The organism is Coleofasciculus sp. G2-EDA-02, assembly GCF_040226375.1.
GTDB lineage: Bacteria > Cyanobacteriota > Cyanobacteriia > Cyanobacteriales > Coleofasciculaceae > Coleofasciculus.
Genome location: NZ_JAVKEW010000133.1, coordinates 1 through 50,131 on the forward strand (window position 1 = coordinate 1; position 50,131 = coordinate 50,131).

Genomic DNA, 50,131 nt, shown 5'->3' on the forward strand with positions numbered 1-50,131 from the left:
TGACTTGACTACAGCAAAAGGGAAACTGCAAAGCATCAACTGGAAGTATTTCGAGCCAATCTGGAAAGCTGACGGTTATACTTATGTCCACAAAGGAAAGAAATGTCCATTGATTTAACGATTAGAGGAATAGCGATCGCGACTTGGGTGGCTAATTGCTGTAATAGCTCGATTTCTTCAGATTGCCAGTGTCGTTGACTACGACAGTGATGGACGATTAATAACCCCCAAACTTTTTCACCTAAGAGAATCGGCACGACTAAGTTGGCGATGACTTGGAAGGGTTTAAGTAACTGGAGATGACAAGGATGTAAACCTGCGGTATATATATTAGCGATCGCACTAACTCGACCTTGCTGATAGAGTTGAGCGTAGTCTTTGCCAAAACAGGGATCATGTAGGGTTGTATTCAAAACGCCTCTCCAGGGTTCCCCCACTGACTCGACAAGAATCTGCCCACTCCAGTCTGGATTGAAGCGGTAAATCAACACTCGGTCTGTTTCTAGGAATTGTCGCACCTCGGTGACGGTGGTGTCGAGAATTTCATTGAGTTCTAAGGATTTGTGAATCCGTAAGGCAATTGAGCCGAATAACCGTTCCCGTTGTTGCGCCGCGACGCGATCGCTGATATCTAGTAGAGTACCGAATAGTTTATACACCTGACCTTGGGTATTGAAAATCGGTTCTCCTTGGGCGAAAAGATGGCGGATAAACCCATCAGGGTGCAGGATACGAAACTCTAGTTGGCACGATTTCCCCCGAATAAGCTGGTGAACTGTTTTTTTCCAAGCCTTTCTATCTTTGACATGAATCGTTTGCCAATGTTCTCTTATGGTGGGTGTGGGTTGTCCTGGAGAGAGTCCATAAATGCGGAAGGTTTCATCGGACCAAGTGATGTCTTGGCTGGCTAAATCGAATTCCCAACTGCCCACATGGGCAACGTTTTGAGCTTGAGCTAGGTGGGTTTTCTCCTGCAAGAGTGCAGCTTGGGCTTTTTGACGTTCCTTGATTTCGGCTTCGAGTTGGGCTGTGCTGGGGATTGTCAGGGCTTGGGGAAGTAGTCGGACAAGTTCCCCGGCGGTGACTACGGAAATCAGAGCAGTCACGGCTTTTATCCAACCGGATACCCAGTAATTCGGATGCCAAAGCGTCCAGATTGCCATAATATGGGTCGTACCACAGGCAATGATGAACCCACTAAATAACAGGAAAATCCAGTTAAACGGGACATCGCTTCTCTTGGTGACAAAATAGGTTAGGGTTAGGGGAATGGAGTAATATGCCAATGCGGTGAGAAAATCAGAGATTAGGTGTAACCCAACTAATTCCGGCTTCCATAGGTAGCAATGTCCGTGGGGAATGAAAAATTCTGCCAATACCATGGTGGTGATAAAAAATTATTAAGAAAGATTATTAAAGTAGTAGATTCAAGGATTATGCCGTTATTTATACTCTACTCTTTCTCTATCCGGCAAACGGGACAAATCATTACTGTTAAGACTTCCCTATTCCCTGTTCCTTTTCCTCACCCTCATACTTATTCAGCAAGCCCTACTTCTTAAACGGCAAACGATAGGGGAAAAAATAACCGTAGATAAGCTGACAGAATAGCTTCTCCCCAAAAAACTGTCAATCCTGCACCTAAAGCTAGAAAAGGTCCAAAGGGCATCGGTTGTCGCCGATTCAGCCAACCCATCGCCATCGCACCGCCCCCAGCAAACGCCCCGACTGCACAGGCTAAAAACCCAGCTAATAGTAAATACTTCCATCCTAACCAAGCCCCCATCATTGCGGCTAGTTTGGCATCTCCTCCCCCCATGGCGGTTTGCCTAAAGATGATAGAACCGACTAGGGTGATGATGTCAAATAACCAAATTCCTAGAACAGCCCCGCCAATTCCGGTCATAAGTTGAGCCGATATATCTGAAAGTTGAGCCGTCTGGAAAAAAGCGAATCCGCCTTGAAAGACTATACCCACAACTAAGCCCGACTGGGTGAGCGAGTTGGGGAGTGTCATTGTATCTATATCAATTAAGGATAGGGCTAATAACCAGCTTAAAAATGTCCAATATCCTAGGGTTTCTATGCCCAAACTATATCGCCAAAATACCAATAAAAATAATAGTCCTGTGATTGCTTCGATTAGGGGATAACGCCAAGAAATGCGACTATGACAATGACGACAGCGCCCTTTTAACCACAGCCAACCCAGGATAGGGATATTCTCCCGCTTCCCTAGTTTATGTAAGCAATGAGGGCAACGTGAGGGGGGGAAAAGAATGGATAAATTGGCAGGTAGACGATAAACCACTACGTTAAGAAAGCTACCAATTGATGCGCCGAGGGTAAATACGATTAAAGAGGTTACGATGATAATTAAAGTATCCATATTTATTTCATTTTAATTTTTGACGATAGCGCAACCACGAACATGGCTATTCAGCTCTCCATAACCAGGATTTTGAATGGGGTTCTTCTGTTAATTTATGATTGGCTTGAATTCCTTGTTTCAAGGTTTCAGTGGGTCGATAAACAAATATGGGGAAAAATGTATCTGGAATTTCTGGAATACCAGGAGGTAAAACCATCTGGAGATGAACGTCTGGATTGAGGGAATGACTCAGAGAAAACATGATTCCCGGAATTTGATCACTAACTACTAGGGGATTTTTGGTTTGATTGACAATTTCAGCTACTTGAGGATTATATCGACTTTTACTATGACTTTTGTGCCACCACACCGGAAATTGGGCGCTGACGATACAGGAGAGAATACCACAAAACAAGAGTGCGATCGCACCCTGTTGCCAGCGCTTCAGATGCCTTGTCTTGCCGTTGATTGCGGTAGTTTTGGCTGCCATCAAATAAGCGACTGCTATCTGAATCCCTAAATAACTGGGAATGGCGTATCGGGTAATACTAGAACGACGCCCTCCTAAAATGACATCGGGTCCAATTAGGGCAATTCCGGTAACGCCAATTAAGGTGATAATAAACACCCAAGCGTTGAGGGGGGCTTTGCGATAAAGATAATAAAGCCCATAGCCGGCTAATAAAGCACTGAGGTAATGCAGTGGACTAAATGGACTGGTTCCTTGATTCACATCAAAGAAAATTCGACTCAAGTTTAATCCCCAAAATAAGGGTAAAAATCCTTCTCGATTCAAGTTAACTGAGGCGGTATTATCCACAAATTTGGAAAAATGGCTAATCACAATCCCTAGCCATGGTAAAAATAGGAGTAACCCGAATAGGGACGATAATAAATACTTCGTCAGCCGCCGACTCCAGCGTAACCCTTCAGTGACTAACATATAAATGCCATGTCCAATCGAAACGAATGCGGAGAAGGGATGAGTATAAAGTCCCAGCGCTACACTCACTCCGTAAATTCCCCAACTTAGTAAGGTTTTCAATCGCATTGCTCGCAATAACGCCGCACTTGATAATAAAATTGTTACCGTCCATAAACTATATTCCCTTGCTTCTTGAGCGTACAAGACATGGAACGGGGAAATCGCTAGAATAGCAACACCAACCCAATTTACTGTAGATAACCCAAAGAGTTCCCAACATAACCAGTACATACAAGGAAATGCTAGGAAACTGATTAATACGGATAAGCTGCGAATTGTGACAATTGAATCCGGAAAGATTTGCAACCAGAACCGTGCCATTAGATAATAAAGGGGGGAATGTTCTGGATTTCCGGCTAAGGCGTTAATCGTGTCATTGAGATTTTTTTCCGGTGTGGGATACTGATACTGCTCTAAGAAGGCTTTAACCGAAATCACCTCACCGTCGAAAGTCTGCTGGATGATTTCGGTTTGGGTATATCCAGAGATTCGCATCGAGGTCATCGTCTCATCGTACCAGTAAACCTTGCGATCGAGGTTGTATAAGCGGAAAAATATCCCTAGTACGATTAAGGCGATTGCTAAATTTCGCCATCCGGTTGGACTTAATGGTAATTTTTTTAACATCATTCATCAATCTCACCCACGCGCTTTATTATAGGATTAATTAGGCGTACCGTTTTAATTCAAGTCTGAAATCATTTCCTCACACCCTAACCTTAATTGGCATAATTCATTCAAAGAAAAACTTTATCAGATGTTTGATAACACTGATTTCGCTGAGTAAGCAGGAACGGTAGTGGTGGGGATTTGGCAGGTTATTCTCACTGATTTCACAGAGGTGTTAGTTCTCAATGGGGCTAAGGATGACAAGATGATTGCCCCCGGGTAAAAAAATGATTAGCTTATGGGAGGACTATTTCGTCGTCTGTGTCAATCTGTGTGCTTCACTATTTACTGTTCTATCTGTGCTATTCCGTCTGTGCAATCTGTGTTTTTGTCAAGTCTTGGTTATGATTTTTATCGAAACTTCGTAGATTATTCGGGAAAAGGGGTCAAAAATGAGCAATTATGACGTTTTGTTGAGACGAGACTCTGATTGGAAAATTTAAATATTTTTGGGAGGAAGGAATAGTATAAATTATCAAAACTTGACAATTTGAGCCAAAACGACATTGAGTCAAGCTACAGATATGTCAGTAGCGAAGGAGAAAGAGTAACGGGGTATGCTGTGAATCGTGGTTATTGCGATCGCGCTTAAATTTATTTGAAATTCGATTGAATTTAATGATTCATCAAAGCATATAATGTTCACGCTAACCTGCTGGCGTTAGGTTACTCTCCGAGAAGGCGAGAGCCTACGTCCCAAAGACCCAACCTACTTGCGTTGACATGCACCCGTTCCCCTATTCCCTGTTAAACAGTTCCCTGTTGCCTGAAAAATGGAAATTGAACGTTTTAAACTCTCAAAATCAGCTAAAGACCAACTCACTAAACTCAAACGCTATACTAAAATTGATCAGTGGAATATTCTTTGCCGTTGGGCGTTTTGCCGTTCTTTGGCGGAACCGACTCAACCTTCACCTGTCCCGATTCCGGCTGACTCGAATGTGGAAATGACGTGGCGGGTGTTTGGGGGTGAATTGGCTGATATTTTGTTAATTGCTCTAAAGCAACGCTGTCATAATGATGGTTTAGGGTGTGATAAGGATACTCTGACTAATCAATTTCGCCTTCATCTCCATCGGGGTATTGGGTATTTAGCGGGTGATCTAAGTATTAAGAAAATTGAAGATTTTATAGAAGTTGCTTTAACTCAAGGTAATTCTGAGCTGTAATTTCAGGGAGAAGGATTCTGGAACTTAAGCCTCAGCCAAATACTATCCGGAAACATAAAAACAAGTTTTCTTTCAAGGGACAGCGCGAGGCTTCTCGCCGAGAGAGCTAAGGCGGTTTAACTTAATGGTTTGTAGTAAGTGATGCGAAGGTTTATGGCGAAGGCAGCGCAACTACGAACAAGGTTATCTCTATTTATAGGGGTTTATAGGAGCGCACATTTTCCCATGATGAAATAGTACCTGAAATGACAGAAAAAGTCAAGGGGTTAGCCTTCATCTTGAATTCGCCTTGAAGAAAGGATAAGTGGGTGGGTTAAGAGGGATATATCTGCTTGATTAATTGAGTACCGTCTAACCCAATCTACAGGCGTAATCTAGCTAATTTGGTGGATTATATTTTGCTTGTAGTAAGGGATGCGAACGCTATCTTTTGTTGGGTTTCCTTGCGTTAACCCAACCTACAACCTATTCCACAATTTTAGTTGGGTCTACGCCACTACAGGTTAACCGGAGGTATCTCACTGTCGAGAAAAACAGGCGTGGACGAGGGAGAGACTGTTTATCCATAAGCACAAGTTAAAGTTACTATAAACTTATAGGCAATCGCTATTGTGGTTGTTTAGAATATCGGTTGACTAGATTATCGGTGAGTAGAGAATTCTCGCTGAGACTAGCGCGATCGCTCGCTCCTAATTCTAGCGGAGAAATTCGTTCATCGAGTCTTGATTCCAGGCTAGATGTTCGAGTTACGGTGAAATGATTTATTCTTTGAACCAAGAAATAAGGCTGATAAGGGAACCGCATCTCCTCAACAGGTATAAGACGTATCTACCGCAAAAATCCGGACAGGTATCACAGGTTTGGGTAAGTAATAGCGTATCACTGTCAATGGCACGATATGTCTATTTCAGTTTTCAGCATTTTAGTTTAACCATCACAAAACCTGTCACCAAAGAATTATCAAGTTTAGGGGAATCTACAACGGTGATGACAGCTTACCGTTCAATTTATAGCGCTTTAACAAAAGCGTAGTAGTCAGCAGTAAACCGCAACCGGAATGTCCTCTTTTCAGGACTTCGCTCACCCCCCTATAGAGATACCTATGACACAAAAATCATTGCTAGAAATCTTTGAGTATATTTTCTTAGCGGGTTCCGCTGTCGGAACTGTTGTAGCGACGACATCTCAGCAGGTTGCTTATGCAGCAACGCCTTTAACAGTAGCGTTGGCTCTGAACCTGGTTAACCGACGCAATATGGTACAGCAGACACAGGATAACACCAGAAGTGCGATCGCAGAAACGTATCAAATTATTCAATCGCTCCATCAGCAAGTCCAAGTTATCCCCACTCTTAATACTCAACTCAACAGCTTAGACCAACAATTTAATGCTCGACCAGAGAAAACGGCGATTGAGGATCTAAAAGCCTCGCTGACTGAGCTAACAGAGCAATTTAAGCAACTTACCCAACACTTTAATACTCGTCCCGAACTGCAAACCATTGAGCAGTTGCAAACCAGAGTCGCTCAATTCACAGAACAGTTTAATACCCTCAGCACCAACTTTGCTCAGCTATCGACTGAGCCAGAGGTAGACTTGAGTCGTATTGAACAAGCCATTTTTGAGCTGACGGAGCAATTTAGCCAACTCTATCAACAATTCCATAGTCGTCCGGAACTTGAGGATATTGAGCAATCTCAGATTGCTGTGGCTCGACTCAATGAACAACTCAATAGGATTAATATTCGCCTTGAACAGTTACCGGCTGCATCTGAGGTAGACTGGAGTCATCTTGAAGGCGCGATCGCACAAATTACTACTCAAGTTGAAACCTTAACCACTCAAGTTAACACCCAACCCACCGCAACAACTGATCTCACCGGGGTAGAAGCCGCACTCTCAGAACTTACTGAAGAATTTAGCCAACTCCAGCAACAATTCCAGACTCGTCCCGAACTGCAAATTATTGCACAACTGACGGAGGAACTCGAAACCCTCAGCCATCGCCTGGATCAGCTTCCCACAGCACCAACCGCCAACTTAAACGGTTTTGAACCCGTTATTGCACAGATTACCAGTCAGATCGAAACCTTAACCGCACGAATTAATACCCTCCCCCTCTCCGGTGAAATTGACTTCACCGACATAGAAGAAGCGATCGTGCAAATCCACGGTCAGATTAATACAATCCAGCAACAATTCCAGAATCGACCCGAACTGCTAATTATAGAGCAATCCCAAGCCACGATCGCGGACGTGAGTGAGGAACTCGAAACCATTCGCCATCGCCTGGATCAGCTTCCCACAGCACCAGCCGCTGAGTCAAGTGCGATCGCGGATATCACCGAGCAACTGGAACTCTTAACGACTCAAGTGAACACCCTATCCCCAATTTCCGACGGGGATTTACAGGGGGTAGAAAATGCGATCGCGGATATCACCGAGCAACTGGAGAGATTAAGCACCAGAGTTGATCAGCTTCCCTTAACCTCAGCCGCCGAAGCCACAGACTTCAGTGAAATCGAAGCCGCCATTATTGATATTAATCAACAACTGAGCCAACTTGATCAACAATTTAACACCAGACCCGAACTAGAAACCATCGAGCGATCGCAAACTGAAATTACCCAGCTTGCTGAAGAATTTGCCATCCTCAATAGTCGCCTTAACCAACTCCCGACTCCTTCACAGGAGGGGGTAGAACAGGTGATTGGGGAAATTAGGGTGCAAATTGAAACCCTAAACCAACGGCTGGATCAACTTTCCCTCCCCTCCCCAACCGATGTCAGTCACTTAGAACAAGCCATAATTGACATTACCGAACAAATCGACAGCTTAACCAGCCAAGTCAACACCCTATCTGCGGTTTCAGACACTGAGGTATTTGACGCAGAAGACACCCTGTCTCAAATCCAAAGTCAGATAAACACACTCAATCGACAGTTCCAGAATCGACCGGAACTTCCAGAACTTGAGCAGACTCAAAGTGCGATCGCGCAACTGAGTGAGGAACTTCAAACCCTGAGCATCCGCCTGGATCAGCTATCAGCAGCGCCAGAGGGTGATGGTAGTGTCACTGAACAAACCCTTGTTGAGATTACAGGTCAAATCGACACCTTAACCGAACGGGTAAATACCCTCTCCACTCCCACAGAAACGGATTTGAGTGGGGTAGAAACCGCGCTTTTTGAACTCACTGAACAAGTTAGCCAGCTTCAGCAACAGTTCCAGAATCGTCCGGAACTCCAAGAAATCGACCAATCTCAACGTGCGATCGCGCAACTGAGTGATCAACTCGAAACCCTCAGCACCCGCTTGGATCAATTACCTATTGTCCCAGAGGTAGACGTAAGTGCGACAGCACAAACCCTTGCTGAGATTACCGATCAAATCGACACCTTAACCGAACAGGTGAATAGCTTATCCACTCCCACAGAAACAGATTTGAGTGGTGTCGAAGCCGCACTTTTTGAACTCACTGAGCAATTTAGCCAACTCCAGCAACAGTTCCAGAATCGTCCTGAACTCCAAGAAATCGACCAATCTCAACGGGCGATCGCTCACTTGAGTGAACAACTGGATACTCTGAGCATCCGCCTAACTGAGTCACCCACTGTCCCAGAAGTAGACTTGAGTGGGATTGAACAAACCATTATTGAGATTGCTGAGCAGATCGAAACCTTAACCGAACGAGTGGATACAATCAGCACTCGCCTGGATCACTTACCCACTGTCCCAGAGATAGACTTGAGTGGGATTGAACAAACCATTGCTGAGATTGCTGAGCAGATTGAAACCTTAAGCGAACGAGTGAATACCCTATCCACTCCAAGAGAAACAGATTTGAGTGGGGTAGAAGAATCACTTTTTGAGCTCGCTGAAGAATTTAGCCAACTCCAGCAACAGTTCCAGAATCGTCCTGAACTCCAAGAAATCGACCAATCTCAACGGGCGATCGCTCACTTGAGTGAACAACTGGATACTCTGAGCATCCGTTTGGATCAATTACCGACTGTACCAGAGGTAGACTTAAGTGCGACAGAACAAACCCTTGCTGAGATTACCAGTCAAATTGAAACTTTAACCGAACGGGTGAATACCCTATCCACTCCCACAGAAACAGATTTGAGTGGGGTAGAAGAATCACTTTTTGAACTCGCTGAACAATTTAGCCAACTCCAGCAACAGTTCCAGAATCGTCCTGAACTCCAAGAAATCGACCAATCTCAAACCGTTATTGCTCGTCTGAGTAAACAACTGGATACCCTCAGCACTCGTTTGGATCAATTACCCACTATACCAGAGGTAGACTTAAGCGCGACAGAACAAACCCTTGCTGAGATTACCGGTCAAATTGACACCTTAACCGAACGGGTGAATACTTTATCCACTCCCACAGAAACGGATTTGAGTGGTGTCGAAGCCGCACTTTCGGAACTCGCTGAAGAATTTAGCCAACTCCAGCAACAGTTCCAGAATCGTCCTGAACTTCAGGATATGGAGCAATCGCAAATCGTAATTGCTCAACTAGCTGAACAACTGGAGACGCTGAATAGCCAGCTTAACGAAATTTCAGCCGCGCCAGAAGTAAACATGATGGAGATCGGATCAGCGATTATCGATGTTCACAATCGCCTCGATGAGCTAACGGCGCGTTTCGAGGAACTTCCGGGGATACCCGACATTGAACCCAATCAGGTAGCACCCACCCTCTTCGATTTAGTAGAAGAGGAGATCGTTTCACCGCCACCCCCCATACCTACAATTCCTGCGGTAGAACAAATTGAGCAACTTCCAGAAAATGAAGCCATAGCACCGCTTACGGATAAGCTTAAATCCCTGAACCAACAGTTCCACAATCAGCCAGCTACCCAAGCCGTTGAGGGATTAAAGATGATGCTGATCCAGTTAACGGATCAGATCAATATCATCACATCTCGTTTAGGTGGTTTGCCAACGACACCAGAGATTGATCTGAGTCAGTTAGAAACAGCGATTACAGAGGTTCATGTTCAACTCGACGCCTTCAGTCAACAGCTCAATGATCGACCAGAAGTCCAAGCCATTGAGCAATTACAAGAGGCGATAAATCAGCTTGGCGAGCAGATTTGTACTACCTTGGTGCAGTTAAATGAGAAATCAATGTCTGCTAAGGAAAAAGACGACGCTCTCAAGGACATAGATTTTCAGTTGGATGCAATGGAGTTGTGTCTAGAGAATTTACCAATGCTGGCTGAGTTAGAGTTCAGTGGGGTTGAAGCCGCGATCGTCGCGATCGAGGAACAGCTTGATAGTTTAACCCAAACCATCGCCGAGAATCAAGCGATGCTCTTTGAAGTTGATCTCAGCGGTGGAGAGGAGGCGATCGAAGATATTAATCGTCAGATTGAGGCGCTCAATCAAAAAATCAGTTCCCAATTGGATAAAGCAACGATTAAACAATTAGAAGGCGCGATCGTTCAGCTCAAAAAACAGCTTGAGGCGGTAACGTTTAAGCTAGAAACTTTGCCCGTGGCTGCGGATGATATTGACTTCGGTGCTGAAGAACCAGACATCTCTGATTTCCAGTGGTGATTGGTGATTGGTGATTGGTGATTGGTGATTGGTGATTGGGCGAAGATTGGGCGAAGCATTCGCGTTTAAATTTGAATAGAAAACCGATAGATCTGGGCGCGAATGCTTCGCCCCTACGCTGTCACCACCTGGGTAATAAATGTCTCCACTAATGGGACTTGGAACCGATAACAAGGAATACCTAATTTATACCAAATCCGGGTTGATTACCCCCTCTATAATCCAGTCCGCGCAGGCGGACGAAAGTTTGTGTAGCTGCGACTTCCAGTCGCCCAGGCAAAAAGTGGTGAGTCGGGGCGGGTTTAGTCACATCCATTGTGCAACCGAAAAGATAGTAGTGAAACCCGCCCCGACACAGGCGCCATGTCCAACTAGCGAAGCGGAGGATCAATGTCGTGAAACGTCAGATTTGCCTGGGTATCTTAAAGGAAGAAACGGAAAAATTCAGTCTAGTTTAAACGGTTCTAATAAATGAATTCCATCTAATACTCGCACCAGCCAAGAATTAAATTGTACAATATTCTTGACCCCTAGCCAGTAAACGACAAACCCCGCTTTAACTAACTCATAACTGAGCTTATCGACTTGGTAGTGAGGGGCTTCACCGTAGAGAATAAATCCGGGCTGAACACCCCAGATCAGGGCTAGGGTTTTGGCTTGGTCAAAATCTAGGGCTTCGTAGTGACTCGGTAATAGAATATGTTTGCCGTTTAAGAGCAAACCCACTCGACCATCGTACTGCACACGAATCCATTGGTCTTTTGGAGGAATCCATTGGAAAAATTCCTCAATAGCCCACTCGTCTAGAAGGGTAGAGTTTGTGTAAGACATTGGACTAGATGTATCGCTTTGTAGCTTAGATCACTATTGTATTGCGGTCATCCGAAAAATGTATTACACCTTGACAATCGGTAACACAGGTAACAGCCAAAAAAGAAGTTTTATGGCTAGCGCCATGTCGCCTCTGTAAAATAAGCTGGGTTCGTAGTAGGCACTAAGCGTGCCAGAAGCGCTTGAGCACTTGCGACAAACCTAGGTAAGAGTACTTATGGCATTACCTCACCGCATCCTAATCGGTGAGCTCTCTAAGTGTCAACTTTGATCGCCCCCCTGTCGCCAGCTAGCTGGAGAATAGCCAAAGCCGCGCGATCGCACACGCCTACGTCCCCCAATAGCTCACGCATTTGTTGATAATTTGTCAGGGTTTGTTGACGTTTTTGGGGATCGAACAAAAGTTCCATAGCTTCTCGAACCAGATTTGCTGGGGTAGCATCCTCTTGCAATAACTCTGGCACAATTGAACGCATCACCACTAAGTTTGGGGGTGACATGAAGGGAATGGAAAACTTGAGGAAAGTACGGGCAATCCAGTAAGTCAACGGACTCACACGATAAAATACCACCTGGGGAACATTCATAAGCGCCAGTTCCAAATTCACTGTACCTGATTTGGTAATCGCTAAATCGGCTGCTGCTAATACCTGGTGAGTTTGCTCACTCACCAAGGTAGCCTGAAGCCCATAGTCTTGTATCGCGGCTTCAATCGGTTTTCGATAGGCTTCTAGAGATAAGGGAATCCAAAAGATCGGGGATTTGTCATTCGTCCTTTGCTCTCCAGCTCCCTCTGCTCCCCCTAGAAGGGCGGGTTTAGTCAAGTTATCGGTTTGGCGCAAAATGTTATCCGTCAAACCCGCCCCTACACCCCCGGCTTTCTGTGCTCCCCCAGCTCCCCCGGCTCCCCCGGCTCCCCCAGATCCCTCTGCTCCCCCAGCTCCCCCAGCTCCCTCTGCTCCCCCTGCTCCCCCTACACCCCCAGCTCCCCCTGCTCCCCCTACACCCCCAGCTCCCCCCAATAACTTCCCTTGAAGCTGCTGGGCGGCGGAAAAGATAATGGGCATCATGTATTTGATTTCTTGATGTCTGGAGGCGGGTAAAAGCGCGATCGCAGTTTGGTTGGGTTGAATCCCTAGCGCCGCCCGTGCTTGCTCACGACTCGGATAAGATTGGATGCGATCGACCAGGGGATGACCCACCCAATGGACAGATGCGCCTTTTTTTTCAAAATAACGGGCTTCTTCGGGAAATATCGCCAAGAGTTTGTCGGTCATTTCCACAATTGTGGCTGTATTACGGGGAGAGAGTGACCAAACCCATTCTTGAGGGGCGATGTAATACACCACAGGAACTTGGGAAAGCTGACGCTGAATAAATTTGCCAATACCGAGATTGGGTCCCATATAGTCAATGAGTACCACCAAATCTGGGGGATTGTGTTGAAGATACTGTTTAGCGCGACGCTGGATGGTTAAGGTTGGCAGAAAAAATGGCAAAGATTCTAATAGTCCGACTGAGCCAATCCCTGTAGTATTTCCTAATAATGTGGCACCGGAAAGCGCCATTTTTTCGCCCCCTAATGCCACAATGTTTAAATCCAATCCTTGGTGCGTGGCTTGACGTTTCAGGGCGTCAATTAGCATTGCCCCTTGCAAATCACCAGAGACTTCACCCGTACTGATAAAAATTGTTTTTTTAGTCATTCGTCATTTGTCATTTGTTATACCAAATCTCAGTTAGCCATCCCCGTTATAATTTAGTCCTTGTCAAGCGGACTTTGTTTGTGTAGCAGCGATTTTAATCGCCATGGCTTCACCTGGGTTGGGGCGGGTTTAGTTGCATCCCTTGTGAGGCGAGAAACGATAATAGTAAAACCCGCCCCTACACACTCCTCGAAGGTCATGAAGCGTCAAAACTCTCCCCTGTCTTGGCTATGATGAAAACGACGACCCGGAATGGAACCACGCCGTCCAGCTAATTGCGATCGCTCTAAGAATAGGCGTAGGTGCTGTACCTGTTCATGGTCAGATATTAGATTGAGTTGTTCTAGGGCTTGATTGAAGGTGTAATCGGAACGGTAGAGCATCCGGAATGCCTTTTTTAGGTCTTCTAGGGATTCGGCACTTACTCCTGCTCTTTTGAGACCAACTAGATTGAGCGATCGCACTCGTGCGGGGTTGCCTTCTACTAACATATAAGGGGGTACATCCCGGTCAATGCGACTCATTCCTCCTACCATTGCCAGACGCCCAATGTGGACAAATTGATGAATGCCTAAAACGCCACCAATGGTTGCTTTTGATTCAATATGAACATGTCCGGCTAAAGCAACGCCATTGGCGATAACCACTGAGTTTTCCAACACGCAATTGTGGGCGACGTGAACATAAGCCATTAACAGGTTACTATCCCCAATAACCGTAGCTTCTCCCGCACCCGTTGCTCGATTAATGGTGACATATTCCCGAATCCGATTATCATCACCAATCCTGACCCAGCTTGGTGCGCCATCATATTTTAGGTCTTGCGGCTCCAAGCCAATCGCTGCCCCGGGAAAGATTTGGTTTCTCGCGCCAATTTCCGTCGGTCCTTCTAGAACCGCATGAGCCCCAATCTTCGTCTGTGAACCCACTTTTACATTATCACCAATGACCGCATAAGCACCAATCTGAACTGTGGGATGCAGTTGGGCGCCAGGGTGGATTACAGCAGTAGGATGAATCAGTGTTGTTGCCATATAGCGATCCTATTTAAGTCGTGAACATGCTAGTGAGTCAAAGGAACTCGGAACAGGGGACATGGGACAGAAAATTTCCCAACTTATCTATAAGCTGTGAAGTTAATATAATCAAAATCGCTCCTAGAACTTCTCAAAAACTGTAACACCAGTCACCTCACAGACTAATAAGTCACGTCTGGAAGATGACTTTTTGTCACCGCGTCTTGTTGCCATTTTGAGAGTGGGAATTATCCCTAGCGATCGCAGACTAAATTTCAGGTGTGATCATCTATGCTGACGCCCGTATTTTACAGTGCGGCAGGAGTAAGAACTCCAGTAGCGCTAACCCGAATTTGGGATAGCGCAGGTGCAATTTATTCGACCAGAGAAAACATCAATTCCCCTTCGGCAACTCGCTGATCATCAACGACTGCACGAGCTTGCATCTTTCCAAAACGACGGCGCTTGACTGACACGAGTTCCGTTGTCATCACCAGTTGATCACCAGGTACGACAGGACGACGAAAACGAACCTTGTCAATGCCGGCAAAAACAAACAAGGCGTCATCCATATCAGCCATTTGTTTTAAAACAATGCCACCAACTTGAGCCATGGCTTCAACAATCATTACCCCTGGCATCATTGGGCGTCCCGGAAAATGTCCTTGGAAATAGGGTTCATTAAAGGTGACATTCTTGATGCCAACAGCTAGCTTTCCCGGAACATATTCAATAATGCGGTCAACTAAAGCAAACGGATAACGATGGGGCAGGATTTTATGAATGTCTTCAACCGTGAAAATTGTTTTGGTTGATGACTCAGACTGGGCTGGGTTGGCATTTTCAGTGGAATCATCGTGAGTGTTAACGTCAATCAAGGTAGACATGAGTAAATTAGGATAAAAATGAGTACCAGTGAGCGGCGGATGAGCAGTGACCCGTTGACCCGTTGAGTGAATCTGTAAACTCATCCATAGTTTAAGCGGATTTAATCGTGGTCACTTATTTTCGCGCCCGCTGCACGAGTAACTTGGATGAGCTAGCGTTCAGTTGTCAGTCGTGATCAATTGCCGATAACGGCTGACGATTGATGACTAACATTCCAAGCGCCGATTTGTCGAGCCAGTAATCTCGCCAATTGAATATGCAGATTGTGACTGGCTTTGTAGGCGAGGAAGTGAGCGACAGGAAATTTCCCCAATAAACTCAAATCCCCTACTAAATCTAAAAGTTTATGACGCACTGGCTCATTTGAAAATCGCAAAGGTGGATTCAACCATCCGTGATCGTCGCAAACTAAGGCATTATCCAAGCTACCGCCTTTAATTAAACCGCGATCGCGTAGCTGGTCAACTTGGTTGGCTAAACCAAAGGTTCGCGCCGGTGCGATCGCCTCCGCAAAATGCTCTTGTTCCGGTGTCCAGCTATACCATTGATTGCCAATGGCTGGGTTATCAAAATCAATGCCGTAGGTAAATCGGGTGATCGGTGCGGGTAAGGCGGCGACAAAGGCATCGTCTCGACAAACCCAGATGGGTTCCCCAACAAACATCGGGGAAGCTAGAGGAGATAGAGGAGACGAGTTTTGGGGACATTCACTCTCCACAATCCCTACCTCCTGAATCGCTCTCACCCAAGCCAGCGCCGAACCATCCAACAGGGGAACTTCTGATCCATCAATTTCAATACAAGCATTGTCCACTCCACTCCCGGCGAGGGCGGCGAGTAGGTGTTCTACTGTCCCTACTGTGACATCTGAGTCGGAGGAATTGATAAAATTATCACAATTTTCAGCCTTCAATTGGGTAGAAAGCATTGTGCCAGAGACAGCCTCCACTCGCGCTGGAATCACAGGCTTCTCTGGCAGGTCAACTCGAACAAAATATCGTCCCGTCCCGGCTTCAGCAGGCAAGAGGCGAACAGTGGTGGTGATCCCACTGTGCAATCCAATACCTGATCGTTCAAAATTAGCACCCAAGGTGTAGTTTGTCATTTGTCATTCGTCATTCGTCATTTGTCATGGGGGAACTGTTGTTTTTTGCGTAGGGGCGGGTTTTACTACATCGTTTCTTATCTCACAAAAGATGTAACTAAACCCGCCCCGACTGAGAGAGTCAAAACTGGTTCATTAAAAGCGTTCTCCAATACCGAAGTGGAGACGGCTTTCTCCGTCATCATTAAACCCATAATCCACACGAATCGGACCTAGGGGGGATTGGACTCGGATACCAACCCCGAAACCAAAGCCACTACCGGGTTTATCACGAACGATCGCAGGTTCACCAGGTACATCATCACCTGTACCTAAATCGCTGGCAAAGTCAGCAAATAAAGCACCGCCGACTACAGAGATAATCGGAAAACGGTATTCTGCGGTTGCTTGAATAAAGCTGCGACCTGAACCCACTTCTCCCTCATCGTAACCGCGCACTGAGTTACTACCACCCAGAGAAAAGGCTTCGTAGGGGGGTAAGTCTCCGAGCGCGGTTCCAGCTTGTAGATTAAAGGCGAGGGCTTCGGCGCCTTCGGTGAAATTGGTAAATTCTACGGGTAAATAGTAACTGTAGCTACCGCGCAGGCGACTGAGCAAGATATTCCCTTGACCGATGGGAATCGTCTGTTCGACTCCGAATCTGAGTAGAGAGCCACTTGTCGGTCGCAGAGGATTATTGCGGCGATCGCGCACAGCACCCAGTTGTAGGGTCAACAGGTCGTCTTTACCCTCTCCACTGAAGCTTAAATCGTTACCCAATTCATCCTCTGGACTCAAGTCACCATCAGAGTCTCGAATCGACACGTTTTGATATTCAAATCCGGCTGATGCTGTCCATTCAGAGCGCCGATAGAGGTCACGGGATAATGGACGAGTAAAGTTGATTCCACCACCAGTACGAACCACACGGGGGCGGTCACCATTTTCCAGTTCGACCTCAGGATCACCGCCGTCGAAAATCAGGGAAATCGAGCGGCGTCGGAAGGCATTCACCGTGTAGGATGTGCGGAAGGGATCACCAGCAATCCAAGGGTCTGTAAAACGAAGGTCAAACAGTAGGGCGCGTTCTCCCACCTGAAATTCTGCTCCGAGGGTTTGATTATTACCACCCAGGTTTTGCTGCTGATAGCTAACCGTACCAAATAAGCCACTGGCAGAGCTGACTCCCGCCCCAGCCGCCAGGGAGCCTGTATTTCTCTCAATCACATCCACCACAACCACAACTCGACGGGGGTCAGTTCCCGGAGCAAAGGAAAGGCGCACGTCATCAAATAGTCCTAGACCAAAAACTCGTCGCAAATCCCGTTCAGCAATTTCGCGGTTAAACACATCACCCTCATTGAGTTGCATCTCGCGGGTGATGATAAAGGGACGGGTGCGTCCACCAATAGGTTCGTCCCCTTCCGTGAGTAAGCGAATTTGTTGACCCTCGTCATCCAGTATTGGTTCTCCCTCTTCATCGAGATAGCGGACTGCAATCTCTTCAATCACGCCTTCTGCCACAGTCAAGGTGACAATGCCATCATCGTTGATATCTGAGGCATCAACGACTTGAGCTAGGTCATACCCCTGTTCTTCATACCATTCGTTTAACTGTTGAACGCCTTGTTGTAGGTCATTCAGGTTAAGAATCTCACCATATTGCTCTTGAAAAATAGTATCAACCACCTCTTGAGGCAAAACCCGCGCCTCGGCTTCTATGGGAACAGTATTCACCGCAACCTGACGCAGTACAGGGTTAGGTTCAACGACAAAGGTAATCCGCACGCCCAAGGGGGTATCTTCGGGTATAACGTCCACACTTCTGAAGAAACCTGTAGCAAAGACGGCATTTACATCTTGCTGTAACTGAGAGCGAGTTGTTGCTAATCCGGGTTGGGTGCTAATCGCTCGAAAAATCTCGTTTTCTAGTTGTTCTTGCGGTCCGGTGTAATCCTGGAAGTTAATGAAGACTTCTGATACGAGAACTCGTGGTTCTGGCTGATTGGCGGGCGGCGTTGGTGAGTCAGTTGGGGGGACTTGAACTTGGACAGTTAAGGGAGGGGTAGGGGTTACCGTTGGTGCTGCTGTGGCATGGACGGCTGGATGATTTAAAGTGGGGGGTTTAATGGGTGTTAATTGGGTCGAACTTACCTCAATGGGATGAATAGCTGGGTTCTCTAGAATCGGCTTAGAGGTGGATTCTGTATCACTTCTAGGATCGACCTGAATCGAATGAATAGCTGGATTTTTATGAATGGGCTGGGAAGTAGATTCTGTCTCACTTCCAGGACTCTCTTGTACCCCATCGGTCGTTTCTATCACCGTTTGATCAGTTGTTGCTTCGGGGTGTTCTGGCGTCCCCGTTTTCTCATGTTCTCTTAACCCATCCTGTTGACTGCGGTCAAATACCAGGATGGGTGGGTCAGTCGTTTGCCCATGGCTAGGGGAGTTCGATAAACCGATGCTAGTTGTTACAGCGAGAATTGCCGTTAATAAAGGAGATAAGCGCATGATCCTCAGATTTTTTGACACGTCCACACACCACGTTGATTGCAAGAATTGCGATCAGCTGTTATCTGTTGTCCACTGCTTGTTAATGAGTTAAGGGATTGGCTGCTTAACCAGCTCGGTTAAGTTGATCGAGTAGCTTTAAACCTAAGCAGTCATCACTGAACCGATACAGGAAAAAATACCAGGATTTTTATCACCTAGCTTACTCTTGAGCAATTAAGTCTCCCAAGCCCAGCGCAGCTTCCTATACCCACCTGTTAACAAGCGTCAGAAAAACGCAGACACCCTAAACCTTACAGCCTTTTGCTCTGTGCCTTCTGCCTGCTGCCTTCTTGGGCTAGCACTCGCTCTAGAACTTGCTGATAGGCTTGTTCTACCTGTCCTAGATCCCGACGAAAGCGATCTTTGTCCATGACTCGCTGTTGAGGATCGGTTTCTCCTTGGTTCCACAAACGACAGGTATCGGGGCTAATTTCATCGGCTAAGAGCAACTGTTGGTTGGTATCAATGCCGAATTCTAGCTTAAAGTCCACCAGGGTAATACCGCAGCGCTGGAAAAAGGCAATGAGACTCTGGTTGACTTGCAGTGCCAGTTGTTCTAGCTGGTTGACTTGGTCGGGGGTTGCTAGTTCTAGGAGTAATAAGCGATCGCGCGTTAGCAAGGGATCTCCTAATTCGTCCTTCTTATAGTAAAATTCCACGAGGGGCTTGGGTAGGACTTTGCCCAGGGGTAATCCAGTTTGTTGACACAGACTCCCGGCTGCAATGTTCCTCACCACCACTTCCACGGGCAAAATTGTCACTCGTTTGACCCGCATCTGGTTGGGGGTGGGACAGTCGATGAAATGGGTACAAATGCCTTCAGATTCCAGAAACTCAAACAAGTGCGCCGCGATCGCGCAATTCATTTCGCCTTTGCCCACAATTTGACCTCGCTTTTGGGCATTAAAGGCAGTAGCATCATCTTTGTAGACGGTTAAGAGAATCTCTGGGTCTTCAGTCGGATAAAGGATTTTGGCTTTGCCTTCGTATAGTTTTTGCGGTTGAGACATAATCAGGGTTTACTCCATAGAATCCTCAACTATAATCTTTGATGGAGTTGAGGATCGTTCAATCAGGATAGTACATAACCAGGAAGGCTCTCTCGTACTTAGGGTGATCAGGAAAAGTTATTACATCCGGTTAAAGGCTGGCTGGATCAGGCATTTCCTGTTAAACCTTCATCTAAGCTCCCCAAGAGGATCTCACTGAAATCTTTGATGAGCATGATCAGAGGAATTGCCAGGGATGGGTTTAAGATAGTTCCGGATAAGTTCAAATATTTTCGGTTACCAAAAGCAGACAAAACCCACTCAAGATCACTAAAATAGTAAGTAGTGGGAGTCTAAACAATTTGTACCATCAATTATTTGAGTCAGATGAGGGTGGCAAACGTCTGAGAAGCTGTCCTTGCATTTTTGTACTGACTAAAAGGACTAGACTAGACCCAAGACCCACCGATGAGGGGTTGACTCCTGAGTGTTGATCTACGATCACACTTCGCTTATGGGAAATTTGCGCCGCGTTAGTCCCAGCACGGCTTCTGGTGAGACAGTATGTCACCAAGCTGATTCCTGTCATGTGCCAAGGAAAGGATGGGATCAATACCGTGAAGTTTTTTGAGAAATAGGGGGGAACTAGATTGTAGTTTATCGACAATAGCTTTTCTAGGAGAGCCAAATGACCAATCGAGATGAGTTTTTCTATCCGCACAGTCGCTATTACGGCGATATCAAGCCAGAAAATTTGGTGTTTAATGCCAATTTACAACAATTCGCGCAACAGGTAAACTACATCTGCAACTTAGAAACAGCAGGTAAAGTTGAACCTGAAGCAGCATATAAACAAATTAAAGATTTGTGGCATAGGTTAAGACGAAGTAAACAAGAATTGGCAGTTGGTCAGCATCCTTTCCATCGGGATGATAGGGGGAAATAACCTGTAGGGGCGACCCGCTTTCACTAATGAACAATTGTATCCATTTAATGAACTCGGGTCACCCGTTTAGGGTTAAAGTCGGGAACACGGGAATTTTGGACATAATGTTTAATCTAATCCTGACTAATTCGCTAAATTCTTCTAAAACAGAGACGTTCCAGCGGAACGTCTCTACAATAATTGAACCCTAAATCCCCGCATGACCTAACGCTAACCCTGCAACCAGCATCCCCAGAACCAAAAACGGTTGAGCGCTGGCTTGATATTTGACATCATTTTCCAGGGGCGATCGCAGAAAATACATATCCTGAAATGTAATCTGAGGCACAATTAACAGCAACAGGATTGCCGCATAGAGATTTTGATGAATGCTAATTAAATACCCGGCAATCCCCGCTTGAAAAATATCAATCATCAGCACACAAATCCAAGCCGCCGTACCCACACCAAACATAACCGGAATCGATTTCAGCCCTAATTGGCGATCGCCTTCCACACTCTTAAAGTCATTCACCACGGCAATTCCTAAACCTGCCAGACTATAAATCAGGGTGAGAATCACAATCGTCCAATTCAGATCCCCAAATAAAGCATGACCTGCCCACCAGGGAAGGGCAATATAACTGGCACCCAGGGCATAGTTTCCCAGCCAGCCATTCTTTTTCAGCTTCAATGGCGGCGCTGAGTAAATATAAGCGAGGAACGCCCCAAAAAGCGTTAAACAGGTTAAAGTGGGAAACTCATGACCCACCCATCGATCTAACCCATACGCCACGCCGATACCCGCAACCAATAGCAAGACAATCTGAGTCACAACTTGGGGCACCGAAATTGCCCCAGAAGGAATCGGGCGGTAGGGTTCATTAATCGCATCCAATTCGCGATCATAGAAGTCATTCAGGGTTTGAGTATACCCCGCCATCAACGGACCAGATAGTAACATACACGTCACCGCTCTCAGGATATCTTCCGGTGTCCAAGTATATCCACCGCCCGACGCTGCGCCACACACAACCCCCCAGATTAGGGGAATCCAAGTAATCGGCTTCATTAACTGGAGACGAATTTTCCAGATAGATTTTTCACCCGGAGCGGCACCTTTCATCCCTAGGAGTTGCCGGGTTTTAGCACTTCGATCTGTTGATTCGGTTGAGGGAGAGTTAGACATTTTAGTATTGAGTTTTGAGTGTGTAGGGGCGGGTTTAGGGATTTGCTTATTGGTATTGATGGTAACATTTGTACAAAACCCGCCCTAACCGATACGTAGAGGCAGGTTTAACTATTATCGTTTGAAATGGTGCGTTACGCTCCGCTAACGCACGATGGCGGCGTGACACAGCTAAAATTGTGGAATAGATTTGACCTTTAAACCGGGCGCACGCCGTGCGCCCCTACAATGCTAATCCACCAATTAAGGTGTGCCACACCACTACCCACCCTACCCACCCCGACATAAGACATAAGACATAAGACAATCAGAACGAAATAATTAAATGTCGATCTTGGAACTTTGCCCCTTTCACAGATTGACCGCTCAGTTGGGGAGGTAGCCAAATATTACGCCGCTGATCGCCTGCTTCGATCGTCACCTCCGGGCCATATTGGGTGAGTTTCACCTGCTTTTTGTCAAAGCCCGGTAAAAACAAACTGACTTGACGATTTGCTACATCTATGCTAATAGATTTAGGCATTTGCACCGCTTGTTTAAAATCAGGCAGGGCATCAATTAACGGTTGCCAGTCAGCGCTTGTCGATAACTGGGGCAAGGCGCTAACCGTTAACGGGGCAAATTCAGTCGCTAAAGTTTCCGTTGCTGGAATTTGGTTCAACAGAACCCCCCCCACCGTCAGATTAACCTGCTGGGCGCTACCCCAGAAATATTTGGCAGTCGCGAGGGCAGCCGTATCTCCTGTCGTCACTAAATAAGCCGCCACCCGATTCGGATCAGCCACAGCGTTTTTGCCCTGCTCCAACATTTGGTTAGTTTGCTGAGTCGGTTTTTGGGCAAAATCGTCGGGTGTCCAGGTCACATTGAGAATAGCGCTGGTGACGGGCTGGATAAATGGGGAAATCGTTTTACCCAAATCCGACTCGGTAAAGATTTGGCGAAAGCGGCGAAAATACCAACTGAGAATTTCTGGCATGCCCAGCATTCTCAGAGTGGCTTGGTCGCCGCTGCCATCGTAGATAATCACATCATACTCACCACTGCCATCGTATTCACGAATCTCATTCAAGGCTAAAGCACTATCCATACCCGGTAAAATGCCCAGTTCTTGACCATAGACATTTTTCAGCGTTGGCGATCGCAAATACTGTGCTTCTAGCTTTTTCACCTCTTCCCAGCTACGTTCGAGGAGGAGGGTAGACTGAAGCTGAACTGCTTTCAGATTCGGTTCCACCTCCGTCGGATCAGCCCTAGGAAATGTTCCCAATAACAGTCCGAACGCCGGGGTAGGATCTTGCCCGATTAAAAGGACACGCTGACCGAGACTTGCGAATTTTTTAGCCGCCGCGATCGCAATTGTGGTGCGACCGGTGCCGCCTTTGCCTAAAAAGGTGAGAATAAAAGCCATGATTTTGTTGGACGCTGATGACTGAAGTCGCCGCTAACTGACGGGTTTGAGTTCATCTTCAAAAAACCAGGTTGCCGTATTGTCGTCAAACTTGACGATCACACCGACGCCGCTGCCATCTGTCACTTTAAAATCTTTGACGATGCCAACTTTCCCTAGTTTGTTAATGATATCGCCAGACACCCGGTCTCTGAGACGACAGACTTGAACTTTTTGACCAATCTCCATTATTGCTTCTAGTAATTCTAATAGGATGAACCATTCCAAAGTGTAGCGGAATCTGGGAAGTTGTGAACATGTAGGGGCTCTTTTGACGACTAATGCTGCGGTTCAAACCATTAACTGAACTAAACCCGCCCCTACCAAGGTGTCCTTCCCCAGCTAAGAGACGTAGCATGCTACGTCTCTACATGCTCCCATTTACCATCCGCTCCTGAGCCTCCGCCAAGGCGCGTCGTACCTGATCAAATCCCGTTCCCCCGTAACTGTTACGGGCAGAAACTACCTGATTTGGTGCGATCGCGTCGTAAATATCTTCCTCAAAGGAGGGGTGGATTTCTTTCCACTCTGGCACAGTTAAGTCTTTGAGCAGTTTACCTGCCCCTAGACAGGTTCTCACCACTTTACCCACCAGGTTATAGGCTTCTCGGAACGGAACCCCTTTGGTAGCCAAATAATCAGCCACATCAGTAGCGTTAGAGAAATCTTCTGCCACGGCTGAGGCGAGACGCTCAGGACAAAACTCTAGACCCTCCCGCAACAAAATTGTCATGGCTTCCAGACAACCTTTGACCGTTTTCACGCTGTCAAATAGCGCCTCTTTATCCTCCTGCAAATCCTTGTTATATGCCAAAGGCAATCCCTTCATCAGCACCAACATAGCTTGGAGATGCCCGAAAACCCGCCCAGTTTTGCCCCGTACCAGTTCAGGAACGTCCGGGTTTTTCTTTTGGGGCATAATACTCGATCCCGTTGAGCAATTGTCTTTGAGGGTAACAAAGCCAAATTCCTGAGATGCCCAAAGAATAATTTCTTCAGACAATCGGCTCAAGTGAACCATAATCAGACTCGCCGCCGTCAAAAATTCAATAGCAAAGTCGCGATCGCTCACACCATCTAAACTGTTGTGATAGACATCGCCAAACTCTAGAACAGAGGCGCTGTAATGTCGGTCAATAGGAAACGTTGTCCCCGCTAGCGCCCCACACCCCAAGGGAGAGATATTAACCCGGGGGTAAATTTCCCCCAATCGTTGCCAATCCCGTTGTAACATTTCCCAATACGCCAGCAAATGATGGGCTAAACTCAACGGCTGGGCGCGTTGGAGATGGGTGTAGCCAGGGATTAGGGTTTCGACATGGGATTGAGCCAAGTTGAGTAAAACCCCTTGCATGTCTCGTAACTGGGTACGAATTTGGGTGATTTTATCCCGCAAATAGAGCCGGGTATCTGTGCCAACTTGGTCATTGCGCGATCGCGCCGTGTGCAGCTTTTTCCCCACATCCCCGACAATTTCGGTGAGGCGTCGTTCCACGGCAAAATGAACGTCCTCGGCGTCAATACCGGGCTTAAATTTTCCCTGGCGGTATTCTGAACGAATTTGTTCTAAACCCTGCACCAGTTGCTCCGCTTCATCGGCTGAAATAATTCCGGTGTGGGCAAGCATTTTAGCATGAGCCACCGAACCCGTCAGGTCATACTCAATCAGTTCGATATCAAATCCAATACTCGCATTAAAACCTGCGATCGCCGGATGAAGTGCCGATTCAAATCGCTGGCTCCACGTTGTTTGTTCCGTCACAATACAGATTCCCTAGTACAAAAAGGCTCTTTGAAGGCAGAGGGAAGAGGGCAGAAGGCTGTAAGGTTTATGGTAGTTGCTTTTTCGCCTATTGTTAACGGGTAAGTTATTTCCGCGCCTGCTGCACTAATCCTGGATTTTTTATCGTTTTATCGTTTATCCTCTTCACCAAGGACAAATGACCAATGATCAATCATCCAAACGAACTCATCCCCCGAAAAATATAACCGATGATTAGACCAATCAAAAATGCCCAGACTTGACCCGATTCAATGAAATTATTAAACGCATCTTGCATTTGACCCAAAACATCGGGATCTGCAACTTGCGCTAACACCAGTCCATCGGTTAGCCATGGACTGATCAGGTCAATAAGCGGATGGAAACTATTGACAACAGACGCTAGAGCTTGCACTTCCATAACAGCCATGGCGATGATCACCTTAAATTAAATAGGTTACTCGGAAGATTTTACCTGCAACACGACCAAGGTCATATCATCACCGTTATGATTCTTTGCTCCCATAAACTGTCCCACCCGCTCAAACAGGTAGTCTAGAATGACTTGAGAGCCTTGGTGATGTTCACAAGCCCACTTAAATGCTTCAATCAAATTTTCTTCATCAAAGCGATCGCCATGTTGATTGGCAACATCGGTAAACCCATCAGTGTAATATATAATCGTGTCTCCCACATCGAGCTGGATTTGAGCATCTTCATACTCAGAATCTGCCTCCAAGCCAATCAGCATCCCTTCTGTATCGAGACGCTGGATAGAATGATTAGACGCATGCCATAAGAAGGGCGGATTATGGGCAGCATTGCTATAGGACAAAATTCTGGTTTTGGGATCGTACTCCGAATAAAACAGGGTGACAAATCGATTGGAATTTTCTAGGTCAGCATACATCACCCGATTCAAATGTTCCAGGATACGGGCAGGGGAGTGCCGGTTGAGGACTTCTGCCCGTAGCATACCCCGCGTCATCGTCATAATTAAGCCGGCTGGCACACCTTTACCCATGACATCACCAATCACAACGCTCCAGGGTACAGATGCTTTGTCTTCGTCAATATGTTTATTATCACAAAAACCTAGCGGACGAAGCTGATCATAGTTAGTGGGAATAAAATCATAGTAATCACCCCCGACTCGACTTGCCGTCTGACACCGAGCCGCCAGTTCAATCCCTTTAATCGAGGGACATTGACGCGGGAGGAGGCGTAATTGGATTTCCGCGCCAATTTCTAACTCTCGATCTAAGCGTTCTTTTTTGCGAAGTTCTACAGTAAGTTCATCATTAGAGATCGCGACGGCTGTTTGATCGGCAACTAACCGCACTAATTTCTGTCGGGTTGGCGTCCAGTTATAGTGTAGGTCATCGGTAAAGACGTACAAGCGCCCTCGTTCGACATTTTTAATTAAAATCGGTGTGCCAAATAACTGAATATCTGCGTTTAAATAACGATTGACCTGCTCGTCAAAGGATGCCCAAATTCTGTCCAACTGTTCTGAACTCAGTGCCAATTTTCCATCTTCATTGCCTTGAGCCGTGATTGTTTGACTTGCCCGTTCGAGTGCTCGACGCAATGTCTGACACCCTTGATTATCTTGGCAATGAATTTGTTCGAGCCGGATGTGACCATTTGGCTTCAACAAAACCAACGCGCCTCCCTCTGTATCGGTTACCCGTGCAGCCATCAAGGGAATTAATTCTAAAAATTGATTTAAATTGTTGAAGCTGCGTAAGGCAAATCCCAGCGAACTTAACAAATCTTGGATTTTGTGTTGTTCTCGGTGCAGGCGAGCTACAAGTTCTTTGAGTGCAGAAACAGGTGTTTTGTCAGAAGCAGCGATATAGGGAGTGCCATTCGCTGAATTAGGGGGTTGGCTCTTAAAGGGGCGTGCTGTCATCACATCAGGGTTGGGGAGCATCACGTTTAACTAAAGATATGGTTCAATCGGAGGTTGTCTCTACACTTATGGTCTTAAAGTAGCAATTGAAACACTTTTAACCATCCACGCTTCCAGAAGTCAGTTGGAAACGTCCGGACAGCCTTCTTGCCGGCATGAATAGGACAATATAAAAAGCGTGGGAAAATCCCGATGACATCCTATCTTAACGCTGTTGGTCTTTGGCGCTGTACTGAAGTCTGTTCCGGTTATTGTATAAGTATTTGACTGATTTTAGGTGTCAATCATAGCGCCAATTGAGTATTCTGCCAACATCCATCTGGGGGATTAGTTAAACTCTTTGTTGTTGTTAATCTTCCATCAAGGGACTAAAATCACTATTAGCTCTTAAGGAATCTCACATTTTTTCTATCGATTGGAAAATAAAAGGTGCATTTCCCCTTTGCCTCGAATAGGATAATATTGAAGATGGATCAAGGCTTTAGACGCGCCTAAGTTTCCCATAGGGGGGATGAGGGATGAGTTGACTGCATCCATTTTGGCTTTTAGACCCTTGAGGGATTGTGACCCACACCCCGCCTACTTTTAAAGGGGCTACGCGCCCCTTCAGGTTAAGAAGACTCCAGTTGAGACTGCTTAATTCCTTGTACTGCCCAAGTGGATAAACAGAAAGCTCTTTTGGCTTAATTTTGCAACACTTCTACATCATGACGGAAGGTAATTAAGGCATGACCGTTCTGCATTTCGGCTAAGGTTTGGAAGATCTCGTCAGAGACTTCTGACGAGACAACGGTTTTCATCTCAATGTTGGTGTTATACCCAACAATATCCCCCATGCGCCTGCCATGACCCCCTTCACCGAGGACATCGTTGATGGTATATCCTGTTACCCCTTTACTTCTGAGCAGTTTGATTAAACGCTCTTTGAGTACGGATTCACCAATGATCGTAATTAAGACAGCGGGTTTGACAGAAATGGCTTCAGTAGACATAAGAAACTCCTAAAATGTTTGTTTAGGGAAGGATGACAGGCAAAGGATAACTCAATTCCTGTACCGATTCGAGACTTCCCGGAAAAATTCACCTCCTAAGATCTCTCGTCCTCAATCGACGAGTCGTTTTAATCCACTCCCGCAGTCGCTGTCGCAGATCATCGATATTAGGGGTTTGTTTACCATAACGCCAGCGTACATAAGCCTGAGAAATTTCATCAATCACGGCTGCTGAGTCAGAGGATTGCTGCTGACGCATGACTCTAGCATATTCTAACGGCGTCTGCGCGGGGTGCTTAATATATCCTTTCGCCCCCAAAACCTTTAACATTTGCTGGTAAAGCCGTTCCATGGGCGGTAATTTCCCTAACCAGCGACGGTAACGCCAGGTTTGCCACTGCACCCAACCTAACCAACCCACGAACCCCACCGCGATCGCTAAAATTAACCCGCCAAACAACCCCATCCAACCACTGGACAGCATTGCCCACAGTCCCACGATTAGCCGCAGCAGCGAACCAATAATTAGATTCCACAATTCTCCGATAAAATTGCTTACGGGTGTGGGTAACCAACCTGCTACCCAACGCCAAAACTGACGCAGAACGCTAAAGGTTTCCGTGTCTTCTACGCTTTGGGGGACTAATTCGTGTCCGGGAATGGGGTCAAAGGCAAACCAGCCATAGTTAGGGAAATAAACCTCCGTCATGGCGTAAGCATCGGTATTTTTGACGATATATAAGCCGGTGAAGGGATTAAACTGACCGGTATCAAATCCCACGACTAACCGCGCCGGAATCCCGATAGAACGCAGCATGATGGTTAAAGTTGTGGAAAAGTGGTCAGGATAACCGGCTTCGTATTTAAATAGAAACGCTTCGACTAAATCTTCGTCTTCCTGTAAAAAGGGAAGTTCCTTGGGGTTATCCGGAATTCTATACCGTCGTTTAACCTCTTGAGCCAAATACAACGCCTTCTCGTAGGAGGAGGTGAGGGGTTTGGGGGAGGTGGCTAAGAGTTGTTCGGTTTTTTGCCGCACCTTATCCGCGATTTCTGGTGGAACATCAAGATAGTATTTTTGGATATTGTCTGGGTAAGTGTCCGGGGCTTGTTGGAGTTGGGTGCGATCGCGTACTGGTACTTCGGATATCACCGTGTAGGTCAATCCTTCAAGTAAAGCTAGAGGCGATCGCAAACTACCTTCTGTATCAATGGCTACTTCCCTGGTGGGAAAATAGAGGCTTTTGGGATAACTCAGGGCGGGAATAATATTCGGCAGTTCCGATACAGCGGTATAACTTTGAATTACCGTTTTAGTACGACCCAAATTAAAGCTGGTGGGATAGAGTTGGAATCGATAGGACCAAGGGGGACGACTCACTTCCAACACCTGATCTTCCCTCGACAATTCCCATCCTTGACCCGTATAGCGGTCAAACGCCTGCACCCTCCAAAATCCAGGGGCTTGGGAACGCACCCGCAAGACGACTTTCGGCTTGAGAGTACCTCGGAGATTCTGGTTAATTTGGGTACCAAAACCATAGTAAAATGTCTCATCCATTTCACCAGGCCCCCGACTGGGAGATGTTCCCTCACCACCCGTCCCCTCACCTTCACTCACATATCCGGGATTGTTCACCCCCCGATTATTCCCCTCAAAATCTTGCTCATCCAAATCCAACGGCGCACTGACGGGAAAGGTTTGCAGTTGATAACCGGGAAACCGAGGCATTAGGGCGAAAATCCCCAAACCCAAGGCGATAATAACTAACAAAAAAATACTTAACCGTCGCAGTGACAGTGGCGAGAAACGTTTAGCCCCCTCCTTTGAGGTTTTACGTTTTGGCTTTGGCGATAAACCGATGCGGGATTGGTAATCGAGGATCAGTGTGGGTAAAGCGATGGCTAAAAATATCAACAGTAGCGGGGCAAACGCTAAGGTTTGGCTCAGGGTTCCTGCCACTCCCAACAAGATCAACCCGATTACCATGGAATAGCCTAAATCCTTGCGCCGGGGCAAGTCAAAGCTGTGGAGGACTTGTACTTGAATCAATAATTCTGCGAGAACGAGGCGGGTATCATTGAGGCTGGCTAATAAATTATTAAAGAATACCCCCATAGCGATTAGCATCCCAATCGCCAAAAAGAATTTGACCGCAATGTTGCGATGGCGGCGACGATACCAACTCCAGGTTGCTCCAATGATAGAGAGCGGTACAGCCCAGGCGCTCATCTGAGTTTCAGCGGCGATATCTGTAGCGACAATTCCCACAATCACTAGCCCCTGTACGAGGACTCGTAATCCTATCGAGTCTTCGGTTTGAGGCAGTGGCATTGCGCCAAGACGCTGCCACACCTGATTTAAACCAGGTAGACGCCGGATTCGCTGCATCCCTGAAGGATTCGACATAACAATTCACTCTCTTGTGCGCGAGATGGCTGTTAGCTTAATTCACGGGTTCAATCGTATTGTATCTAAGTCCAAAGCCGGGAGTGAGAGAAGCTCCCACGGCTAACAGCTAGCACTTAACCCTTACAGGGTTGGGTAGATAGCAAAAACCAAGGGATTTTCGTCTGAGTCTTGGAACCGAATTTCCAGGGGATAGGTTTGATTCGGCGGCAAATCAAAGGCTTCAACACTCACATAGCCGGGGTAGGTACGCTCAGATACGGCTGATCCTTCAGGTGTACGCAAGGTCAAACTGCCACTTTCAGGCAGATGGCTGATCACCCGCAGTGTGGGAACACCTTCTTGCATCTGATACTCAGCTTGAACAGTGACAACGCCGACAGAGGTTTGCCACTGGCGTTCAACCGGAGTCTGGTTGGGTGAAATGGGTACTGTCAACGTGCTAATAATCTCTTTAGCCGCTAACAATGCCAGAATCATCTGTTGCTCTGGGGTTGCTTGTTCATAGGGTGGGGATGGGAGTTGCTTGAGCAACAGTTGTAGTTGTTCAGAATCACGACCTGATCCCGAAGACAACAGTACCATCTGAGCTTGATTATTGAGCAACTGGAATTGGGCGGGGAATAAATTTTCCACTGCCTTGACCATTTTTCGCCCCAATTGATAGGGGGAATAGACTGACTCCGAACAAGCGTTAAATAGGGTGACTAACACGTTTTCGGGGATGGGGACAGGTAGCGGTAGGTTCAAGAGTTGGGGAGTCCATAACTGAACCGATGGAACCCAATTTGGGGCTACACTGTCTGAGATCTCAGGTTCATATTCAAAACGATCCGTCTCCCAGGGGAACAAGGGGGGATGACGCTCAATTTCAACTTGCAGTTTGCGCTTAATTAGCGCCTCAAAACGATTTTGCACGATCGGCATATCTCCCAAGTTGTAGGGGCGGGTTGTACCGCCCGGTTCGATGTCCTCACGAGTAGGAATGTTTTCGGAACCCACTCGTGTGTGGTCATTAGCGATTTCGCCAGTTATAGTGGGTGCAATGTTCACGTCTTCAAAGTCCAGTGGATCTAACTCATCAAATTGAAAATCCGCTGCTTCTAGCTCATCGGTAGGGTCAAACCCATGGGTTTGACCATTGACGGATGTTGTAGCAGCAGGAACGGACTCTTGTAGCAGCCAAGCCATTAAGCGGCTGTATAGGGTGTCCGAGTTATTGTTTATGTCACTATTCATCTTCCGATGCACCTGATCCGGATACTGAACGATTGCGAATATCCCAAGCAATTTCGAGCAATTTAAACCATCGCTTGTCAACCTGAGTCACCGTACAACCTAGGGCTTGGGCTATTTCTTGGGTTGAATGACCCTGCTGCTTGTGGTTAAGCAATTCCCTCTGTTGGGGATCAATTTTGTTCTGAAATAGCTGCCACTGGTGGGGGGTCAACCCCAGATTTTTCTCTAAATCGGCTTCCAGCCATTGGTGGACGAGTTCCCAACGGTGAGAAAGGGCAAACCGAATTAAATGATACTTAAATCGTTGTTGTAAGTAATCCCTCTGACGGGGGGTTAATCCTAATATCTCCTCAATTTCGCTCGTCGGCAAGTCTTGTAGACGCAGGGTGAAGTAGTCAGCACAGTCTTGTTGTTGTCGTTCTTCGAGATAGGCAAACAATTCCTCAACCACCTTATCCCGCAGGTTCGCTTCTAAGGGTTCAGGTTCAGAAGCCACCATCACCTCTCGCACCTGCTGAATCGCCGCATCATTCCAGGTATTTTCTGAATCGGGAGTACCCCCTTCGGCGGCGGTATCCATGTCTACGGAGGTTTCTGGGGGTTGCTGTTGGGAAAAGGTTTGCGCCCGCAAAATTAGCAGTTGCTGGGATCGCCGTCCGGGTAAGGGAATACGCCGCTTGGCATACCGTTCGGTAAACGCCATGTACTCCGATAACTCTAGTAGCGATCGCGGGCGATAATTATCTTCAATGGACGTCTCACGCCGAAAGGCATTTAATGATTCTACATAAAATCCCTGTAAGAAATCTTCAATCAGGGTAACGCGGGCTTGATAGCTCGCTGGGGTTTGAGACGGGGTAATATAGCGGTAGACGATCGCACTCAATGTACTCTGGAGTTCGATTCGTCCCCGGTGAGAACCAAGGCGATAATAGTTTAAGACTTGTTTGAGACGATGGTTGGCTAGGGTCTTTGCCCAGCTTTCAACATCTCCAGACGTCTTAATTCGATGGCTTTCATTACAAATTCGAGTGACTTCATTCGCTAAACGCGCTGCTACATCCCGACAGTTGGGCTCCGATGCAGTCGTAGACTGCCGGAGTTCGTTAAATAGCAGTTGAAAAATAGCCTCCACGCCCTGGCAGACTTCCCTCATGATGTTCATTCTTTCACAAAGACCCTAACACATACACGCAACAACCGTTTTAATCTGGGTTTAGACTCATACATAGCAGTAAGACTTACTCGAAAAGAGGATCGCTTGATGGATTTAACCCAACAGATTCAAGCTCTGATTGACAATGCCCCTGCTGATGGGACGACGCCGAAAATGGTTGAGGCGATTGCCCCTGTTCTAACCATGCTTGCCAGTCAGTTACACCACTCGGACTATCATATTCTCCAAACTCTGGATCAAGGTTGGGTGGTAACGACCCTGAGTAATCGTGCCCAGCCTGAGGTCGAAAAAAATGTGGTCTATGCTTTTCCTACACTCAAAGATGCGGCTGATTTTCAATCCAATTGGGACCCTCAAATCGTCGCTATGCCTGTGCCAGTCACTCACATTTTGTTCCAGATGTTAGCGCTTGACACGGTAAATAGCACCGTTTTCTTTGATACACCTGGTAATTTAACAGCCGGAACTGAGGTGCGTCGAGAGGATCTGCAACGCTTGGTTCAAACCCAGCTCCAGCATACTTACTCAGCACCTCGGTCATATCCTAGCAACCTCCCCCCAGATATTGCTTGATTTAAATTAACCTACAGCCGCTAAAATTCTAGGGGCTTGATGGGTAAGCGATCGACTCGCCCGCTGCTTCGGTGCTGGAGATTTCCCTAACCTTGACGTTTTGGTCAACCAACGCGGCTGTTATTTCTTCTGAAAACCCTGGCTTTTCTATTGTAAGCGGTTATAGTCGTTATCCAGTTTCAACGCCTGTAATTTATATCACAGAGGATGACCATGTCTGAATGTCCTGTTTGTCAAACCCAATATATCCCAAGCAATGTGAATTGTTGCTCTGTCTGTGGGTGGGATTTGACCCCCTATCCACCCACCTTAGTGCAGTCTGTACCCTCAGAATTTTTGCAGCAGCAGTCAGTTCAATTGGATTGGGCGAGACAGATGTGGGCAAAGTGGTCATTTTCCCAAGGGGTTTGGCAAACGCTTTCTCCTCTCAAAGAACAGTTATCTCAAATTCAACAGCAGCTTCAGCAGGCACAACAGGAACGGGAGGATTTGCGCGAGCAACTCCAACAACTGCTGCCGCAACTGGATCAGCCCTTACCCACTCTCAACACAGAAAGTCACCAAGAGTCAACGCCATTACCTCCCTTGGAAGTTGCTGTTTTGAATTATGAATTAATTGAACACCAATTCACGCTTAATGATTTTTCTGACTCAGTGTTATCGGTTGCCATTAGTCCAGATGGCAAAACTTTAGTCAGTGGCGGTTATGACAACATAATTAAACTGTGGAATCTCCAAACTAGAGAGATGATTCGCACAATTTCAGGGCATACTAATTCAGTTGTTTCTGTTGCCATTAGCCTCGATGGTGAAACGTTAATCAGTGGCAGTGCTGATAATAGCCTGAAAATTTGGAACTTAAACACGGGCGACTCAATAATGACGGCTGATGAACATTTGGATTCAGTTTTATCGGTGGCTATTAGCCCTGACCGCAAAACTGTAGCCAGCGCTAGTTCTGACGGTACGATTAAGCTGTGGGATTTGATCACTGGATACGAGATCCGCACGCTATTTGGTCATGCTGACGCCGTATTGTCAGTGGCGATTAGTCCCGATGGACAGAATTTAGTCAGTGGCAGTTCTGATGATACGATTAAAGTCTGGAATTTGAAAACAGGTAAAGAAATTCGTACCTTGACCGGACATACAAATTCTGTTCTTTCGGTGGCAATTAATCCCGATGGAAAAACCCTCGTGAGTGGGGGATATGATGATACAATTAGAGTGTGGAATCTAAAAACGGGTGAAGAAATCCGCACGATTACAGGTCATGAAGATTCTGTCTTGTCGGTTGCTGTTAGTCCAGCGGGACAAATTTTAGTTAGTGGTAGTTCTGACAATACAATTAAGGTTTGGCATCTGAAAACGGGCAAAGAAATCCACACCTTGAGGGGTCATTCGAGTTCGGTTATTTCAGTGGCACTGAGCCGAGATGGTAAAACAATAGCTAGTTGCAGTTCTGATAAAACGATCAAGGTTTGGCGTGTTTTGAGTTGACGTTAAATTGGGGTTATTTGTCATTCGTCATTTATTAGGGAAAAGTCAGGGTGTGACAACAAATTAAAAGCCTTTTCCTTACAGGGATTGAAGCTATTTAATTGGGCTACACTCCACACCCCACACCCTGCCTTGGCTTCCTAATAATAAGTTTAGTAAAGTTTGATCACACTCCCTTGGATACTCCCGGCTAAAATTAATGTTATCGGTAGAAAAAAGTCTAAGTGCTGGGCTAACCTGTAAAATCCAAAATTCTCTCCAAACTGGATTTAGAAATTCTTATAATTCTGAAAAGACTCTAAAGTTCATCTGATCATCATCCAAGCTGACTGATATCACTGCTCAATAAGACTTGAATCACCTTTTAAGTTGCACGATATCACAGACGCTTCAGCTTATCATCACGGTAGTCTTTGACAATACTCCTCATAATAGGTAATGTTGAGTTCTGAGTTGTCCTATGCAAGTCCCCGTCAGACTTTTACCGGGCGCGATCGCCGATTTATTTGCTCAAGTTAGTATGTGTGGGAAAATTACTATGGCAGATCGGTATGGACTCATGGCAGCTTTATTGGAGGATGATCTTACTGAAGAAGAACGAAATTCTATTGATAGATTACTCCATGCTTTCTGTCGTGGACGTATGCATATCGTGGATAAAATTTCAATGATTTTGTGACACTTATTAATATCCCTTGATTTTCTGGTCAAGGTACATTTATTGGAGAATTCAAAATGACTAGCACCACTTGTGGAGACGTTCCTAAAAAATTGTCTACTGCTATAAGTGACAATTAAATGCGGATTTAGTCACTTGCATATCAGATTTTAATCACATTAGTAATTGACGTATATCACCAATAAAAAAAATATAAATCACTTGTTAAACCCAGCCAATGCCTCATAGTAAAATAGTTGCATTTATTGGAGTAATATGAAACGTAAAGTCCAACTTATACCGGGCGCAATTGCTGATTTATTTGCTCAAGTAAGTTGTTCTGGTAAAATTACACTGGCTGATAGATATGGACTCATGGCAGCCATGTTAGAAGACTCGCTCACAGAAGAAGAGAGAGAGTCTATTGATAGACTCCTGCGTGCTTTGAGCAAGGGACGCATGCAAATCGTTAATGAACTTTCAGCACAGCGGTGTTGTGCTGATTCTCCGTCGTCTTTTTCAGTAACTAACTTCAGGTTAAAGAATTAGACGCCATCCACTGACGAGTGCCAAAAAATTGACAAGAGTGGGCGGCAACTTTTGCTGAAGCAACTAGGGCTTCAGTAAAGGTATGTTTGAGGATAGAGTGACAGAATGCCCCATGAAAAACATCACCGGCTCCCAATGTATCAACCGCATCAACACAAGGGACTGATAATTGACCCGATATTCCCAGAGTAAGGTACTCAATCGGTTTTTCCCCATGGGTAATCGCAATGTGAGGAATTCCTACAGCGCTAAGATAAGCGATCGCGTCTTTGTGAGTTTGACAGTCTGGGGGATAAAAATTCGCTGAGCATAAGGCATAATCGACAAAAGGCAAGAGATTTTCTAATCCGGGTTTCCAACTTCCCCCATCCAAGACGACTGGGATCTGGCGGGATTTTGCGGATTGAGCGATCGCGCAACTCACTGCTATTTGATGACCATCAATCATTACAATATCAATATCGGTGTCAATACCGGGCGGTAGTTGCTCAATCCCCGCTTGAATCTTAGCCGCATTAATCGAAACCACAGCGCGATCGCCACTCCCTTGGGTAACAATAATTGAAGAAATGGGTGGGGGACTAGTTACTGTTGGATCTAAATCAGCCAGAGTTACCCCCTGATCTTGCAAATCGGAACGGATCAGGGGTGTAATGGGGTGAGTGCCCACTACACCTAAGATTGTCGCGCGATCGCCTAAATAACTAAATGTGACAGCCGCGTTTGTGGCTGGACCCCCAGCCGCCACGGTATAATCAAAAGCAGCAATTTTTTCATTTTGACCCGGTAGTTTAGGGCTAAGGTAAACCAGGTCTAATGTGACCATACCAACGAAAAGCCCATTATTTGCCATTGATTGTAGATTAGAGAAATAGCGCTTAACGAGATAATCATAAGGGGTTACTTGATATCCCATCAATCAGATCATGCCTGTTTCTCAGACGTTCCACGCCTTACGTCTCTACAATCTTTTTAAGGAATTCGTTCGACGGGTAAACCCGTAGGTCCTAAGCCTTCAAACATCAAAACCTCACAAGATGGCAGAGTTAGAGTAGTGTAATCGCAGGTATACGTAGCTAAGGGTTCGGCTCGGTCATTGAAAACTCTGACATTATAGTTATAGTCTCTAGCAACAGTTCCGAAATGATTAATGAAGCTGTATCGTTCTAAGTAGTTTAGCAGCGTCCAAGGTTGGCGACTAACCACCAAATCCACTCGCTGCTCCTCTTGGTAAGCGAGCCAGTTAACGAGCAGTTTCCCGCCGAATTTATCAAACTGTTCTTCTGCCCACCAAAGGCTGGGAATTGTAATGTATTGTTGGGAAATTGTATTGGCTGTAACTACGTTGGGGGGTAGGGCAGTATTAGGGTCTAAGAGTTCTGTTTCTAGGGGGACTAAGGATGGTATTGGTGCCGAGGAGCGTTGAGCCGTTGCTGTTGGTGTGATCAACAACAGGGAAGAAAGGGCGATGAGCCAAATTTTTAATTGCCCCAACTGATTGAACACTGATTTAATCATCATTTCTTTACTCTAATTGTATGAGTTCTTAAATTAGGGAAGATTTTGTTGGCATAGTTGGAAGATATACCGCAGCCGTCCGAGTAAAAGTTCCATATCTCCAGTTGAATACAGAGGCGTTTCATACCCAATACCCTCGATAGCGAGCTTGTAGAATCTCCAGCCTTCGCCATTCGTAACAATGCCCAGAATATCTATGTCATGGTTATGCTGTTGATTGTTCCACTGGCAGGCTTGCATCTCTACCAGGCATTGAGCTAACCCTTGCTCGAAATCATCTTTTTTGGCTTCAATGATACACAACATCGGCATATCTAGAAATCGCTTACGTTCAGCAATCAGGTAATCTACATATCCCGCTAGCTGATCGCTTTCAAGCTGCGCTCCTTTCCAGATTTTGGTACCATTAGCCCCAAAGCCGACGCCGAGGAGATCCATTGAGACGTTGATGAGTATCGGCAAGTAAACCAGGAATATCCAGTTGTTCCGGACAACGGGGTAAGCAGTCACCACAGCTTGTACAACGATTACCCTTAACCCCAGCAAACCAATGTCCTGCATTTTCAAACATGCTATAGCGGTATTGCCCGTAATCTGTCATATCATAAGCCACGGCTAAGTTCCGCAGCCTTAATACTTCTGGAATATTAATCATTTCCGGACAGGGCAGACATTTGTAACATTGGCTACAGCGGTCTGTCCCTAAAGCCGTTTCAGCTTGGGTTTCTAAACGGGTAAATACTTCACTTTCTTGGGGAGTCAAGGAGTCATCTCGCTCCGCAACGGCTAATGGGGCGTCCAATTCCTTTGGGTTAGCAGGTCCCACGCTCAGGGTGGTAATTCGGCGATCGCTCAATAAAAAACGATAGTTTAACTCTAATGGTGAGAAGGGATAGCAGAGTTCGATAAGTTTCGCCGGGGGGGTGTAGAGTCGTCCGCCCTTATCCGCCGGAGATATGATAAACACACCCATATCCTTTTGGTGCGCCAATTCTACGGCTGGATTATGGCGCTGAAAGATATAGTAGTAATGCAGGTTGATAAATTCAAATAAATTGGTCTGGATTGCTGCTACTATGACCTCTAGGGGAGCATGAGTGGAAAAGCCGAGGTGTCTAATCTGACCCTGTGCTAATGCGTCTTGTATTGCCTGCATACAGCCTCTAGGAGACTCAACCCAGGTCAGATGTTCCCAGGTGTTGATTCCATGAATGGCTAAGCAATCCAGATAGTCTAGCTGTAGACGCTCTAAGGATTCATTAATCCACTGACCCATAATTTGAGGATCAGGCGTTGGCGGTAGCTTAGTGGTGATCGTGAGTTGTTCTCGTGGTACGGGTAATTTTTTGAGGATATTCCCCAAATACTGCTCGCTTTTACCATAACTGCGGGCGGTTTCTAGGTGATTAATCCCCTTCGCGATCGCGTCTTGTACGGTAAATTGAGCATCTAACTCGCCGGCCAAGCAGCGCATGGTTCCTAGGGAAAATACGGATAGCCACAGATTGGTTTTCCCAAACCGTCTATAACGCATTTGTGACTTACCATCCCATTACATTCCATAAGCAATGACCACCTAAGCTTCACCGCCGGTTTTAAATCCTTTATGCTGAGAAAAGTCTTCCGGTCGGATGTTGGAGACAAACTCTCTAAAAGCTCGTCGTTCTTCTTCATCCGCATCTCGATCAACGGGTATTGACGCATCCGCGATCACTTCTTCCATCACCCAGATTGGGCTATCCGTGCGAAGCGCGATCGAGATCGCATCACTGGGTCTAGCATCAATTTCCTTTTTCACTTCACCCTGACGCACACAGAGGATAGCATAGAAGGTATTATCTTGGAGTGAGTGGATAATGATCCGCTCTAACTTCATGTCCCATGTTTCCATGAGACTCACAAACAAATCGTGTGTCAGAGGGCGGGGAGCCTTTTGGCGTTCTAAAGCGCTGATAATTGCTTTTGCCTGATCTTGTCCAATGTAAATCGGGAGAGCGCGTCGCTCTTGTGAGTCTTTCAGCAGCACGATTGGACTACGGGTGACAGCATCTAATGCAATTCCAGCAACTTTCATTTCAATCATTAGCTTAGCCTCTAGAATACAGTCGGCGTCGAGGGCATCAACGCGAAGCAGTAAAGCCCCATGGGATGGATTTAAAGTAGAACAATTGTACTAGCTTATCTGACTTCACCGATTAACCCCAGAATCAGTCCTCTAGTATCAAATTGGGCGGAGATCAACGAGATTGTATTCTCCCAGTATGCCCCAGTCTCAGGACGTTTGTTTCGGGACGTTATCAAAAAAAACACATAACCGTTCATCCTTGTCCCCAATAGCTCTCTAGCGGTTAATCTCCCTCGCTTTGATCAACTGTCACCTCCTTGCTTTGCCTCCTAACATTGGTATAGACTTGTTTTGATAAGCGATAAACTAAGTGCTTCAAGTGATTGAATTGCAACTTTGGCTTGACTTATGTTGCCGTATTAGGGTAGGACTAATCATTAAACACTGGTTAGTTAAAAAGAGTTTCTCAGTGAGACTTCCCCTTCACTACCCCCAAAATCATTTTATCACGGAGCCTCTATAATCGGTGATCCGCGACCAGCTACTTTGATCAAATCGTGTTCACAGGATTAATTCAAGCACTAGGCACCCTGCAACCGCTAGGCGGCGATCGCTTTCAATTGACTTGTCTTCCTGACAAGGCAGCCGTGATTTTAGACGATTTAGCCATTGGTGATAGTGTAGCTGTTGATGGCATTTGTTTGACGGTGGAAGAAATTTTGTCCCAAGGGTTTGTGGCAACAGCTTCCGATGAGACATTGAGCCGCACTACTCTGGGGCAAAGGCATCAAGCTGCTACCTATGTCAATTTGGAAACATCAATACGAGTCGGTAGTAAACTAGGGGGACATTTTGTCACAGGTCACATTGATGGGATTGGTTCTCTGCAGGACTCTGTAAAAACAACAAATTCCTGGATTCTATGTTTTACTTCACCGGCATCCTTACAAAATTTATGGCAGCGTCACGTTGCTCGTTTTCTCGTTCCGAAGGGGAGTATTGCTGTCAATGGCGTCAGTTTGACCATTGCTGAGTGTGATCCCCACGGAAGTTGGTTTAAGGTGGCAGTTATTCCCCACAGTTATGCTCAAACCAATTTGAGTTATTTGCAGTTAGGACAGTGGGTGAACTTAGAAAGCGATATTTTAGGTAAGTATGTTGAGAAATTACTATTACTAGGGGATCAAGTCAAGAGTGTGAATTCTTTATCTACAGATGATATTTCACCTGAATTTCTCGCCGAACACGGGTATTTGTGAATTATGAAGTAGCCAAAGCGTGGGGAACTCAGGCTGACGCCCACAGGCAACTCAAATAGCGTAATCATTCCGCATCGCATCATGTAGTACAGAATATAGGTTTCTCCCTTGCTATTTTTTAGGGTTTTTTCACCCCTTCAAACAATAGCGTTTATCTTGGAAATATAGTTGTCGCCATAAAGGTAAGGATATAAGCAATTATTACGCCTTGCTCTGAGATAAAATGGCGTTGGGTTCAAAAGTTGGTCATCAGTGGTAGGAAGCTGATGGCACTAAAGTGCCTACTACGAACTTACAAGAGAAACTAGAATCCCTTTTATAACCAAAGGAACCGCCCAAGCCAATGTCAAAGTCACCATTGAATGGGATTTAACTCAAAAAAATCCACCCAGTTTGTAGTCAGGGAACCTGAGCATATCAAAATGTCAGTACACAGTCAAATCATTTCGTCGTTTGCAATAAGGACTTTAGCCTATCAAACGACAAGAACCAAGCCACATCCTTTCGTCATAAACATTTTAACCCCAACACCGGACAAAAATATCGTCTATGTTGAAACAACATAACTCCCCCATACCTGACTTTTCACAGGGAATCACAAAACCTGAGAATCGGGGCGGGTTTAATTGCATCTAGGTAAAACCAAAAAGATAGTAGTAAAACCCGCCCCTACATATTGACGCACTATACATGACTAGCCAGGGCATTCGGCTACAACTATATGACATAAAACTTCAACCCCTATCCTAGTTTAACCCAACAAGATGCGATGAGTTACTATGGTCTTGACCAACTCCGGGAATCCATGGTGAAAATACTGAATCCCGCTAAAGGAGAAACCGCAGGTTCAGGTTTCATCATTCGGTCTGATGGTTACTTAGTCACTTGCCACCATGTTATTTATCCACTCGATCGCCTTATAGTAGAGTATCAGGGACAGGAATACGAGGCGCAATGGTGCGAAGCCTTATCCAATCCAGATGTCGATATTGCCATTCTCAAGATAACGATTGAAAACGCCCACGCCGTACCGATTATTAATCCGCAACACTTATCAACCTCAGTCACGGTTTATGGATTTCCGCCCTCGCAAAAGAAATATTTTCCCGAAGGGATTAACTTTTCCGCCCCAACCATTCGCCCCAGTGCGCCTGTTAAAATTATACCCACCTATCGCATCCAAACCGTAACCGCGACAAATCTTTGGAATCGATTACCTCAAGAACAGTCTACCTTTGTGTCTCATCGAATTGATACGAAAGTCGATTCAGGAACCAGCGGCGCTGATATTGTACCGAACGGAGAACCAGATTGTCCTCATATAACCCCCCTTTTGAAGGGGGGTAGGGGGGATCAAAAAGCCTTGGGAGAGAGTTCAACTGTCAACTTAAACAATGTAGAAAATAGGAAAATCGATGATGTAATATTTCCCCTATTTCTGCGCCTATCTGATTTGGAAGAGAAACCGGAAGAAGTCATTGAGGCAATCCCTCAACTGATCCAGCGAGATTATCCGAAAAACTATCCGGCTATCGACACACTGTTACAAGAAAAATGTGAAGCGTCTGGAGCGATTGCACAGATAAAAGGCAAGGGAAAAGCGTTCAACTTGGTGATTGGTTCAGGATACGATTTTGAACTGGAGGAGGGCGGGTTTTGTTCTACAGTTATCGGTAAATCCTAAAAGTTAGTCCCTAAACCCGCCCCTACGGATTGTATCGTGCGATCGCGCGATACAATAGACAATCTCTACCGGCTTGATCCATGCTCAAAAGCCTAACCATTGGAGACGATATTACAACTTTCTGTCAAGTATAGAGCGCCAGTTGGTAGAGACGTTCCGCCGGAACGTCTCTACCAAAGGGGAAATTCTGCTGGACAAAACAATTAAAATGATGGTGCTATCACCATTGCTGGAGTTAGTTTAATTTAGTCACCATTGACAAGATGAACAGACTGTGTATTCACAGGATAACTAATCATGATGACGCGATCGCATAATACTCCATCCTGCGATTACTCCCTTCCCGGTAGAAGATTTCCTATTGCTCTCTTCTGCTGTTTCCCCTAAAAGGGCGGGTTTAGTCAAGCTTCCGACATCAACAGAACCTTATCTGTTAAACCCGCCCCTACGCCCCCTGCTCCCTCTGCTATCGAAGGTTTAGGTATTTTTAGAGCGGTAAACGAGTAAGCTCATCTTCATACACCAACAAAATCCCCCGCCTGTTAACGGGGGATTCGCTATAAATGGGTGTTACCCAGTCAACGATTAAGCCTTTACAGTTTGCTTAGTAACAGCACTTAACTCGCCCTTGGCATACTTAGCCGCAAACTCATCCAAAGTCATTTGCTTAATCTTGCTCGCATTACCCGCCGTACCGAATTGCTGATAACGATCTGAGCAAACCTGCTTCATGTACTTAATAGAAGGCTTCATGAAATGGCGCGGATCGAAGTTCTTAGGATCTTTGGCAGCCGCTTCGCGAATTGCTGCGGTGATTGCCAAACGATTGTCGGTATCAATGTTAACCTTACGGACACCACTCTTAATGCCTTTTTGAATCTCTTCTACAGGCACACCGTAAGTTTCAGGAATTGCACCACCATATTGGTTGATCATGTCCAGCCACTCTTGGGGTACAGAGGAGGAACCATGCATCACCAAATGGGTATTGGGTAGACGGCTATGAATTTCCTCAATCCGGCTGATGGCAAGAATTTCACCCGTGGGCTTACGGGTAAACTTATAAGCACCGTGACTTGTGCCAATTGCGACGGCTAGAGCATCAACTTGAGTGCGCTCAACAAACTCAACGGCTTGATCCGGGTCAGTCAACAACTGTTCGCGAGATAGCTTACCTTCCGCACCGTGACCATCTTCCTTTTCACCCATACCCGTTTCCAAAGAACCGAGACAACCTAGTTCCCCTTCAACGCTGACACCGACAGAGTGAGCAACTTTTACCACTTCAGCCGTTACATTGACGTTGTACTCAAAGCTAGCTGGAGTTTTGGCATCTTCTTCCAGGGAACCGTCCATCATCACACTGGTAAAACCATTGCGGATAGCTGAGTAGCAAGTCGCTGGACCATTACCATGGTCTTGGTGCATGGCAATAGGAATATGGGGGTAGGTTTCCACTGCAGCCATGACTAAGTGGCGCAGGAAGAGTTCACCTGCATACTTGCGAGCGCCGCGAGAGGCTTGTAAAATCACGGGACTATCAGCTTCATCAGCAGCTTCCATAATCGCCAGGATCTGCTCCATGTTGTTTACGTTATATGCTGGAATGCCATAGCCATTCTCTGCCGCATGATCCAAAAGCAACCGCATGGGTACGAGCGCCATAAAAAAGTCCTCCTAACTTTAGGTGTTTTGTCAGCTAGTCGTATCTAGAAACTTAATTCTTAGAATAATCTTAAGATATTTTTCAGTTTATAGGAAATTATCTGGTCAAGATTCTAACATTAGGCTTCTTGATGAACTCCATAGTTTCCGTTTATGAAAAAAATGGATACTGAAATATGGGTCGCCTGGGATTCGAACCCAAGACCAATCGGTTAAAAGCCGAGTGCTCTACCGCTGAGCTAGCGACCCACACTTGTAAGCGTTTTCACGCGCCGTTTTCTACAATAGCAGAAATCACCAAAAATGTAGAGGGTTTTTCAAAAAAAAGTGGCGCTGATTTGTACCGAAGTCTCCAAACTCTCTCCAGGAGCCAACTTGGTGATATTTTCTCCTGTGTTTAATCCATTGCGGGGAGCGCTCCAGGGTTCCAAACAGTAGTAGTCTTTCCCCTTAACCGTCCAGAAGACGAGAGTTGAATAGAGTTCACCGTAGGTCAGGGTGAGTTTTAACCGCCGTTGCTGATCGATCACCGTTGCCGATTGACCCGTGACTTGCCGAAAGGCTACGTCAATTTCATCCTCACTCCAATCAAAGCTGCCCGTGAAGGGGTAAACTTGCCCGGTTTGCTGATCCTGATACTCCGCCGCCGGAATCTCAAACTGCAGTTGGGTTTTATCTGAAGTTAAGAAGTACGGATGCAATCCTGTGGAAAAGGGCATCACCTCTGGAGACTGATTGGTATAGCGCTGGTGAAGCGTCAAGGTATTGCCCTGCAGTTGGTACGTGAAGGTGAGTTGCCAGTCGAAGGGATAAACAGCGCGAGTTTGGTCGTTACTATTGATGACCAGGGTCAGGCTAGCCAAGTCATTCGTCACTCGTTCTGTAACCTGCCAGGGTAAATCGCGGGCAAAACCATGCTGTTTGAGCTGATATTGTTTGTCTTGGTGGGTGTAGGTATTGTTTGGTAAATTGCCGCAGATGGGAAAGAGAATCGGAATCCCCCCCCGCACGCTCAACGTCGGCTCTCGAAACCGTTCGGCATCAAAGTAGAGGATGTCTTGACCTTGAAGACTCCAGTGAGAAATCAGACCACCGCGTTCGGGAACGACTTCCAACCGAGACTGGGAGTCTTGGGCAGTGAGGATATAGGTTGAGTATTGCTCCTGTTTCAGGGCGATCGCAAACATCTGTCTGTTGATTTCCTTAATAGTTGAGCGGCTGGAGTTAGCGGCACGACTAACTTTAACAAACTCTTGTCAAAAAAACCTTCCTATTTTTACAAATTCTTAATAAAAAGCCTTTAGTATAGTACATAAGCAATTGTTGTAATTTTAGGGTTCAGGAGTGCCTACAGGCGATTAGCTCGTTTTAGAGTGACACATATCACTCTAGATTGAGCTAAGAATCACACCAAGCAGCTGACACTTATCAATGTCTTCTACAGGGAGATATTGGATAGTGTTAGGGATACCCCTATGATTACAAATGCTTGGTTACCATGATTCTTCGCACTCTTGTCCAATCCGCTCTGAAAACCGGCTGCCTCAGCGTTGCTTCCGAGGGGCTAATCCGGCAAATTCTGGAAATAAAAGGTTATCAAACAGCAGATCTTGAGGCTTTGACTGTGCTTTATGAGGCTGTGAAGTCTGGTAGAATTGAGCGGGAGGCTCATGATAACCGTTTTCTGTCATTTCCTGACCTACACAGGCAAAGCGCGATAAGAGGTGTTTAAACCCCCCCAACTTCAACAGGGATTCAATACACAGTGATCAGTAACCAAGGGTTTGACCTCACGTTTCAGGGCAAGTTTTGAAATTGGCTAGGCTGGATGCCCCCATTCAGGGAGTCGTCGGTTCACACAAATCTAGATTTAACTGAATTCGGCGATTCATCCCGCGCTGTACTTTTATGCCAGCGTCGGGATGAATCGCCAGTTTAACCTAATTGGCTCTAGTTCCCTACCCGTCTACATGGTAGGAATGGATAGCCAATTATCAAGTATACGCTATACTGATAGTGTTGTTAGTGATAACAATCGAGGTTAGGAACAACGCTCGTCTTTGCGTCGATGACTCAAGATCGAGTGAGGTTGTAATACTACAGCAACTTGGTCAGATGAAGCGTCAGAAACTCAAACTTCTACAAGGTTGAGTCGTTCTCACTCCAACATAAAAGGGGTTTTTCCATGTTCCTGACTGTAAAATGCCAAAAGCGTCGCCAAAAAGTGACGCTAAGGGAAGCTTGCACTGTATTCCTCGGGTCAGTGTAAGATGATGTCACTGTCTAATATAAAATACCTATCAGCCAGGATGTACGACCTGGATCAAAGTGCGCTAATCTCAATGGCGAAATACACGGTTTCCCCTCCTTGGGTTTACTCTCCTTGGTGTTGCCTTTTACCAATGTCAATCCCTCGCATATCTGTTATTTGCTCACAGGTAAAATTGCTCTCCACCTTTACCTTGAGCCGAATTATAGCCAATGTTGTCCCAATTCCGTTGAATATCTTAAGGTTTTTTTGTCTAGTGAAAAACACCCTGCATTCATGCTCCAAATTCCAGTTAAATGCCAGTTAAGCTTTTAAGCATTGACTGGGAAATATGACAATAGTAGGGATGGGAGCAGTTGATGAGGGAAAATTGAGTCAAGCTATCCGAAGCCAAGCTTGGATAAAAACTGTCCCTGAATTATTCTAAAAACCGGAGCGACTTGCTCTCAGATGTGTTGGAAGAGTTATCTGCTAAGGAGAAGCCAAATATGCTACACCGCAAGATTTATCAACTTTGTTGCGATGGTCGTGAGGTCTGTATTTTCTTGCGGGATCAGCAACGTTGGATTGAACGCGCTCATATTGTCGATATTGAAGGGGATTTAGTGACAATCCGCTACGAAACTGATGAAGAAGACGAAATTTGCTCCTGGGAGGAAATGGTTCGCTTAGAAAGCATCGGTGCAGTTACGCAAAAACTTGCTTCTGTGACGCGCGGAAATTTTGAACCACTAGTGTCTGACGATTGTCCAGAAGCAGAACAAATTCATCCACGTTTTCCTGAGTCCAATCAAGACTAAAAAATTAGGTGTCATTTGTCATTTATAAGGGCGGGTTTAGTCACATCCGGGTGGCAAAAAACAAACGTTAATAGTAAAACCCGCCCCTACAAATCAGGTTCCATCGAAGGTGGTGAAGGGTTTTGCAAACCCTAACAGATTACCTCTTTGACTGCAACTGGGTATGACTAAGTTTCTGCTGGAGGTGTAATCGGTTCAAAAACTGGACAATATCCCTCCGGTGTCACTTTAAATGAGTAGAGGGGAGAGGCAGCATTCCAACAGCGCTGACCCCGTTGATGACGGCAGTTAGCACAACACTCAATATTAGCAGGCATCTTCACCGAACTGCTTTGATTGAGCAGTTCCCGTTGGGACAAGCCGCGTAATACCAGTTCTTCTCCTTGCCAACGAGCTTCCACTAAACCTGTATCCGCAAAATCTTGCCAGCGGGGATCAGCCGCAATTGCTTCTGGTAACGTAATAGTCACCACTGTACCCAACTCCGTTAGCTCCCCTTCGTAATTGGTTTCTGGTGGTGGTGCAGGTTGTATAAATGTCTCTCCAATTGGCAGTTCAATCAGAGTTCCTGATGATGGTGTATGAAGGTGGTAGCGGTTTTGTAACTCTTCTAATCCTGTTAAGTCAGCCAGGTAGGTGGGAGAGCCATGAACAAAAATAATATGCTGAGGACGAAGATTATGGATTAACTGAGTGGTTCCTAAACAATCGCTATGCTCGGTTAACAGATAAGTTTGTACATCTGTAGCACTCAAGTCGTTGGTTGGAGGCGGATATTTCAGGCGTTCAGGTCGCAGCACTGTCCAAGAGGTGGGGTTAGGATGACAGTAAACCCTCAAGTCAGCCGTTTCATCAGTTAGAACGATGCTGGTGACCCGCGCGATCGCACCTCGTTGCTGCTCATCTAAGCGACGCACACGCGGTTTCACCCGTTCATCCCAAAATAAGGGTTGATGGCGAGCAAAGTTTTGTACCGATGGGGGGAGGTGAGGTAGGAGCTCTAAGTAAGCATCGCATCCCTTGGCAACCGTACCATCTACCCAAATATCCAGATTGCGTCCAGTAAACTGGTGATGACTCCGCAGCAGCATCAAGATTTCTTGACCCAAACCTAAGGTGGGTACTGGCAGCAAAATAGAACGATTTGCTGCCAATGCTTGATCAATCCGTTCGACGAGTTGATTCTCTTGTTGGCGTCGATGGGGGTGTCGGGCAGTACCATAACTCCCTTCAATAATCAAGACATCTAGGTTTGTACCTCGTAATGATTCAATTGACAATCCTTCGACCAACCGTGAATTTGAAATAAAAAAGTCTCCCGTATACAGAAGTCGGTAGGTGCGATTTGGACTTGTATAGGTTAATAAAAATGCCGTTGCTCCCGGTAAATGTCCAGCAGGAAATAACTGCACACTTAATCCTTCTCGAAATTCAATCGGCGATCGCCAAGGAAGTGCTTGACAGAATCCGGGAATCTCCTTTGGAGGTAAATAAGTCCAGTTCAGGGGTAACAGTTGAGTTGTGACTTCACTGGCGTAAATTGGCAATTGTGGAAAGGCTTGGTGCAGTGCTAGCAACCCCTTGGCATGATCGCTATGGGCGTGGCTACATAAAACCACATCCGCAGGCAAGTTAGCTTGGGCTTTCAGAGGCGAAATGTCTTCTAACCCACAATCGAGTAGGATGCGGTGGGGTCCCATTTGCACCAGCAAACAAACTCCTTCTGCACCATGACCAACACCATAGGCAAAACAGGCTAATTGATCATCCTCAGCTGAGGATGTCACTGGGCGTTGATTGCTCATGAACTTTGAGAAGACGGTTCTATGCTGTGACAGTTGCTTGACAACCAACTCACTTGAAGAACCATAACTACATCAACAATGCTTCTAAACCTTATTCGTCTTTTAGCTTATTTGGCGATGGGTTCCCCACACTGTACTCGTAAGAGTCAGTATATAAACTTGCCACCCTTATCTTTTCGGTTAAATCTTAGAATAACCTGATTCTCTCGGGCGAGTGTATTGACGGTATATAATCAGTATGCTACTTCATCAATAAGATGTAGCAAATATCTGGGCTAACTTATCCTAGCTTAGTGGGCTGAACCGTTGCCGTGATAGTTGTCTGAATCGTAGAAACCGTTCTTGGTGCCAAAAATGAGAGCGGATACGGTAAAAATAATGGTTAAGACCACTAAAATCAGTTTGATATCCATCTATAGTTTACTTACTTGTATCTGAAAAACAGGATCTGAAACACTACTGAATACTTTTGACCGATCAGTATTTTGGTCTATTCAGTATAGATACACATCTTACCACGAAAGTTATGTTCAAGTTGAATCAGCGTTTCACCCATCAACAGGGTCAGCGGGGGAAGTCTGATGAACGCACTTGCCTACCTGAGTGCAACCCTCTTATCCACACTAACCCAACCTATCCACATCTAGGAAAAGTCAGTAATTACGTCATAAGCGATGGTGCAGGCTCCCTCGTGATTTATCCGAGGGATGAAACCGAGCAAGTCGTAAAGACAGCGGGATTTATCCCGCTATAACATTCTTAAGTGATATAATATAACCATAAGTAGAGATACAGTTAGGTCTTGACCTAGCCAAGGTCAGTAGGGCGTTTTTGACTGCGCCATCCAGGGTTTTTCTCTGGAACTCTAAGAAGACGAGCAAAACGAAGGGA

Annotated in this window: 38 protein-coding genes, 1 tRNA gene and 2 pseudogenes; 11 read left to right on the forward strand and 30 right to left on the reverse strand. The window is 46.0% G+C overall.

What is annotated here, in order from left to right; translation table 11 throughout:
* Positions 1-35: 35 nt before the first annotated feature.
* The 3 genes from RLO19_RS15135 to RLO19_RS15145 form a co-directional block, all read right to left on the reverse strand.
* Positions 36-1,382, reverse strand: a complete 1,347-nt coding sequence (locus RLO19_RS15135) for a GAF domain-containing protein (RefSeq protein ID WP_446357638.1) — start codon at positions 1,380-1,382, stop codon at positions 36-38.
* Between the two features lie 176 nt (positions 1,383-1,558).
* Positions 1,559-2,389: a prepilin peptidase gene (locus tag RLO19_RS15140; protein WP_446357640.1), complete on the reverse strand. Its 831-nt coding sequence runs from the start codon at positions 2,387-2,389 to the stop codon at positions 1,559-1,561.
* Between the two features lie 46 nt (positions 2,390-2,435).
* Positions 2,436-3,986 (reverse strand): glycosyltransferase family 39 protein, encoded by a 1,551-nt coding sequence (locus RLO19_RS15145; protein ID WP_446357642.1) that lies wholly within the window; start codon positions 3,984-3,986, stop codon positions 2,436-2,438.
* A gap of 812 nt (positions 3,987-4,798) precedes the next feature.
* Here RLO19_RS15145 and dndE point away from each other — a divergent pair.
* Together dndE and RLO19_RS15155 are read left to right on the forward strand one after the other, a co-directional pair.
* Entirely contained in the window at positions 4,799-5,194 is a 396-nt protein-coding gene (gene dndE / locus RLO19_RS15150) for a DNA sulfur modification protein DndE (RefSeq protein ID WP_446357644.1), read from the forward strand.
* 1,102 nt (positions 5,195-6,296) lie between these two features.
* A complete protein-coding gene (locus RLO19_RS15155; RefSeq protein WP_446357645.1) occupies positions 6,297-10,769 on the forward strand; it encodes a hypothetical protein in 4,473 nt (1,490 codons plus the stop codon).
* Positions 10,770-11,213: 444 nt separating this feature from the next.
* Here RLO19_RS15155 and RLO19_RS15160 read toward each other — a convergent pair whose 3' ends face one another.
* The 7 genes from RLO19_RS15160 to purC all read right to left on the reverse strand — a co-directional run bounded on the left by RLO19_RS15160 (position 11,214) and on the right by purC (position 19,860).
* The gene (locus RLO19_RS15160) at positions 11,214-11,600 is read right to left on the reverse strand and encodes a hypothetical protein (RefSeq protein WP_446357647.1); all 387 of its coding nucleotides are present in this window, start codon (positions 11,598-11,600) and stop codon (positions 11,214-11,216) included.
* Positions 11,601-11,854: 254 nt separating this feature from the next.
* A complete protein-coding gene (lpxB, locus tag RLO19_RS15165) occupies positions 11,855-13,306 on the reverse strand; it encodes a lipid-A-disaccharide synthase (RefSeq protein ID WP_446357649.1) in 1,452 nt (483 codons plus the stop codon).
* A 206-nt stretch (positions 13,307-13,512) separates the two neighbouring features.
* Positions 13,513-14,340: an acyl-ACP--UDP-N-acetylglucosamine O-acyltransferase gene (lpxA, locus tag RLO19_RS15170; protein ID WP_446357651.1), complete on the reverse strand. Its 828-nt coding sequence runs from the start codon at positions 14,338-14,340 to the stop codon at positions 13,513-13,515.
* 356 nt (positions 14,341-14,696) lie between these two features.
* A complete protein-coding gene (gene fabZ, locus RLO19_RS15175; protein ID WP_446357696.1) occupies positions 14,697-15,209 on the reverse strand; it encodes a 3-hydroxyacyl-ACP dehydratase FabZ in 513 nt (170 codons plus the stop codon).
* 176 nt (positions 15,210-15,385) lie between these two features.
* A complete protein-coding gene (lpxC, locus tag RLO19_RS15180) occupies positions 15,386-16,315 on the reverse strand; it encodes a UDP-3-O-acyl-N-acetylglucosamine deacetylase (RefSeq protein WP_446357653.1) in 930 nt (309 codons plus the stop codon).
* Positions 16,316-16,450: 135 nt separating this feature from the next.
* Positions 16,451-18,808: a BamA/TamA family outer membrane protein gene (locus tag RLO19_RS15185; protein ID WP_446357655.1), complete on the reverse strand. Its 2,358-nt coding sequence runs from the start codon at positions 18,806-18,808 to the stop codon at positions 16,451-16,453.
* Between the two features lie 293 nt (positions 18,809-19,101).
* Complete coding sequence (gene purC, locus RLO19_RS15190; protein WP_446357657.1) at positions 19,102-19,860, reverse strand: phosphoribosylaminoimidazolesuccinocarboxamide synthase; 759 nt, start codon at positions 19,858-19,860, stop codon at positions 19,102-19,104.
* A gap of 667 nt (positions 19,861-20,527) precedes the next feature.
* Between purC and RLO19_RS15195 the strand changes: the two genes are divergently transcribed.
* Positions 20,528-20,785, forward strand: a complete 258-nt coding sequence (locus tag RLO19_RS15195; protein WP_446357659.1) for a DUF7219 family protein — start codon at positions 20,528-20,530, stop codon at positions 20,783-20,785.
* Between the two features lie 187 nt (positions 20,786-20,972).
* Here RLO19_RS15195 and chlG read toward each other — a convergent pair whose 3' ends face one another.
* From chlG to hetZ, 10 genes are all read right to left on the reverse strand, one after another.
* Positions 20,973-21,953 (reverse strand): chlorophyll synthase ChlG, encoded by a 981-nt coding sequence (chlG, locus tag RLO19_RS15200; RefSeq protein WP_446357661.1) that lies wholly within the window; start codon positions 21,951-21,953, stop codon positions 20,973-20,975.
* A gap of 307 nt (positions 21,954-22,260) precedes the next feature.
* Positions 22,261-23,361 (reverse strand): Get3/ArsA fold putative tail anchor-mediating ATPase NosAFP, encoded by a 1,101-nt coding sequence (locus tag RLO19_RS15205; RefSeq protein WP_446357662.1) that lies wholly within the window; start codon positions 23,359-23,361, stop codon positions 22,261-22,263.
* Between the two features lie 33 nt (positions 23,362-23,394).
* Positions 23,395-23,589 carry a cytochrome b6f subunit PetP gene (petP, locus tag RLO19_RS15210; protein ID WP_446357664.1) on the reverse strand — a complete coding sequence of 65 codons (195 nt, stop codon included), beginning with the start codon at positions 23,587-23,589 and terminating at the stop codon, positions 23,395-23,397.
* A 178-nt stretch (positions 23,590-23,767) separates the two neighbouring features.
* Positions 23,768-25,162, reverse strand: a complete 1,395-nt coding sequence (gene argH / locus RLO19_RS15215) for an argininosuccinate lyase (RefSeq protein ID WP_446357666.1) — start codon at positions 25,160-25,162, stop codon at positions 23,768-23,770.
* Positions 25,163-25,355: 193 nt separating this feature from the next.
* Complete coding sequence (locus tag RLO19_RS15220; RefSeq protein ID WP_446357697.1) at positions 25,356-25,583, reverse strand: hypothetical protein; 228 nt, start codon at positions 25,581-25,583, stop codon at positions 25,356-25,358.
* A gap of 36 nt (positions 25,584-25,619) precedes the next feature.
* Positions 25,620-27,077, reverse strand: coding sequence for a PP2C family protein-serine/threonine phosphatase (locus RLO19_RS15225; RefSeq protein ID WP_446357699.1), 1,458 nt, complete (start codon positions 27,075-27,077; stop codon positions 25,620-25,622).
* A gap of 683 nt (positions 27,078-27,760) precedes the next feature.
* A complete protein-coding gene (locus RLO19_RS15230; RefSeq protein WP_446357668.1) occupies positions 27,761-28,069 on the reverse strand; it encodes a P-II family nitrogen regulator in 309 nt (102 codons plus the stop codon).
* A gap of 88 nt (positions 28,070-28,157) precedes the next feature.
* Positions 28,158-30,479, reverse strand: a complete 2,322-nt coding sequence (locus RLO19_RS15235; RefSeq protein WP_446357669.1) for a transglutaminaseTgpA domain-containing protein — start codon at positions 30,477-30,479, stop codon at positions 28,158-28,160.
* Between the two features lie 123 nt (positions 30,480-30,602).
* Entirely contained in the window at positions 30,603-31,718 is a 1,116-nt protein-coding gene (locus RLO19_RS15240; protein WP_446357671.1) for a hypothetical protein, read from the reverse strand.
* The gene (gene hetZ / locus RLO19_RS15245) at positions 31,711-32,874 is read right to left on the reverse strand and encodes a heterocyst differentiation protein HetZ (RefSeq protein WP_446357673.1); all 1,164 of its coding nucleotides are present in this window, start codon (positions 32,872-32,874) and stop codon (positions 31,711-31,713) included. The genes RLO19_RS15240 and hetZ overlap by 8 nt, the downstream gene beginning before the upstream one ends.
* Positions 32,875-32,982: 108 nt before the next feature.
* On the opposite strand from hetZ, the gene RLO19_RS15250 reads away from it, so the two are divergent.
* The 4 genes from RLO19_RS15250 (at position 32,983) to RLO19_RS15265 (ending at position 36,175) form a co-directional block, all read left to right on the forward strand.
* Positions 32,983-33,468 carry a hypothetical protein gene (locus RLO19_RS15250; protein ID WP_446357674.1) on the forward strand — a complete coding sequence of 162 codons (486 nt, stop codon included), beginning with the start codon at positions 32,983-32,985 and terminating at the stop codon, positions 33,466-33,468.
* A 213-nt stretch (positions 33,469-33,681) separates the two neighbouring features.
* Entirely contained in the window at positions 33,682-34,968 is a 1,287-nt protein-coding gene (locus tag RLO19_RS15255) for a WD40 repeat domain-containing protein (protein ID WP_446357676.1), read from the forward strand.
* A 460-nt stretch (positions 34,969-35,428) separates the two neighbouring features.
* Positions 35,429-35,647, forward strand: coding sequence for a hypothetical protein (locus RLO19_RS15260; protein WP_446357678.1), 219 nt, complete (start codon positions 35,429-35,431; stop codon positions 35,645-35,647).
* A gap of 255 nt (positions 35,648-35,902) precedes the next feature.
* The gene (locus RLO19_RS15265; protein ID WP_446357680.1) at positions 35,903-36,175 is read left to right on the forward strand and encodes a hypothetical protein; all 273 of its coding nucleotides are present in this window, start codon (positions 35,903-35,905) and stop codon (positions 36,173-36,175) included.
* Here the strand turns inward: RLO19_RS15265 and RLO19_RS15270 are convergent.
* From RLO19_RS15270 to RLO19_RS15290, 5 genes and pseudogenes are all read right to left on the reverse strand, one after another.
* Positions 36,159-37,028 carry a sugar kinase gene (locus RLO19_RS15270; protein ID WP_446357701.1) on the reverse strand — a complete coding sequence of 290 codons (870 nt, stop codon included), beginning with the start codon at positions 37,026-37,028 and terminating at the stop codon, positions 36,159-36,161. The genes RLO19_RS15265 and RLO19_RS15270 overlap by 17 nt on opposite strands.
* A 119-nt stretch (positions 37,029-37,147) precedes the next feature.
* Positions 37,148-37,696 (reverse strand): hypothetical protein, encoded by a 549-nt coding sequence (locus tag RLO19_RS15275; protein ID WP_446357682.1) that lies wholly within the window; start codon positions 37,694-37,696, stop codon positions 37,148-37,150.
* Between the two features lie 30 nt (positions 37,697-37,726).
* A pseudogene (locus tag RLO19_RS15280) lies at positions 37,727-38,092 on the reverse strand (hypothetical protein); the annotation flags it as partial.
* Positions 38,093-38,099: 7 nt separating this feature from the next.
* Positions 38,100-39,227 (reverse strand): aldo/keto reductase, encoded by a 1,128-nt coding sequence (locus RLO19_RS15285; RefSeq protein ID WP_446357684.1) that lies wholly within the window; start codon positions 39,225-39,227, stop codon positions 38,100-38,102.
* Between the two features lie 42 nt (positions 39,228-39,269).
* Positions 39,270-39,776, reverse strand: coding sequence for a bifunctional nuclease family protein (locus RLO19_RS15290; RefSeq protein ID WP_446334892.1), 507 nt, complete (start codon positions 39,774-39,776; stop codon positions 39,270-39,272).
* Positions 39,777-40,315: 539 nt separating this feature from the next.
* Between RLO19_RS15290 and ribE the strand changes: the two genes are divergently transcribed.
* The 3 genes and pseudogenes from ribE to RLO19_RS15305 all read left to right on the forward strand — a co-directional run bounded on the left by ribE (position 40,316) and on the right by RLO19_RS15305 (position 42,701).
* Positions 40,316-41,017 carry a riboflavin synthase gene (ribE, locus tag RLO19_RS15295; protein ID WP_446357685.1) on the forward strand — a complete coding sequence of 234 codons (702 nt, stop codon included), beginning with the start codon at positions 40,316-40,318 and terminating at the stop codon, positions 41,015-41,017.
* A gap of 300 nt (positions 41,018-41,317) precedes the next feature.
* A pseudogene (locus tag RLO19_RS15300) lies at positions 41,318-41,416 on the forward strand (CU044_2847 family protein); the annotation flags it as partial.
* A gap of 370 nt (positions 41,417-41,786) precedes the next feature.
* Entirely contained in the window at positions 41,787-42,701 is a 915-nt protein-coding gene (locus tag RLO19_RS15305; RefSeq protein ID WP_446357687.1) for a trypsin-like peptidase domain-containing protein, read from the forward strand.
* A 585-nt stretch (positions 42,702-43,286) separates the two neighbouring features.
* Here RLO19_RS15305 and fba read toward each other — a convergent pair.
* From fba to RLO19_RS15320, 3 genes are all read right to left on the reverse strand, one after another.
* Positions 43,287-44,366, reverse strand: coding sequence for a class II fructose-bisphosphate aldolase (fba, locus tag RLO19_RS15310; RefSeq protein ID WP_446334897.1), 1,080 nt, complete (start codon positions 44,364-44,366; stop codon positions 43,287-43,289).
* A gap of 177 nt (positions 44,367-44,543) precedes the next feature.
* Positions 44,544-44,615: transfer RNA gene (locus RLO19_RS15315), tRNA-Lys, on the reverse strand.
* A gap of 68 nt (positions 44,616-44,683) precedes the next feature.
* Positions 44,684-45,553 (reverse strand): aldose epimerase family protein, encoded by an 870-nt coding sequence (locus RLO19_RS15320; protein ID WP_446357688.1) that lies wholly within the window; start codon positions 45,551-45,553, stop codon positions 44,684-44,686.
* A gap of 1,570 nt (positions 45,554-47,123) precedes the next feature.
* Here RLO19_RS15320 and RLO19_RS15325 point away from each other — a divergent pair.
* Positions 47,124-47,435: a DUF6679 family protein gene (locus RLO19_RS15325; protein ID WP_446357690.1), complete on the forward strand. Its 312-nt coding sequence runs from the start codon at positions 47,124-47,126 to the stop codon at positions 47,433-47,435.
* Positions 47,436-47,602: 167 nt separating this feature from the next.
* Here RLO19_RS15325 and RLO19_RS15330 read toward each other — a convergent pair whose 3' ends face one another.
* Positions 47,603-49,240: an MBL fold metallo-hydrolase gene (locus tag RLO19_RS15330; protein WP_446357692.1), complete on the reverse strand. Its 1,638-nt coding sequence runs from the start codon at positions 49,238-49,240 to the stop codon at positions 47,603-47,605.
* 290 nt (positions 49,241-49,530) lie between these two features.
* On the reverse strand, positions 49,531-49,653 hold the full coding sequence (locus RLO19_RS15335) for a hypothetical protein (RefSeq protein ID WP_446357694.1): 123 nt from the start codon (positions 49,651-49,653) through the stop codon (positions 49,531-49,533).
* Positions 49,654-50,131 lie beyond the last annotated feature (478 nt).

Bases quoted from the DNA above. Each gene is read 5' to 3' on its own strand.
- RLO19_RS15285 (WP_446357684.1), bottom strand. From the start codon at position 39,227: ATGCGTTATAGACGGTTTGGGAAAACCAATCTGTGGCTATCCGTATTT.
- RLO19_RS15205 (WP_446357662.1), bottom strand. From the start codon at position 23,361: ATGGCTTTTATTCTCACCTTTTTAGGCAAAGGCGGCACCGGTCGCACC.
- RLO19_RS15265 (WP_446357680.1), top strand. From the start codon at position 35,903: ATGAAACGTAAAGTCCAACTTATACCGGGCGCAATTGCTGATTTATTT.
- lpxC (WP_446357653.1), bottom strand. From the start codon at position 16,315: ATGACAAACTACACCTTGGGTGCTAATTTTGAACGATCAGGTATTGGA.
- RLO19_RS15185 (WP_446357655.1), bottom strand. From the start codon at position 18,808: ATGCGCTTATCTCCTTTATTAACGGCAATTCTCGCTGTAACAACTAGC.
- RLO19_RS15230 (WP_446357668.1), bottom strand. From the start codon at position 28,069: ATGTCTACTGAAGCCATTTCTGTCAAACCCGCTGTCTTAATTACGATC.
- lpxA (WP_446357651.1), bottom strand. From the start codon at position 14,340: ATGGCAACAACACTGATTCATCCTACTGCTGTAATCCACCCTGGCGCC.
- RLO19_RS15140 (WP_446357640.1), bottom strand. From the start codon at position 2,389: ATGGATACTTTAATTATCATCGTAACCTCTTTAATCGTATTTACCCTC.
- RLO19_RS15160 (WP_446357647.1), bottom strand. From the start codon at position 11,600: ATGTCTTACACAAACTCTACCCTTCTAGACGAGTGGGCTATTGAGGAA.
- RLO19_RS15255 (WP_446357676.1), top strand. From the start codon at position 33,682: ATGTCTGAATGTCCTGTTTGTCAAACCCAATATATCCCAAGCAATGTG.
- dndE (WP_446357644.1), top strand. From the start codon at position 4,799: ATGGAAATTGAACGTTTTAAACTCTCAAAATCAGCTAAAGACCAACTC.
- RLO19_RS15305 (WP_446357687.1), top strand. From the start codon at position 41,787: ATGAGTTACTATGGTCTTGACCAACTCCGGGAATCCATGGTGAAAATA.
- RLO19_RS15335 (WP_446357694.1), bottom strand. From the start codon at position 49,653: ATGGATATCAAACTGATTTTAGTGGTCTTAACCATTATTTTTACCGTA.
- RLO19_RS15155 (WP_446357645.1), top strand. From the start codon at position 6,297: ATGACACAAAAATCATTGCTAGAAATCTTTGAGTATATTTTCTTAGCG.
- RLO19_RS15325 (WP_446357690.1), top strand. From the start codon at position 47,124: ATGCTACACCGCAAGATTTATCAACTTTGTTGCGATGGTCGTGAGGTC.
- RLO19_RS15290 (WP_446334892.1), bottom strand. From the start codon at position 39,776: ATGATTGAAATGAAAGTTGCTGGAATTGCATTAGATGCTGTCACCCGT.
- RLO19_RS15135 (WP_446357638.1), bottom strand. From the start codon at position 1,382: ATGGTATTGGCAGAATTTTTCATTCCCCACGGACATTGCTACCTATGG.
- petP (WP_446357664.1), bottom strand. From the start codon at position 23,589: ATGGAGATTGGTCAAAAAGTTCAAGTCTGTCGTCTCAGAGACCGGGTG.
- lpxB (WP_446357649.1), bottom strand. From the start codon at position 13,306: ATGACTAAAAAAACAATTTTTATCAGTACGGGTGAAGTCTCTGGTGAT.
- RLO19_RS15220 (WP_446357697.1), bottom strand. From the start codon at position 25,583: ATGGAAGTGCAAGCTCTAGCGTCTGTTGTCAATAGTTTCCATCCGCTT.
- RLO19_RS15250 (WP_446357674.1), top strand. From the start codon at position 32,983: ATGGATTTAACCCAACAGATTCAAGCTCTGATTGACAATGCCCCTGCT.
- RLO19_RS15275 (WP_446357682.1), bottom strand. From the start codon at position 37,696: ATGATGATTAAATCAGTGTTCAATCAGTTGGGGCAATTAAAAATTTGG.
- RLO19_RS15260 (WP_446357678.1), top strand. From the start codon at position 35,429: ATGCAAGTCCCCGTCAGACTTTTACCGGGCGCGATCGCCGATTTATTT.
- RLO19_RS15225 (WP_446357699.1), bottom strand. From the start codon at position 27,077: ATGACAGCACGCCCCTTTAAGAGCCAACCCCCTAATTCAGCGAATGGC.
- RLO19_RS15240 (WP_446357671.1), bottom strand. From the start codon at position 31,718: ATGAATAGTGACATAAACAATAACTCGGACACCCTATACAGCCGCTTA.
- chlG (WP_446357661.1), bottom strand. From the start codon at position 21,953: ATGTCTAACTCTCCCTCAACCGAATCAACAGATCGAAGTGCTAAAACC.
- hetZ (WP_446357673.1), bottom strand. From the start codon at position 32,874: ATGAGGGAAGTCTGCCAGGGCGTGGAGGCTATTTTTCAACTGCTATTT.
- RLO19_RS15330 (WP_446357692.1), bottom strand. From the start codon at position 49,240: ATGAGCAATCAACGCCCAGTGACATCCTCAGCTGAGGATGATCAATTA.
- RLO19_RS15195 (WP_446357659.1), top strand. From the start codon at position 20,528: ATGACCAATCGAGATGAGTTTTTCTATCCGCACAGTCGCTATTACGGC.
- purC (WP_446357657.1), bottom strand. From the start codon at position 19,860: ATGTCTCAACCGCAAAAACTATACGAAGGCAAAGCCAAAATCCTTTAT.
- fba (WP_446334897.1), bottom strand. From the start codon at position 44,366: ATGGCGCTCGTACCCATGCGGTTGCTTTTGGATCATGCGGCAGAGAAT.
- fabZ (WP_446357696.1), bottom strand. From the start codon at position 15,209: ATGTCTACCTTGATTGACGTTAACACTCACGATGATTCCACTGAAAAT.
- RLO19_RS15270 (WP_446357701.1), bottom strand. From the start codon at position 37,028: ATGGCAAATAATGGGCTTTTCGTTGGTATGGTCACATTAGACCTGGTT.
- RLO19_RS15320 (WP_446357688.1), bottom strand. From the start codon at position 45,553: ATGTTTGCGATCGCCCTGAAACAGGAGCAATACTCAACCTATATCCTC.
- RLO19_RS15235 (WP_446357669.1), bottom strand. From the start codon at position 30,479: ATGTCGAATCCTTCAGGGATGCAGCGAATCCGGCGTCTACCTGGTTTA.
- RLO19_RS15145 (WP_446357642.1), bottom strand. From the start codon at position 3,986: ATGATGTTAAAAAAATTACCATTAAGTCCAACCGGATGGCGAAATTTA.